The 55,261-nt window shown below is 72.5% G+C and carries 57 protein-coding genes (2 of these 57 cut by a window edge); 35 read left to right on the top strand and 22 right to left on the bottom strand.

Annotated features, from left to right (window positions below; translation table 11 throughout):
* From ACGFIE_RS09925 to ACGFIE_RS09905, 5 genes are all read left to right on the top strand, one after another.
* Nucleotides 1-1,277, top strand: the 3' portion of a protein-coding gene (locus tag ACGFIE_RS09925) for an ABC transporter ATP-binding protein (protein ID WP_393292963.1). The gene continues 502 nt to the left of window position 1, outside the view; 1,277 of the gene's 1,779 nt are visible here — the last part of the coding sequence; its start codon lies off the left edge, out of view; the stop codon is at nucleotides 1,275-1,277.
* Between the two features lie 88 nt (nucleotides 1,278-1,365).
* Entirely contained in the window at nucleotides 1,366-3,657 is a 2,292-nt protein-coding gene (gene secA2 / locus ACGFIE_RS09920) for an accessory Sec system translocase SecA2 (protein ID WP_393292960.1), read from the top strand.
* A gap of 179 nt (nucleotides 3,658-3,836) precedes the next feature.
* Nucleotides 3,837-4,577, top strand: a complete 741-nt coding sequence (locus ACGFIE_RS09915; protein WP_393293213.1) for a GAF and ANTAR domain-containing protein — start codon at nucleotides 3,837-3,839, stop codon at nucleotides 4,575-4,577.
* A gap of 220 nt (nucleotides 4,578-4,797) precedes the next feature.
* Nucleotides 4,798-5,289 (top strand): DUF2231 domain-containing protein, encoded by a 492-nt coding sequence (locus ACGFIE_RS09910; RefSeq protein ID WP_393292957.1) that lies wholly within the window; start codon nucleotides 4,798-4,800, stop codon nucleotides 5,287-5,289.
* Between the two features lie 220 nt (nucleotides 5,290-5,509).
* Nucleotides 5,510-6,274 (top strand): class I SAM-dependent methyltransferase, encoded by a 765-nt coding sequence (locus ACGFIE_RS09905; protein ID WP_393292954.1) that lies wholly within the window; start codon nucleotides 5,510-5,512, stop codon nucleotides 6,272-6,274.
* Here ACGFIE_RS09905 and ACGFIE_RS09900 read toward each other — a convergent pair.
* The gene (locus ACGFIE_RS09900; RefSeq protein WP_393292952.1) at nucleotides 6,241-7,248 is read right to left on the bottom strand and encodes a DUF3500 domain-containing protein; all 1,008 of its coding nucleotides are present in this window, start codon (nucleotides 7,246-7,248) and stop codon (nucleotides 6,241-6,243) included. The two genes, ACGFIE_RS09905 and ACGFIE_RS09900, sit on opposite strands and share 34 nt — an antisense overlap.
* A gap of 32 nt (nucleotides 7,249-7,280) precedes the next feature.
* A complete protein-coding gene (locus ACGFIE_RS09895) occupies nucleotides 7,281-7,628 on the bottom strand; it encodes an ankyrin repeat domain-containing protein (RefSeq protein ID WP_393293212.1) in 348 nt (115 codons plus the stop codon).
* 108 nt (nucleotides 7,629-7,736) lie between these two features.
* Here ACGFIE_RS09895 and ACGFIE_RS09890 point away from each other — a divergent pair, with 108 nt between their 5' ends.
* The 10 genes from ACGFIE_RS09890 to ACGFIE_RS09845 all read left to right on the top strand — a co-directional run bounded on the left by ACGFIE_RS09890 (nucleotide 7,737) and on the right by ACGFIE_RS09845 (nucleotide 13,634).
* A complete protein-coding gene (locus ACGFIE_RS09890) occupies nucleotides 7,737-8,114 on the top strand; it encodes a signal peptidase I (protein WP_393292949.1) in 378 nt (125 codons plus the stop codon).
* 116 nt (nucleotides 8,115-8,230) lie between these two features.
* The gene (locus tag ACGFIE_RS09885; protein WP_393292947.1) at nucleotides 8,231-8,686 is read left to right on the top strand and encodes a cysteine dioxygenase; all 456 of its coding nucleotides are present in this window, start codon (nucleotides 8,231-8,233) and stop codon (nucleotides 8,684-8,686) included.
* Nucleotides 8,687-8,730: 44 nt separating this feature from the next.
* A complete protein-coding gene (locus ACGFIE_RS09880) occupies nucleotides 8,731-9,219 on the top strand; it encodes a rhodanese-like domain-containing protein (RefSeq protein WP_363685692.1) in 489 nt (162 codons plus the stop codon).
* Nucleotides 9,220-9,271: 52 nt separating this feature from the next.
* The gene (locus ACGFIE_RS09875; RefSeq protein WP_393292944.1) at nucleotides 9,272-9,841 is read left to right on the top strand and encodes a winged helix-turn-helix domain-containing protein; all 570 of its coding nucleotides are present in this window, start codon (nucleotides 9,272-9,274) and stop codon (nucleotides 9,839-9,841) included.
* Nucleotides 9,842-10,101: 260 nt separating this feature from the next.
* A complete protein-coding gene (locus ACGFIE_RS09870; RefSeq protein ID WP_393292942.1) occupies nucleotides 10,102-10,707 on the top strand; it encodes a winged helix-turn-helix domain-containing protein in 606 nt (201 codons plus the stop codon).
* Between the two features lie 89 nt (nucleotides 10,708-10,796).
* Complete coding sequence (locus ACGFIE_RS09865; protein WP_393292939.1) at nucleotides 10,797-11,441, top strand: uridine kinase; 645 nt, start codon at nucleotides 10,797-10,799, stop codon at nucleotides 11,439-11,441.
* A 155-nt stretch (nucleotides 11,442-11,596) separates the two neighbouring features.
* A complete protein-coding gene (locus ACGFIE_RS09860) occupies nucleotides 11,597-11,995 on the top strand; it encodes a TraR/DksA C4-type zinc finger protein (protein ID WP_363685700.1) in 399 nt (132 codons plus the stop codon).
* 48 nt (nucleotides 11,996-12,043) lie between these two features.
* Complete coding sequence (locus ACGFIE_RS09855; RefSeq protein ID WP_393292937.1) at nucleotides 12,044-12,916, top strand: DUF72 domain-containing protein; 873 nt, start codon at nucleotides 12,044-12,046, stop codon at nucleotides 12,914-12,916.
* A gap of 111 nt (nucleotides 12,917-13,027) precedes the next feature.
* Entirely contained in the window at nucleotides 13,028-13,213 is a 186-nt protein-coding gene (locus tag ACGFIE_RS09850; protein ID WP_393292935.1) for a hypothetical protein, read from the top strand.
* Nucleotides 13,206-13,634: a DUF2267 domain-containing protein gene (locus ACGFIE_RS09845; protein ID WP_363685704.1), complete on the top strand. Its 429-nt coding sequence runs from the start codon at nucleotides 13,206-13,208 to the stop codon at nucleotides 13,632-13,634. Before ACGFIE_RS09850 ends, ACGFIE_RS09845 begins: the two co-directional genes overlap by 8 nt.
* 44 nt (nucleotides 13,635-13,678) lie before the next feature.
* Here ACGFIE_RS09845 and ACGFIE_RS09840 read toward each other — a convergent pair whose 3' ends face one another.
* Nucleotides 13,679-14,458: a DUF72 domain-containing protein gene (locus tag ACGFIE_RS09840; protein WP_393292933.1), complete on the bottom strand. Its 780-nt coding sequence runs from the start codon at nucleotides 14,456-14,458 to the stop codon at nucleotides 13,679-13,681.
* 157 nt (nucleotides 14,459-14,615) lie between these two features.
* On the opposite strand from ACGFIE_RS09840, the gene ACGFIE_RS09835 reads away from it, so the two are divergent.
* Nucleotides 14,616-14,921: a hypothetical protein gene (locus ACGFIE_RS09835; protein ID WP_007459745.1), complete on the top strand. Its 306-nt coding sequence runs from the start codon at nucleotides 14,616-14,618 to the stop codon at nucleotides 14,919-14,921.
* Between the two features lie 9 nt (nucleotides 14,922-14,930).
* On the top strand, nucleotides 14,931-16,205 hold the full coding sequence (locus ACGFIE_RS09830; RefSeq protein ID WP_393292931.1) for a cupin domain-containing protein: 1,275 nt from the start codon (nucleotides 14,931-14,933) through the stop codon (nucleotides 16,203-16,205).
* A gap of 110 nt (nucleotides 16,206-16,315) precedes the next feature.
* On the opposite strand, the gene ACGFIE_RS09825 is transcribed toward ACGFIE_RS09830, so the two are convergent.
* The 5 genes from ACGFIE_RS09825 to ACGFIE_RS09805 form a co-directional block, all read right to left on the bottom strand.
* Nucleotides 16,316-16,978 (bottom strand): hypothetical protein, encoded by a 663-nt coding sequence (locus tag ACGFIE_RS09825; RefSeq protein ID WP_393292929.1) that lies wholly within the window; start codon nucleotides 16,976-16,978, stop codon nucleotides 16,316-16,318.
* On the bottom strand, nucleotides 16,975-19,650 hold the full coding sequence (locus ACGFIE_RS09820) for an FtsK/SpoIIIE domain-containing protein (RefSeq protein ID WP_393292927.1): 2,676 nt from the start codon (nucleotides 19,648-19,650) through the stop codon (nucleotides 16,975-16,977). The genes ACGFIE_RS09825 and ACGFIE_RS09820 overlap by 4 nt, the downstream gene beginning before the upstream one ends.
* Entirely contained in the window at nucleotides 19,643-20,797 is a 1,155-nt protein-coding gene (locus tag ACGFIE_RS09815) for a hypothetical protein (RefSeq protein ID WP_393292925.1), read from the bottom strand. The genes ACGFIE_RS09820 and ACGFIE_RS09815 overlap by 8 nt, the downstream gene beginning before the upstream one ends.
* Before the next feature lie 6 nt (nucleotides 20,798-20,803).
* The gene (locus ACGFIE_RS09810) at nucleotides 20,804-21,064 is read right to left on the bottom strand and encodes a hypothetical protein (protein WP_007076395.1); all 261 of its coding nucleotides are present in this window, start codon (nucleotides 21,062-21,064) and stop codon (nucleotides 20,804-20,806) included.
* A gap of 153 nt (nucleotides 21,065-21,217) precedes the next feature.
* Entirely contained in the window at nucleotides 21,218-21,598 is a 381-nt protein-coding gene (locus ACGFIE_RS09805) for a hypothetical protein (RefSeq protein WP_234582026.1), read from the bottom strand.
* A gap of 141 nt (nucleotides 21,599-21,739) precedes the next feature.
* Here ACGFIE_RS09805 and ACGFIE_RS09800 point away from each other — a divergent pair, with 141 nt between their 5' ends.
* Genes ACGFIE_RS09800 through ACGFIE_RS09790 form a run of 3 tightly spaced genes read left to right on the top strand, consistent with a single transcriptional unit; the run spans nucleotide 21,740 to nucleotide 24,860 of the window.
* Nucleotides 21,740-24,295: an ATP-dependent Clp protease ATP-binding subunit gene (locus tag ACGFIE_RS09800; RefSeq protein WP_393292922.1), complete on the top strand. Its 2,556-nt coding sequence runs from the start codon at nucleotides 21,740-21,742 to the stop codon at nucleotides 24,293-24,295.
* Nucleotides 24,292-24,510, top strand: a complete 219-nt coding sequence (locus ACGFIE_RS09795; RefSeq protein ID WP_363685718.1) for a hypothetical protein — start codon at nucleotides 24,292-24,294, stop codon at nucleotides 24,508-24,510. The genes ACGFIE_RS09800 and ACGFIE_RS09795 overlap by 4 nt, the downstream gene beginning before the upstream one ends.
* Nucleotides 24,510-24,860, top strand: a complete 351-nt coding sequence (locus tag ACGFIE_RS09790; protein ID WP_363685720.1) for a DUF3140 domain-containing protein — start codon at nucleotides 24,510-24,512, stop codon at nucleotides 24,858-24,860. The genes ACGFIE_RS09795 and ACGFIE_RS09790 overlap by 1 nt, the downstream gene beginning before the upstream one ends.
* Nucleotides 24,861-24,915: 55 nt before the next feature.
* On the opposite strand, the gene ACGFIE_RS09785 is transcribed toward ACGFIE_RS09790, so the two are convergent.
* On the bottom strand, nucleotides 24,916-25,161 hold the full coding sequence (locus ACGFIE_RS09785; RefSeq protein ID WP_266241928.1) for a hypothetical protein: 246 nt from the start codon (nucleotides 25,159-25,161) through the stop codon (nucleotides 24,916-24,918).
* A 598-nt stretch (nucleotides 25,162-25,759) separates the two neighbouring features.
* Between ACGFIE_RS09785 and sbnA the strand changes: the two genes are divergently transcribed.
* From sbnA to ACGFIE_RS09760, 5 genes are read left to right on the top strand one after another with little or no spacing between them, the layout of a single operon-like run.
* The gene (gene sbnA, locus ACGFIE_RS09780) at nucleotides 25,760-26,689 is read left to right on the top strand and encodes a 2,3-diaminopropionate biosynthesis protein SbnA (RefSeq protein ID WP_393292920.1); all 930 of its coding nucleotides are present in this window, start codon (nucleotides 25,760-25,762) and stop codon (nucleotides 26,687-26,689) included.
* A complete protein-coding gene (sbnB, locus tag ACGFIE_RS09775) occupies nucleotides 26,676-27,677 on the top strand; it encodes a 2,3-diaminopropionate biosynthesis protein SbnB (protein WP_393292918.1) in 1,002 nt (333 codons plus the stop codon). The genes sbnA and sbnB overlap by 14 nt, the downstream gene beginning before the upstream one ends.
* On the top strand, nucleotides 27,674-29,305 hold the full coding sequence (locus ACGFIE_RS09770; protein ID WP_393292916.1) for an FAD/NAD(P)-binding protein: 1,632 nt from the start codon (nucleotides 27,674-27,676) through the stop codon (nucleotides 29,303-29,305). Before sbnB ends, ACGFIE_RS09770 begins: the two co-directional genes overlap by 4 nt.
* 11 nt (nucleotides 29,306-29,316) lie before the next feature.
* A complete protein-coding gene (locus tag ACGFIE_RS09765) occupies nucleotides 29,317-30,471 on the top strand; it encodes a trans-sulfuration enzyme family protein (RefSeq protein WP_393292914.1) in 1,155 nt (384 codons plus the stop codon).
* A gap of 8 nt (nucleotides 30,472-30,479) precedes the next feature.
* The gene (locus ACGFIE_RS09760) at nucleotides 30,480-31,703 is read left to right on the top strand and encodes a benzoate/H(+) symporter BenE family transporter (RefSeq protein ID WP_393292912.1); all 1,224 of its coding nucleotides are present in this window, start codon (nucleotides 30,480-30,482) and stop codon (nucleotides 31,701-31,703) included.
* Between the two features lie 52 nt (nucleotides 31,704-31,755).
* Here ACGFIE_RS09760 and ACGFIE_RS09755 read toward each other — a convergent pair whose 3' ends face one another.
* A complete protein-coding gene (locus ACGFIE_RS09755) occupies nucleotides 31,756-32,727 on the bottom strand; it encodes a LysR family transcriptional regulator (protein WP_363685731.1) in 972 nt (323 codons plus the stop codon).
* An 88-nt stretch (nucleotides 32,728-32,815) separates the two neighbouring features.
* Entirely contained in the window at nucleotides 32,816-33,424 is a 609-nt protein-coding gene (locus ACGFIE_RS09750; RefSeq protein WP_363685733.1) for a hemerythrin domain-containing protein, read from the bottom strand.
* A gap of 174 nt (nucleotides 33,425-33,598) precedes the next feature.
* Between ACGFIE_RS09750 and ACGFIE_RS09745 the strand changes: the two genes are divergently transcribed.
* Both ACGFIE_RS09745 and ACGFIE_RS09740 read left to right on the top strand, forming a co-directional pair.
* Entirely contained in the window at nucleotides 33,599-34,927 is a 1,329-nt protein-coding gene (locus ACGFIE_RS09745) for a M20/M25/M40 family metallo-hydrolase (protein ID WP_393292910.1), read from the top strand.
* A 30-nt stretch (nucleotides 34,928-34,957) separates the two neighbouring features.
* Entirely contained in the window at nucleotides 34,958-35,617 is a 660-nt protein-coding gene (locus ACGFIE_RS09740; protein WP_266241932.1) for a hypothetical protein, read from the top strand.
* Between the two features lie 93 nt (nucleotides 35,618-35,710).
* On the opposite strand, the gene ACGFIE_RS09735 is transcribed toward ACGFIE_RS09740, so the two are convergent.
* Together ACGFIE_RS09735 and ACGFIE_RS09730 are read right to left on the bottom strand one after the other, a co-directional pair.
* On the bottom strand, nucleotides 35,711-35,902 hold the full coding sequence (locus ACGFIE_RS09735; RefSeq protein WP_039906151.1) for a DUF5703 family protein: 192 nt from the start codon (nucleotides 35,900-35,902) through the stop codon (nucleotides 35,711-35,713).
* A 163-nt stretch (nucleotides 35,903-36,065) separates the two neighbouring features.
* Nucleotides 36,066-37,037, bottom strand: coding sequence for an aldo/keto reductase (locus tag ACGFIE_RS09730; protein WP_393292908.1), 972 nt, complete (start codon nucleotides 37,035-37,037; stop codon nucleotides 36,066-36,068).
* 187 nt (nucleotides 37,038-37,224) lie between these two features.
* On the opposite strand from ACGFIE_RS09730, the gene ACGFIE_RS09725 reads away from it, so the two are divergent.
* Nucleotides 37,225-38,277 carry an LLM class F420-dependent oxidoreductase gene (locus tag ACGFIE_RS09725; RefSeq protein ID WP_393292906.1) on the top strand — a complete coding sequence of 351 codons (1,053 nt, stop codon included), beginning with the start codon at nucleotides 37,225-37,227 and terminating at the stop codon, nucleotides 38,275-38,277.
* Nucleotides 38,274-39,110, top strand: coding sequence for an undecaprenyl-diphosphate phosphatase (locus ACGFIE_RS09720; RefSeq protein WP_007459784.1), 837 nt, complete (start codon nucleotides 38,274-38,276; stop codon nucleotides 39,108-39,110). The genes ACGFIE_RS09725 and ACGFIE_RS09720 overlap by 4 nt, the downstream gene beginning before the upstream one ends.
* Before the next feature lie 551 nt (nucleotides 39,111-39,661).
* Here ACGFIE_RS09720 and ACGFIE_RS09715 read toward each other — a convergent pair.
* Nucleotides 39,662-40,225, bottom strand: a complete 564-nt coding sequence (locus ACGFIE_RS09715) for a hypothetical protein (RefSeq protein ID WP_393292904.1) — start codon at nucleotides 40,223-40,225, stop codon at nucleotides 39,662-39,664.
* 585 nt (nucleotides 40,226-40,810) lie between these two features.
* On the opposite strand from ACGFIE_RS09715, the gene ACGFIE_RS09710 reads away from it, so the two are divergent.
* The 4 genes from ACGFIE_RS09710 (at nucleotide 40,811) to mshC (ending at nucleotide 44,388) form a co-directional block, all read left to right on the top strand.
* Nucleotides 40,811-41,524: an MSMEG_4193 family putative phosphomutase gene (locus ACGFIE_RS09710; protein ID WP_393292901.1), complete on the top strand. Its 714-nt coding sequence runs from the start codon at nucleotides 40,811-40,813 to the stop codon at nucleotides 41,522-41,524.
* A gap of 160 nt (nucleotides 41,525-41,684) precedes the next feature.
* Nucleotides 41,685-42,269, top strand: a complete 585-nt coding sequence (locus ACGFIE_RS09705; protein WP_363689530.1) for a DUF3090 domain-containing protein — start codon at nucleotides 41,685-41,687, stop codon at nucleotides 42,267-42,269.
* Nucleotides 42,266-43,084: an SCO1664 family protein gene (locus ACGFIE_RS09700; RefSeq protein ID WP_393292898.1), complete on the top strand. Its 819-nt coding sequence runs from the start codon at nucleotides 42,266-42,268 to the stop codon at nucleotides 43,082-43,084. Before ACGFIE_RS09705 ends, ACGFIE_RS09700 begins: the two co-directional genes overlap by 4 nt.
* A gap of 65 nt (nucleotides 43,085-43,149) precedes the next feature.
* Nucleotides 43,150-44,388 (top strand): cysteine--1-D-myo-inosityl 2-amino-2-deoxy-alpha-D-glucopyranoside ligase, encoded by a 1,239-nt coding sequence (mshC, locus tag ACGFIE_RS09695; RefSeq protein WP_393292896.1) that lies wholly within the window; start codon nucleotides 43,150-43,152, stop codon nucleotides 44,386-44,388.
* Between the two features lie 93 nt (nucleotides 44,389-44,481).
* On the opposite strand, the gene ACGFIE_RS09690 is transcribed toward mshC, so the two are convergent.
* The 5 genes from ACGFIE_RS09690 to ACGFIE_RS09670 form a co-directional block, all read right to left on the bottom strand.
* Nucleotides 44,482-45,660, bottom strand: coding sequence for an alpha/beta hydrolase family protein (locus ACGFIE_RS09690; protein WP_393292894.1), 1,179 nt, complete (start codon nucleotides 45,658-45,660; stop codon nucleotides 44,482-44,484).
* A 251-nt stretch (nucleotides 45,661-45,911) separates the two neighbouring features.
* Nucleotides 45,912-46,244, bottom strand: a complete 333-nt coding sequence (locus tag ACGFIE_RS09685; protein ID WP_393292892.1) for a winged helix-turn-helix domain-containing protein — start codon at nucleotides 46,242-46,244, stop codon at nucleotides 45,912-45,914.
* Nucleotides 46,241-46,975, bottom strand: coding sequence for a hypothetical protein (locus tag ACGFIE_RS09680; protein WP_393292890.1), 735 nt, complete (start codon nucleotides 46,973-46,975; stop codon nucleotides 46,241-46,243). Before ACGFIE_RS09680 ends, ACGFIE_RS09685 begins: the two co-directional genes overlap by 4 nt.
* A 504-nt stretch (nucleotides 46,976-47,479) precedes the next feature.
* Nucleotides 47,480-48,271, bottom strand: coding sequence for a GntR family transcriptional regulator (locus tag ACGFIE_RS09675; RefSeq protein WP_393292888.1), 792 nt, complete (start codon nucleotides 48,269-48,271; stop codon nucleotides 47,480-47,482).
* Nucleotides 48,272-48,394: 123 nt separating this feature from the next.
* Nucleotides 48,395-49,264, bottom strand: a complete 870-nt coding sequence (locus tag ACGFIE_RS09670) for a PAC2 family protein (RefSeq protein ID WP_007459801.1) — start codon at nucleotides 49,262-49,264, stop codon at nucleotides 48,395-48,397.
* A gap of 262 nt (nucleotides 49,265-49,526) precedes the next feature.
* On the opposite strand from ACGFIE_RS09670, the gene metH reads away from it, so the two are divergent.
* Nucleotides 49,527-53,042: a methionine synthase gene (gene metH / locus ACGFIE_RS09665; RefSeq protein ID WP_393292886.1), complete on the top strand. Its 3,516-nt coding sequence runs from the start codon at nucleotides 49,527-49,529 to the stop codon at nucleotides 53,040-53,042.
* Between the two features lie 85 nt (nucleotides 53,043-53,127).
* On the opposite strand, the gene ACGFIE_RS09660 is transcribed toward metH, so the two are convergent.
* The gene (locus tag ACGFIE_RS09660; protein WP_393292884.1) at nucleotides 53,128-53,457 is read right to left on the bottom strand and encodes a hypothetical protein; all 330 of its coding nucleotides are present in this window, start codon (nucleotides 53,455-53,457) and stop codon (nucleotides 53,128-53,130) included.
* A gap of 101 nt (nucleotides 53,458-53,558) precedes the next feature.
* Between ACGFIE_RS09660 and ACGFIE_RS09655 the strand changes: the two genes are divergently transcribed.
* Nucleotides 53,559-54,038 (top strand): hypothetical protein, encoded by a 480-nt coding sequence (locus ACGFIE_RS09655; protein ID WP_393292882.1) that lies wholly within the window; start codon nucleotides 53,559-53,561, stop codon nucleotides 54,036-54,038.
* Between the two features lie 91 nt (nucleotides 54,039-54,129).
* Here the strand turns inward: ACGFIE_RS09655 and ACGFIE_RS09650 are convergent, their stop codons facing one another.
* Together ACGFIE_RS09650 and ACGFIE_RS09645 are read right to left on the bottom strand one after the other, a co-directional pair.
* A complete protein-coding gene (locus tag ACGFIE_RS09650) occupies nucleotides 54,130-54,636 on the bottom strand; it encodes a hypothetical protein (protein ID WP_393292881.1) in 507 nt (168 codons plus the stop codon).
* On the bottom strand, nucleotides 54,633-55,261 hold the 3' portion of the coding sequence (locus ACGFIE_RS09645; RefSeq protein WP_393292879.1) for an MSMEG_1061 family FMN-dependent PPOX-type flavoprotein. The gene runs 31 nt beyond the window's last position; the window shows 629 of its 660 coding nt (coding positions 32-660); the start codon falls outside the window, past its right edge; the stop codon is at nucleotides 54,633-54,635. The genes ACGFIE_RS09650 and ACGFIE_RS09645 overlap by 4 nt, the downstream gene beginning before the upstream one ends.

Here is a 55,261-nt window from a genome sequence, read left to right as displayed (position 1 = left end):
ACCCGCTGCTGTTCGGCGTCACCCTGCTCGGGGTGGGGCTGGGGCTCGGCTTCGCCGCGACCTTCGCCCGCCGGGTCCGTGCGCTGGCCCGCCTCGCGCAGGAGCGGATCGGTGAGATGACCTCGGCGGTGGAGCGGGCCATCTCGGCGGCCCGGACCATCCGGGCCAGCCGCGCCGAGAGCCGGGAGGCGGAGACAGTCACCGGCAGCGCCCGACAGGCGTACGCGGCGGGGCTGCGGGTGGCCCGGGTGCAGGCGCTGATCGGCCCGATCGGCTCGGTCACCGTGCAGGGAGCGTTCCTGCTGGTGCTGGGGATCGGCGGGGCGCGGGTCGCCGCCGGGGCGATCTCCGTCGGCGACCTGGTCGCCTTCGTCATGTACCTGTTCCTCCTGGCGCTGCCGCTGGGCCAGGTGCTGCGCGCGTACACCCAGTTGCAGTCCGGTCTGGGCGCGTTGCAGCGGATCGAGGAGATCCTGGCCGTGCCGGCGGAGGGCGCGGCGGACCGGCCGACGACCCCGACCGCCACGACGACCCCACGCCGGCCCGCCCCGATGATCGAGTTCGACCGGGTCGGGTTCGGCTACCCGGGCGGCACTCCGGTGCTGCACGACGTCAGCTTCGCGGTGCCGGCCGGCACCCGTACCGCACTGGTAGGTCCCTCGGGCGCCGGCAAGTCGACGCTGCTGGCCCTGGTCGAGCGCTTCTACGAGGTGAGCGCCGGCGTGGTCCGCGTCGACGGGACCGACGTACGGGAGCTGCCCCGCGACGCGCTGCGCGCCCGGCTCGGGTACGTCGAGCAGGAGGCGCCCGTGCTCGCCGGCACCCTGCGCGAGAACCTGCTGATCACCGCTCCGGACGCCACCGACGACCGGCTGCGCGAGGTCCTCGACGAGGTGAACCTGCGCCACCTGGAGCAGCGCACCGCTCAGGGCCTGGACGTGCAGGTGGGGGAGGGCGGGGTGCTGCTCTCCGGGGGCGAGCGGCAGCGGCTGGCCATCGGGCGGGCGCTGCTGGCCGGCCCGCCGGTCCTGCTGCTCGACGAGCCGACAAGCAACCTCGACGCGCGCAACGAGGCCGCGCTGCGCCGGGCCATCGACGCGGTGGCCGTCCGCCGGACACTGCTGATCGTGGCGCATCGGCTCGCCACAGTCGTGGACGCCGACCAGATCGTCGTGCTCGACGGCGGCCGGGTGGTGGCGGTGGGCACCCACGCCGAGCTGACCGCCACCGACCCCCTCTACCGGGAGCTGGCCACCCACCAACTGCTGGTCGCCTGACCCCACGGCGACGCGGAATCGACATGCCGGCGGATACCCGACCGGCCGGGCCGCGCAAGGCGGCCGGAATCGCGTACCGTTGCCGCTCATGGGTGTGTCGCAACGGTTCAAGAGCAAGTTCCGGCGGTTCCTCCAGCGCCCGGGATCAACCGTGGATCTTGCTCCGCTGGAGAAGCTGCTGCCGGCGATCGAGGCGCGCGAGGATGACCTCGCCGCGCTGGACGACGCCGAGCTGACCGAGGCCGCCGGGTCCGCCTCCGGCTACGAGGAGATCTGCGCCGTCGGCCGCGAGGCCGCCCGCCGGGGCCTCGACCAGCGGCCGTACGACGTGCAGCTGCTCGGCGCGATGGCGCTGCTCTCCGGCAAGGTCGCCGAGATGGCCACCGGTGAGGGCAAGACGCTTACCGCCGCCATCGCCGCGTACGGGCACGTCCGGCTCGGCAACGGGCCGGTGCACGTGCTCACCGTCAACGACTACCTGGCCCGCCGCGACGCCCAGTGGATGGAGCCCATCTACACGCTGCTCGGCCTGACCGTCGGCTGGGTCAACGAGGCGTCCACGCCGCAGGAGCGGCGCGACGCCTACGGCTGCGACGTCACCTACGTCTCGGTGAGCGAGGCGGGTTTCGACTACCTGCGCGACCAGCTGGTCACCGACGTGGCCGACCGGGTGCAGCCCGTACTGACCACCGCGATCATCGACGAGGCCGACTCGATCATGATCGACGAGGCCCGGGTGCCGATGGTCCTGGCCGGCGCGGTGCCGGGCGAGCAGGATCCGGTGCACGCCGCCGCCGCGCTGGTGCGGGGCCTGCGCAAGGGCAAGCACTACACGGTCGCCGAGGACGGGCGCAGCGTCGCCTTCACCTCCGCCGGCCTGGCCGCCGTCGAGGCCAAGCTCGGCATCGACCTGTACGACGAGGAGCACGTCGAGCAGCTCTCCGCGGTCCACGTGGCGCTGCACGCCCAGGCCCTGCTGCACCGCGACGTGGACTACATCGTGCGGGACGGCTCGGTCGAGCTGATCGACGAGATGCGCGGCCGGGTGGCCCAGCGTCGCCGCTGGCCCGACGGGCTCCAGGCGGCGGTCGAGGCGAAGGAGGGCCTGGACGCCACCGCCGAGGGTGAGGTGCTGGGCACCATCGCCGTGCAGGCGTTCATCGCGCTCTACCCGAAGGTGTGCGGCATGACCGCCACGGCGGTGCTGGTCGGCGACCAGTTGCGCGAATTCTTCGCCCTCGAGGTCGCGGTGATCCCGCCGAACACCCCGTGTGTCCGCGAGGACGAGCCCGACCGGATCTACGCGACCCGCGCCGAGAAGGACGAGGCGCTTATCGACGAGATCCAGCGCTGGCACGCCAAGGGGCGGCCGGTGCTGGTCGGCACCCTGGACGTGAAGGAGTCCGAGGGGTTGGCCGCCGGGCTCAACGCGGCAGGCGTGTCCTGCGTGGTGCTGAACGCCAAGAACGACGACGAGGAAGCGGCGATCATCGCCGAGGCCGGCGCGTACGGCGCGGTGACCGTCTCCACCCAGATGGCCGGCCGGGGCGTCGACATCCGGCTCGGCGGCAGTGACCAGACCGACCAGGAGCGGGTGACCGAGCTGGGTGGCCTCTACGTGATCGGCAGCGGCCGGCACGACAGCCGCCGCGTCGACGACCAGCTGCGCGGCCGCGCCGGCCGCCAGGGCGACCCGGGTGGCTCGGTCTTCTTCGTCAGCCTGGAGGACGACCTGGTCGTCCGGCACGCCGCCGACGCGATTCCCCCGTCGCCGCGGATGAACGCCGACGGCCTCGTCACCGACGAGCAGGTCGACTACGCGGTCGAGCACGCCCAGCGGGTCGCCGAGGGCGTCAACCACGAGATCCACCGCAACACCTGGCGCTACAGCGTGGTGATCGAGCAGCAGCGCATCGCCCTCGCCGCCCGTCGGGAGCGGCTGCTGACAAGCGACGTGGCCGCGCTGATGCTGCTGGACAAGATGCCCGAGAAGGCCGGCGAGATGGACGAGGACCTGCTCGCCCGGGTGGCCCGCTCGATCGCGCTCTTCCACCTGGACCGGCTCTGGGCCGAGCACCTGGCCGAGCTGTCCGAGGTCCGCGAGGGCGTGCACCTGCGCGCGCTGGGCCGGCTCGACCCACTGGACGAGTTCCACCGGGCAGCGGTGCCGGCGTTCAACAACCTCGTTCCGGAGATCGAGGCCCGCACCATCGCCACGTTCACCGAGACCGAGTTCGACGAGGACTGGACGCCCGAGGACGGCACCCTGATCCGGCCGACCGCCACCTGGACGTACCTGGTGCACGACAACCCGTTCGGCTCCGAGCTCGACCGGCTGATCGCCTCGATCGGGCGGCGGCTCAGCGGCGCTTCGCGCTGACCTGGCATTCGGGGCCTCTGCCACACCTCCGCGGTGTGGCAGAGGCCCCGCCTTACGCCGTTTCGATCCCGGTTTGCGAGGGTAGTAGGGCGGGTCGGTCACGGCGGAAGAGAGCAGACCATGGCACAGGTGACGATGTCGGCGGGATGCACGCGAGGGCGTACGAGGGCAGTGGAACGGTGAACGTGGACACGCGGGAACCGGTGGTCGAGCACCTCGGCGTGCTGGAGACCGCCGCGCTGTTGCGGGAGCTGACCGCCGGCCTCATCGCGTTGACCGATTTCGACGAGGCGTTGCTGGCGCTGGTCCGGGTCACCCGCGACGCGGTGGCCGGGGTGCGCTGGTGCGGCTTCACCGCCCTGCGGGCCGGCGAACCGGCCGGCGTGGCCGCCTCCGACGAGCGGTTGGCCGGCCTCGACGACCTGCGCCACGGGCCCGACTCGCCGGCGATGAGCGCCATCAGCCGCCGCGAGATGATCCTCGCGGTGGACCTGACCGGCGAACCACGCTGGCCGGCCTGGACGCCACGCGCCCGCGACCTCGGCGTCCGCGGGGTCATCTCCGCTCCGGTGGACATCGACGACCAGGTCATCGGGGCGATCAACCTGTACGCCGCCGTGCCCGACGTCCTCACCCCTCAGCACCAGTTGACCGCGATGCTGCTCGCCGAGCACGCCGGTCTGCTGCTGGCCGCCGTCCGCGACCGGAGCCGCCGGCAGGCGCTCGTCGGCGAGCGGGACGCCGCGCTCCTGCACGACGGTGTGGTCGGGCAGGCCGTCGGTGTGATCATGACGCAGCGCGGCTGCCCGCCGGCCGAGGCCCTCGACGTGCTGCGCGCCGCCGCCTCGTCCCTGGACATCCCGCTGCGCGAGGTGGCCGAGCGCCTCATCCGGACGGTCTCCCGCCCCCGCGAGACCTGACCGGCCCTGTCGCCGTGGCGGCGCGCGGTGATCAACTCGGTTTCCAGGAAATCGGGGTGTCCGAGCCGTGCGAACAGCGCGATTTCCTGGAACCCGAGTGGATCACGCTGCGCGGTGCCCGTTCTCCCGGTCGGCGGCGAGTCGGGCGGCGTCGTTTCGTGCGGCGGGGGGTCGGGTAGCACCCTGGAGTCGTGAGCTGCGCCGACCCTGGGGAGGACCGATGCAGAGCCGGCTGCGCGTGCAGGGGCATCCCATCCAACCGATGCTTGTGACGTTCCCGCTCGGCCTCTTCGTCAGCGCCACGGTCTTCGACCTCACCGACGTCGCCGGCGGGCCGACGTTCCTCGGCGAGGTCGGCTACTGGACCGGCGTCGCCGCCCTGTTCGCCGCCGCGATGACGGCGGTCGCCGGCATGGTCGACCTGTGGGACGTGCCGGTCGACGGCACCCGCCGCACCGCAATCGCCTTCAACCTGGTGAACGCGGCCATGGCCGGCCTGTTCCTGGTCACCTGCCTGGTGCGCGCCCACTCACCGCAGCGCGGCGCGACGATCGCGATCCTGGCCACCGAGCTGGTCGCGCTCGCCGCCGGTGGCGTGGGTGTGCGCCTGGGCGCGCGGCTCATGCGCCAGTTCGACGCCGGCCGGGCCGAGACCGGCAGTCTGGACGCTCTCGCCGGCGGCACCGCCGAGGTCGCCCGCCCCCACCCCTGACGGACACGCGCCCGTCCGCGCCGCGCGCGGGCGACGTGGTCCGGTCCGCGAGATGCCGTCCGTTCGCGTGCCCGGCGGCGATGCGGCCCCGTCCGTGAGATGCCGTCCGTTCGCGTGCCCGGCGGCGATGCGGCCCCGTCCCTGACCCGCCGGCCTGGCCGGGACGGTGGCGGTCGCAAATGGGTTGCCACCGACCGGCCGGGCGGTGAGGCTGGCTCCCATGAGCGCCGAACGTGATGCCGAGACGTTGATCGCCGAGGCGGCCGCCGCGCCGGTCGCCGGCTGGGGCTTCGACTGGCTGGCCGGCCGGGCCACCGAGGAACGCCCACCCTGGGGGTACGCCCGGCTGGTCGCCGACCGGATGGCACGCGCCGACGCCGCGTTGGACGTGGACACCGGCGGCGGCGAGGTGCTCGCCGAGATTCCGTACCCGCCGAAGGTGTTGACGGCCACCGAGGCGTGGCCGCCGAACGTCGAGGTTGCCCGGCGGACCCTGCGCCCGCTCGGCGCGACCGTGGTGGCGGTCGCCCCCGACTCGGCGCTGCCGTTCCGCGACAACGCCTTCGACCTGGTGGTCAGCCGCCACCCGGTACGCACCGACTGGGCCGAGACGGCCCGGGTGCTGCGCCCTGGTGGGACGTACCTGTCCCAGCAGATCGGGCCGGGCACGATGCGGGAGCTGAGTGAGGCGATCCTCGGCCCGCTGCCCCCGCCTCAGGGGCGGCACCCTGAGCACGCGGTGGCCGCCGCCGAGGCCGCCGGGTTGCGGGTGGTGGACCTGCGCCGGGCCACGCTGCGCGCGGTCTTCCACGACATCGGCGCGGTGGTGTGGTTCCTGCGCAAGGTGGTGTGGACGGTGCCGGGCTTCACGGTGGACCGCTACCGTCCCGAACTGCTGGCGCTGCACCGCCGCATCACCAACGAGGGCCCCTTCATCGCCCACGCCCAGCGCTACCTCATCGAAGCCACCCGCCCCACCTCGTGAGATTTCCGACCGTCGCCGGGGGTGTCAGGCGGATGGGTCTGGTGGTGGGTGGCCAGGATGTCGGCGCCGAAGTCGCTGGCGGGGCGGCGGAGCACCGTGTGCGCGTGGTTGCCGTCGGCGCTGGTGTTGTCGTACTCGATCAGCAGGTCGTCGCCCTGCACCCGGTAGTAGTGCCGCTGGCCGGGCGTCGTCGGGCCGGCCCAGGCGAAGTGCAGCGGGCCGCTCCCGACGCGGGCGGCCTCGACGACGGCCAGCTCGGGAGGCAGCCGGTCCAGGTAGAGCGCGACGACCTGGTCGAGCAGCGCGCGGCCGGTCGGGCCGAGGCGGTCGGCCGGCACGCCGAGCGGTTCGAGGGGGCCGTCGACCCGTCCGCGGGTGGCGCTGATGATGTCCGTGGGCGCCTCGTCGGCGATGATCGCGGCGGCCCGGCCGGCCGGCCCGAGGGCGTCGAGCAGGGCGCGGGCCAGGTCCTCCTCGACGCCGAGCGGTCGGGAGACGGCGTGCCCGGCGTAGCGCACCGCCGCCGGGTTGGCTCCGAAGAAGATCGGCGCGGGGGAGACCTGGTCGTCGACAACGGTCATGGTCACCGACAGGTGGTGCCCTTCGAGCCGCCACGCCCAGCGGTCGTCGCGGGCCGGGTCACCGAACACGGCGATCCAGTAGTCGCCGCTGTGCCGCCCGCGGTGCCAGCCCTCGGCCCGGTCGAGGACCTCCTCCAGCGCGATGATCGCCATGGCCTGGGCGTACGCCGTTGGGCTGAGCGCGGTGGCCAGCAGCCGGTGCGCGGCCTTGCGGCCGGCGACGTCCAGCTCGGCGAGGCAGACGCCGGGGCGGGGGCGGGGCCGGTACTCCAGCCAGCGTCGGGCCGACTCGTCGTCGAACGGGTACACGGCGCCGATGCGGGTCGCGGGATCGAGCGCGGCCAGCAGCGCGGTGCCTGCGGCACGCATCTGTTCGGGCAGGGGATCTTCCACCGACCCTGTATACCGGCCCGACCCTGGCCGCGTCAGCCGGCCCGCAGCAGAGCGGCCATCTCCGGCAGGTCGAAGAACTGCGCGGTCTCGATCGCCGACGGGGTGCCGTGCTTCGGGTCGGCGCCGGCGGCGAGCAGCGCGCGGACGGCGTCCGCGCTGCTGCGGAAGACCGCGGCGGCGAGTGCGGTCTGTCCGCGGTCGTTGGCTCGCGTGTGGTCCGCGCCGCGGGCCAGCAGGGCGGCCACCGTGTCCGGGTGGGAGTGGTAGGCGGCAAGGATCAGCAGCGTGTCGCCCTTGTCGTTGGTCAGGTTGACCGGCAGGCCGGCGTCGACCTGGGCGGCCAGCTCCTCGGTGGAGCCCGCGCGGGCGAGGTCGAACATCCGGTGCGCGAACGCCAGCGTCTCGGCGTCAAGGTCCTCGGTCACCGGTCCAGGGTAGCCGCGGAGGTCCTGATAGGTTGCTCGGCCGACGCGGTGGGGGAGGGTTCGATGGGCGAGACGGTCTACGTGGGCAACGCGGGCGTGGACGGCGCCGGCAACGGGGGCTGGCTGCTCGGGCACTTCGCGCCGCCGGACGAGATCCGGCACAGCACCGACGTCGAGGTGAAGTGGGGCGTGCATCCGCCCGGAGAGGCCCGTTCACGGTGGGCGACAGGTGAGCGCCGTACCACCCTGCTGGTGCTCGTCGACGGGTGCTTCCGTGTCGAACTGCCGGACCGGACGGTACGGCTGGCCACCCCCGGCGACTACGTGGTGTGGGCGCGGGGAGTGGATCACTCTTGGTACGCGGAGCGGGCCTCGGTGGTGCTGACCGTGCGGTGGCCGTCGCTGCCCGGCTACCGGGTGGACCCCCCGATCCTGCGCTGAACCCCGAGCGGGCGCGGGGATCGCCTCCCGGCATGTGGAATTACCTACTAAACCTATAGGCTTTGCCGGCTAGAGTACGGGGGCACCCCGCCGAACGACCCGCTGAGGAACCACCGATGACCCACGATCGCCCGGCTCTTGACCTGCTCGCCGTCGCCGCCCGGTGGGCCGACCCGGCCGGCTGGCCGGTCGAGCTGCGCTTCGACCCCGTCGAGCGCTGGTACGCCCGGCTCGCCACCGCCGACGACCACGAGGTGTGGGCCCTGAGCTGGCTGCCCGGCCAGGGCACCGACCTGCACGACCACGGCGGCTCCGCCGGCGCCTTCCGGGTGGTCGCCGGCGCCCTCACCGAGGAGACGGTCGCCCGGGGAGACCTGCGCCCTCGTCTGCTGCCCGCCGGCGTCGGCCGCCGCTTCGGCGCTCGCCACGTCCACCAGGTCACCAACTGCGGCCCGGAGCCGGCGGTAAGCGTGCACGTCTACCGGCCGGCGCTGCGCCGGATGACCCGCTACCACCTCCTCGACGGCCGCCTGCGGGTCGCCGAGGTCGCCGAGGCCGGCCGGTCCTGGTGAGCCTCTCGTTCGCACCGCCCCCTCGTCACCGGAAGGAACCGATAATGCAGCTCACCGCCGAGCACTGTCCGGCGCCCGTGCCACCGCCGGGCTCCCGGGGCATCGACGAGCTCCTGGCCGCCGCGCGAGCCCGCCTCGACCGTCTCGACCCGGAGCGAGCGCACCTGGCGTACCGGGCCGGCGCGTTGCTCGTCGACATCCGGCCGGCAGCGCAGCGCGCCGCGCACGGCGTCGTGCCCGGCTCGCTCACGATCGAGCGCAACGTGCTGGAGTGGCGCTTCGACCCGCGCTGCCCGGCGCGTCTGCCCGAGGCGGTCGACTACGACGTGCCGGTGGTGATCCTCTGCCAGGAGGGCTACACCTCGTCGCTGGCCGCCGCCGCGTTGCAGGACATCGGCCTGCACCGCGCCACCGACGTCGACGGCGGTTTCGCCGCCTGGCGCATCGCCGGCCTGCCGGCGCTCGGCCCCACCCCACTGCACCGCGCATCCCCCCTCGCGTCCCCGGTCACCGCCGGCTGGGCGCGCCGCTGACCCGCCACGCCGCACCCGGCGTGGCGGGCGTACCGCCATCTCAGGAGGCACGATGTCCGTCGTCGCGATCCCCACCCGTCCCTACTCGCCGGGTCACCCGGGTCGGGCCGTCGTCCGCCCGCGTACCGGCCCCACTCTGACCATCACCCTCGACCTGGCCCCCGGGCCGATGAGCCCTCGGCTGGCCCGGCTGGTGCAGCTGCTCGGCGAGCTGGCCGAGGCCGGGGAGGGGCGGCTGGGCCTCGCCGACGACGTAGCGCCGCTGCCGCGTCCGCTGTCGCGCCCCGCCGCCGTCGAGGTGCCCGCCGCCGACACCGACGGGGCCGACGTGCACATCCTGGCCGGCTCGCGGGTGGTCCGCTGCGGCGACCGGGTGATCGCGCTGACCCGCATCGAGTACGACCTGCTGCTCTTCCTCGCCGAGCGCCCGCACCGGGTCTTCACCCGCCTCCAGCTGCTGTCCAACGTCTGGGGCTACGAGCACGCCGTGGCCCGCACCGTGGACGTGCACGTGCGGCGCCTGCGCGCCAAGCTGGCCGGAGCCGAGGTGGTCACCACCGTCTACGGGGTGGGTTACCGGCTGGGCGACGAGGCCCGGATCAGCGTCGACCACAACCGCTGAGTGGCGGTCCGGCGGCGGTCCGGGGGCGATGCGCGACGGCATGGTGAACAGGACGGGGACCCCCGTAACGGGGCATCCCGGCGGCTCTGCTGTAATCATCTGGCTTCGTACGCAGAGCGAGCGTCTGGCTCCGATGTGTTCGTCAATTGTCACATTCATGCAACGCAGCCGCCTCTTGACCCTCGCCCGGGTGCCCGGAAGCATCGATGAAGCGGCGTCCCGGGCCGTGGGGAGATACCCGGACCAGCCCAAGGAGGACCATGTCGGTCAGCCCCGCCTCGTCGCGCGCCGGATGGCATACGTCCCAACCCGCGGTGCCCGGTCGACCTCCCGGCGGTCAACGTCGCCCGACGAACACCGCCGCGCCCATGCTCACCGTGACGCTGTCCATCCCGCTGGCCTGTGAGGAGTCGCTGACCCCGCCGGCCCGGCGGCTGCTCGAAGCCGCCCGCGAGATGCTGGAACGGGGCGAGGCCGTGATCACCAGCTCCGTTCCGGCCGAGCGGCGCGCCGACGGAGTGCCGGCCAACCGGGCGCCCGCCCGAGCCCTCACCCCGACGATCCCCGCCCTGCACATCCTCGCGTCGTCCCGGTCGGTGCTGCGCGACGACGAACCGCTGCCGCTGACCCGGCTGGAGTTCGACCTCCTGCTGCATCTGGTCGCCCACCCCCGCCGGGTGTTCACCCGGTTGCAACTGCTCAACGCCGTCTGGGGCTACGAGCACGCGGGTGTCCGCACCGTGGACGTGCACGTGCGGCGGCTGCGCGGCAAGGTCGGCGTGGACGTTCCCCTGGTCACCACCGTCTACGGCGTCGGCTACCGACTGGCCGACGACGCCCGCGTCACAGTCGACCGCACCGGCTGACCGCCTCCACCCAACCGGCCGGCAGCTCGGCCAGGGCGGCCAGGCTGGCATCCGCGAGGCCACCCGGGCCGACGAGGCAGGATGGTGCGGTGCCCATCCGTCCCATCTCGCCGGACCTGCTCGTCGCCGAACTGACCGCCCGACTCGCCGACGCCTCCCGCGCCGTCGAGCCCGCCCGGCTGCGCGTGGCGGTCGACGGCGCCCCCGCCGCCGGCCCGGACGCGCTGGCCGCCGCGCTCGTCGACCCGCTGCGCGCCCGGGGCCGCCCGGTCCTGCACGTGCGCGCCGACGACTTCCTCCGGCCCGCGTCGCTGCGCTTCGAGCTCGGCCGCACCAACCCGGACGCCTACTACGAGGGTTGGAACGACGAGGCCGGCCTGCGCCGCGAGGTGCTCGACCCGGCCGGCCCCGGCGGCGACGGGCGGGTGCTGCCGTCGCTGTGGGACGCCGCCGCCGACCGGGCCAGCCGCGCCCGCTACGTCGACCTGCCACCCGGCGGCGTGGTCCTGGTCAGCGGCGCGCTCCTGCTCGGCGGCGCACTGCCCTTCGACGTGACAGTCCACCTTCAGTTGTCCCCGGCGGCCTTGCGCCGCCGCACCGAAGCGGCCGACGAGTGGACGCTGCCGGCCTTCGACAGGTACGCCGAGGAGGTGGTCCCCGCGAGCTTCGCCGACGTGGTCGTACGGGCCGACGACAGCCGCCACCCCGCCCTCGTGGAGACCGGGGACGGCTGAGAAATCGCCGGTTTGCGTGCCGTTTCCGGCGGGTACTCGCCCGGCTCACAGAGCGCGGGTAACCGCCCGCGTACCGGATGCGACCGTTGACCGGGGCCCACGCCGCCGGCACCCGGTTCACCTTGAGCCACCAGGCCCAGGAAAGGCAGGCAGCGATGCTCGTCCACGACACGGTCGGTACGGGCCGGTCCCAGACGGAGATCGACCAGATCCGGCACTCCCTGCAGGCGCGCTACGACGACCTGACCGCCGAGTACGAGCAGGCCGTGCTGCAGAGCCAGGTGCTGCGTCTGGTGGAGGTCGGTGACACCGCCGGCGACGACCAGGCCGACAGCGGCACCAAGACGGCCGAGCGGGACACCGCGCAGTCCCTGCTGCGCACCATCCTCGACCGGCGCACCCAGTACGAGCACGCCCTGGGCCGCCTCGCCGAGGGCACGTACGGCTGGTGCGAGGGCTGCTCGGCGGCGATCCCGGTGGAACGGCTGGAGATCTTCCCGGCCGCCACCACGTGCGTGACCTGCAAGCAGACCCGCGAGCGACGGGCGGCCTGAGCGACGGCAGCGGTTGCCGGTCGGTCCACGACACGATGGACTTTCCCCATGGGTGACATTCTGGTGGGCACCGCGTCCTGGACCGACCGCACACTGCTCGACTCGGGCTGGTACCCGCAGACCGCCGACAACCCGGAGAAGCGTCTGGCGTACTACGCCCGCCAGTTCCCGCTGGTCGAGGTGGACGCCACCTACTACTCACCGCCCGCCGAGGCGACCGCGCGGCTGTGGGCCGAGCGCACCCCGGCCGGCTTCACGTTCAACATCAAGGCGTTCAGCCTCCTCACCGGCCATCCCACCCGGGTCAGCGCGCTGTACAAGGACCTGCGGCCCGAGACGGACAAGAAGAACGTCTACCCCGACGACCTGCCCGCGCAGGCGTACGAGGAGGTGTGGACGCGCTTCCTGTCCGCGTTGGACCCGCTTGTCGAGGCGGGCAAGCTGGGCGCGCTGCTGTTCCAGTTCCCCCCGTGGTTCACGATCAAGCGGGCCAACAAGCAGTACCTGCTGGAGGTGGCGAAGCGCTGCGCGCCACTGCGCCCGGTGTTCGAGTTCCGCCACGCGTCCTGGTTCGACGGCGACAACGCCGACGAGACCCTCGCCTTCCTGCGCGAGCACCACCTTCCGTACGTCTGCGTGGACATGCCGCAGGGCCACCGCTCGTCGGTCCCCCCGGTGCTGGCCGCCACCGGGGATCTCGCGGTCATGCGGTTCCACGGCCACAGCGACAAGTGGACAAGCAAGGACATCCACGAGAAGTTCGGCTACCACTACTCGAAGCGCGAGCTGGCCGACTGGGCGCCGAAGCTGCGCGAGCTGGCCGACTCGGCCGGGCAGACCCACGTTTTGATGAACAACTGCTACCGCGACTACGCCCAGACGAACGCGAAGACCCTCGTCGGGCTCCTCGACGCCGGCTGACCTCACCCGATCCGGGTGGGGTCGGCTCACCCGACCGAGCGGCACGGTGGACACGGTGGGTACGGCCGCGCGGCAGCGGCCGACGCCCGAGACGACACGGAGGTGACGGGGATGACGGCTCGAGTGGTGACAGATCGACGGCGTGGCGCCGTCCTGCACGTGGTGGGCGCGGCCGACAACGCCCGGCGCGCCCCGCAGGGCAGCCCGGTACGGGCCCGTCGTGGCCCGGTGGGACCACCGCGACGCACCGACGACCGACGGTGGGACACCACGGAACGGGGGTCGACCGATGGCTGACGCGATGATCTCCGCTTTCGAGAGCTCACTGGACAAGACGAACCTGATCCTCAAGGACATCGAGTCCGCCTACGGGTGGCCGAAGGAGCGGCGCAACCAGTCGTACGCGGCGCTGCGCACTGTGCTGCACCTGCTGCGCGACAGGTTGGCGGTAAACGAGAGCGTCGAGTTCGCCCAGCAGTTGCCGGTGCTGGTTCGGGGGATCTACTTCGACGGCTGGAACCCGTCGGACGTGCCGATCAAGCTCAACCGCGACGACTTCCTCTACGAGGTCCGCCAGGGCTTCCCGTACGACGCCGAGGGTGGCGCCGAGCGGGTGACGCAGGTAGTGCTGGACACCCTGCGTCGGCACGTCACCCAGGGCGAGTGGCAGGACGTGAAGGACACCATGCCGAAGGATCTCGCCACGTTCATGCCGTGACCCCGTGACACCGTGAGCCCGTCCGACGACGCCGTCGGGCGGGCTCAGCGCTGCGACGTGTCGGCCTCGGCAGCGGAGGGCACCCGCGTCACCTGGTGACCGGCCCCGCGGGCCAGCGCCGCGAAGGCGACGGCGTCGGTAACGGCCGCGCCGCCGGGGTCGTTGTTGAAATAGACGTACGCCGGCTCGTCCGCGCCGAACGCGTCGGTGAGCCGGCGGACCCACGAGGCGAGCGCGGTACGCCCGTAGTGCGGCCACGGTCGGGCCCGCCCCTCGTGCAGGCGCAGGTAACCGAAGTCGGTGGTACGCCACCGGGGGGCCACCGGACGACCGAGGCGATCCGCCCAGACCAGCGCCGCCCGTCGCCGTTCCAGGACGGCACGTGTGGCGTCGGTCCACCACGACGGGTGCCGCGGCTCCACAGCGACCCGCACCTCGGCCGGGAACAGCCGCAGCGTCGCGTCGAGCGCATCGACGTCCGCCCGCAGGTTCGGCGGCAGTTGCAGCAGCACCGGCCCGAGCCGGTCGCCGAGGGCCGTGGCCCGGCCGAGGAACCGCGCCACCGGCTCGGCCGGATCCCGCAGACGTTTGATGTGGGTGAGGTAGCGGCTCATCTTCACCGCAACGCAGAAGTCCGCGGGTGTCCGCTCCCGCCACGCCGCGAAGGTCTCCCGCTCCGGCAGCCGGTAGAAGGCGTTGTTGACCTCGACGGTGGCGAAATGCTCCGCGAAGTGCTCCAACCAGAGTCGCTGCGGCAGCCGCTGCGGGTAGAAGCGGCCCCGCCAGTCCCGGTACTGCCAACCGGAGGTGCCCACCAGGATCACCCACCCATCCTGACACCAACCGCGACCGGCCGCGAACCGCCCGTGTCGCCCCGGTTCGGCGTCTACGGTGTGGGTTAGAGAAGATCGCGCGTGGGGTACCACCCGCAGCACGACGGACCCCGGCGTACGGCGGGGCGGCACACCCGAGGGAGTACCGATGGCACTCAACGACGATGACATGCAGACCACTGGCGGCGGCGGCCTGGAGGGTCCGGCCGACGGTGGCGCGACCCCGGGTCACCAGGACGGCGGCGCGGACGGTGGCGCGGAGGGTCCGGCCGACGGTGGCGCGACCCCGGGTCACCAGGACGGCGGCGCCGATGGTGGCGCGGAGGGTCCGGCAGACGGTGGCGCGACCCCGGGTCACCAGGACGGCGGCGCGGACGGTGGCGCGGAGGGTCCGGCCGACGGTGGGGCGACCCCCGGGCAGCAGGATGGCGGCGCCGACGGCAGCGCCCGGTAACGGACCGTCATGACGCACCTCGACCCGCCGGGCGGCCACGGCCGCCCGGCGGTTTCGTCCGCGGACGCCGCCGCCGCGCTGGCCCGCTGTGTCTCGGTCGAGCCGGCCAAGTTCGCCGCCGCACACTGGGGACACACCCCGCTGCTGTCCCGCGCCGCCGAGCTGCCCGACCCGGCCGGCTTCACCGACCTGTTCAGCCCCGCCGACGCCGACGAGCTGCTCAGCCGGCGCGGTCTGCGTACCCCGTTCCTGCGCATCGCCAAGGACGGCCAGCTCGTGCCGGCGGCGCGCTGGACCGGCGGCGGCGGCGCCGGCGCGGAGATCGGTGACCAGGTGCTCGACGAGCGGGTCCTGGAGCAGTACGCGGCCGGTGCCACCCTTGTGTTGCAGGGCCTGCACCGGATCTGGCCGCCGCTCGTCGACTTCGCCCGCGATCTGGGCCTCGCGCTGAACCAGCCGCTGCAGATCAACGCCTACCTCACGCCGGCCGGAAGTCAGGGCTTCGCCACCCACTACGACACCCACGACGTGTTCGTGCTCCAGGTCGACGGCCGCAAGCACTGGCGGATCCACCCACCGGTGCTGCCCGACCCGCTGGAGAAGCAGACGTGGGGCGGTCGTGCCGACGAGGTCTCCGCGACCGCGCAGGGTCCCGCCGCGCTGGACGTGGTGCTCGCCCCCGGCGATGCCCTCTACCTGCCCCGCGGCTGGCTGCACAGCGCGCAGGCCCAGGACGCCAGCTCGCTGCACCTGACCGTGGGCATCCGCGCGTTGACCCGCTACGCCCTGGTCGAGGAGCTGCTCGCGCTGGCCGCCGAGGACCGGCGGCTGCGCGCCAGCCTGCCGTTCGGCACCGACGTGGCCGACCCGGACGCCATCGAGCCGGAGCTGACCGAGACGGTGGAGGCGCTGCGCGACTGGCTGTTGCGCGCCGACCCGGCCGCCGTCGCGGCGCGACTGCGTCAGCGCGCCTGGCCTGCCGCCCGACCGGCGCCGATCCGGCCACTCGCCCAGGCCGGCGCCGTGGCCGCGGTGGACGCCGACTCCCGGCTCACCCTGCGGCCGGGGCTGCGCTGGCAGCTCGTGCCGCACGGGAACGACCAGGTGGCGCTGCGCCTGTTCGACCGCACCATCACCCTGCCGGCGGACTGTGAGCCGGCGGCCCGCGCCCTGCTCAGCGGCACGGTCACCCGCGTCGGTGACCTGCCGGGTCTGCCCGACGACGCCGACCGGGTCACCCTGGCCCGCCGCCTGCTCCGCGAGGCGGTGCTCGTCCCGGCCTGAGCGTGCCCGCTGGCGGTGATCGACTCGGTTTCCGTGAAGTCGCGGTGTCTGGAGGGCTCGGACAGCGCGGTTTCCAGGAAACCGAGTCGATCAATCCCCCTGGCGCGGGGTCAGCGGCCGAGCACCAGCAGCAGCGCGGTCGCGAGCACCCCCGCGCCGAGGACCACGGTGATCGGGCGTGGGCCGAGGACCGCGTGCCGGCGGTCGGCCAGCACCCGCGCCGGCACGAGGCCGATCAGCGGTCCGAGCAGGGTCACCACAAGCGCCAGCACCGGCAATCCGACCGCGAGGTCGCCGCCGTACCCGACGCCGAGCGCCCGCGCGCCCGCCCCCAGCGCGTACGCCACGACCGCGCCGGCCACCCCGCAGAGCGCCAGCAGCGGGTTGACCGAGCCCGGCAGCTCGCCCGGCTGCCCCGCCCGGTCGAGCAGGTCCCGGGCACGGCCGAGCAGCGCCACCGGCTCGCCTACCGCACTGCCGTTTGTCGGCGCGGGCGGGGCGCCGAGACGGCGGACGCCCAGCCGGGCGCGGACCTGCTGCCACAGGTGCGCCACCTCGGCGTCGACGCGTTCCTGTTCCTCGCGGGCCGCGACCAGTTCCTCCTCGGCACGGCGCACCTGGTCGGCGGCGTCGGCGACGGCCCGCTCGGCCGCCGCGCACTGCCGCTCGTACCACGTGTGCGCCTCGGCGCGCTGCTCGCGGACCCGGGCGGTCAGCTCGGCCAGTCGCCGCAGCTGCGCCGTGTACGTCTCACTGCTCACCGGCTGGTTCATCGCGACGGTCCATAGGGGATGAGCACCTGGCCGGTGCGGTGCACCGCCCGGTCGAAGAACAGACCGCGCCACGGTCGGGGATACCAGTCCGGGCCGCCGGTGCCCGGGTAGAGGGAAGCGCCCAGCTCGCCGCCGTGCGCGTCGAGCGCCACCCAGGCGCCGATCTGGTCGGTGCGGGCGCCCGCCCCGCCCAGGTCGGCGCGCATCCGGGCCACACCCCGCCACCAGGCCAGCACGTGGGTACGCCGCTCCGGCCCGTCGTGCAGGATCCGCCGCAGCTGCTCCAGGCCGGTGCGCCGACCCGTGCGCGCCGCGAGGGCGCCGGCCGCCGCGTCGACCGCGAACAGCAGCAGATAGTGCGGGGTACCGGGACCGGACAGCCCGTCGGCCGTCTCGGTCATCAACTCGCCGACGGTCTCCTCGTCGTACCAGGCGGCGTCGTCGGCCAGGTCGTCGTAGAGCGCGCGGGCGATCGGATCGGCGTCCGGGTCGAGGCAGGCGATGGAGAATCGGGCGGTGCCCGCGGGGTGCTGGCGGGCCAGCGACCGGGCGGCCGAGTCGAGCACCGCGCAGGCCTCGTCCACCCGGGTGCCCAGCACCGCCAGATTGCGTCCGGGGGCGCGCGGAAGCCGCAGTGCCGCCGAGCGGGACTGCACGTCGATGATTTCGCCGAGCAGGGCCACCGGGTTGCGCGGCGCGCGGCCGTCCGCCGGTGCGGCGAGCGCCCGGAAGTCCGGGGCCTCGTCGAGTCGGGGGATCGCGTCGCCGTCGAAGAGCCGCGCCGGTGCGGCGTCCGGCGGGCGCATCCGCCAGAGCCGGTGCTGCAGGCCGCTCCACGTCTCCCAGTCGCTGGCCGACGGGATCCGGGCGACCTCGTTGCCCTCCACCATCCCCGACTCGGCGTTGACCACCGCGTGCCAGCGGGGCAGCGACTGCGCCGCGTCGTTGCGTTCGGCCAGGATCCGCAATGCCTTGGGCAGCGCGATCCGCAACGTGAACTGGGCGACCAACGCCGGACGGCCCCACAGCGCCTCGATGCCCCGCACGTCCTGCGAGGCGAGCACCAGGTGGATGCCCTGCGACCGGCCGCGGCGGGCCAGGTCCTCCAGCAGGTCGGCGGCCTCCCGGGCGACCACGTCCCGGCCGGCCAGCAGCATCTGGAACTCGTCGACAACGGCGACGATCCGGGGCCAGTGCCCGGTCGGGTCGACCGCGCGCAGCTCGGCCAGCTTGGTCACCTCGTGCTTCTTGGCGGCGTCGGCGCGGCGACGCAGCTCCTCGGTGAGGAACCGCAGCAGCGCCAGCCCGAACTCCCGGTCGGTGTTCACGTTGATGCCGACCAGGCGCATGTGCGGCAGCCAGCTCGGGTCGCGCCGGCCCTGCGCGAACCGGGCGAACGACACGCCCTCCTTGAAGTCCAGCAGATAGAACTCCAGCTCGGCGGGGGAGTAGCGGGCGGCCAGGGCGCCGATCCACGCGAAGATCAGGTTGGTCTTGCCGGTGCCGGACGGGCCGCCGATCAGCGCGTGCGGTGGATAGTCGCCAAGGGTCAGGCGCACCGGTCGGCCCTGCGGTCCCTCACCGATCGGGGCGGTCAGGCCGCTTGCCGAATCCTCCCGCCACATCTGCTCCGGTGGGGGCAGCAGGTCGGCGAACGGCGTCGGCGGCGGGCCGGCGTTGACCTGGGCCGCGATCTCCCGGCAGGTCTCGGTGACGAGCGTCGCCGGTGGCGGCGAATCCAACCGGACCGACAGACCGGACGGGCCGCCGATCCACGCGCCTGACGACTCGGTCACCACCCGCGTCACCGTCGGGTCTTCCGGCAGGGGGATGCCCCGGACCACCAGGTGCACCCCGCAGGCGACGCCGGCGCGGACCACCCGTTCGAGCTGACCGCGCTCGTGCCGGTTCAGCTCGTCGCCGCCGAGCAGCACCGCCACCCGCCAGGGCTCGGGCCGACGGCCGGTCGCCGAGGCCAACTCCCGCAGCGAGCCGTGTTCGCCGGCCAGCACCGTCTCGTTGATGCGGCGGATCTGCTCGACCAGGTCGTCCAGCAGCGGGCCCAACCCACCCGGGCCGACGAAGGTGAGCAGCCCCGCGGTGCCCAGGGGCGCGAACCCGGCCAGGCCGCCGCCGAGGTGCTCCGGGTCGTACCCGACCAGTCGTACCCCGCCCGGGTCGGCGCGGCCCACGGCCCGCAACAGCAGCGCGGACACCACCGCGTCGCAGCCGGCGCGGTCGTCCCCGGACAGGTGCACGTGCCCGGCGTCGAGCAGCGGCACCAGCGCGGGCACCGGGTCGACGTCGTCGATCCGGACCGTGCCGACCCGCAGCGCGCCGGGCGGCTCGGCCCGTCGGGTGGGCGTCGGCGTCCAACCCGGCCAGTCGGCGCCGGCGCAGCCGGGCGCCTCCCGGCGGGCGGCGTCGGCGGCGTGGCGGGCCAGCTCGGCGATGCGGGTGGCGTGCCGGGCGTCGATCTCGGCGAGACGACGGTCTCGTTGAGCGCCGACCCGCTGCGGTACGGCGGCGGCCGCCCGCCGGACCCGGGTCAACCGTTCGCGGCCCGCGGTCAGCTCGGCCTGGGCCGCCGACAACCGGGTACGCGTGGCGCCCAGCGCCTCCCCGAGGGTGTCCCGGATCCGGGTGGCCAACTGGCCGCGCCGATCAGCCATCGAAACCCCGACGGGCCGGCGCGTCCCGCCACGGGCTGCCCGTCCGCGACGGCAGCCCGGTGCCCCGCTGCGGCACCGCACCGCCGGACGCCTGCCCGGTACGACCGCCCACCCCGCCCGGACGCGCATTCACGCCGCCGGACGATGTCTCGGCGGCCGCTTTCCCGGAGCGCTGTTCGGCGGGGCGTGGGCTCGCGCCGCCGGAGCGCTGCTCGGCGGGCCGTGGACTCGCGCCGCCGGAGCGCTGCTCGGCGGGCCGTGGACTCGTGCCGCCGGCGTCCTGGCCCCCGGTGGCCGGCGGCGTGCCGGTGGCGACGGGCAGGTCCCGGCCGAGGCGGGCGAGCAGCAGCCCGGTCGCCACGCCGGCGGTCACCGCGGAGTCGGCGGCGTGTGGCGGCTCCCCCGACGCGCGTGGTGGCGGCATCCGGCACACCCGGGTCAGCAGCGTCTCCAGCACCGGCGGGGGCAACCCGGGCAGCAGGTCGCGCACCCGCCCGTTCAGCTCGCCGCGCAGCCGGCCGAGGTCGGCGGCGCGGGGCGGATGCCCCAGCAGCTCACCTGCCAGCTCCCGCAGCAGCGGCGGCGCGAGCGCGGCCATCCCGAGGCCCACGTCGGCCGACGCCCGGCGCAGCTCGGTGCGCAGCCGGTCCCGGTCGCCGGCGCGTACCCCGCCGACGACCCGGCGCAGCAGCTCCTGCGAGTCGCGCAGCCGCTCGTCGGGCTCGTCGGCGCCGCCGTCGCTCCCGCCTGTCAACTCCGCCACCCGCACCGACCACCAGCGGCGCATCCGCACCTGCTCGGCCTGCTCCGGCGCCACAGTGGTCGGTCCGGCCGGTGGGGCCTCGTCGTGGCGCGTGTCGCGCTGCTGCGGGCGGGGCGCCGGGGCGCCGTCCGCGGCGAGCCCGATCGCGGCCAGGTACGCCGACAACTGCTCCTGTGCCACCCGCAGCGCGTAGTTGGCGCTCTCGGCGTGCTCGGTCGCGGCGGACAGCTCGGGCACCCCCATCGGGTTGGCCGACTCCTGTCGTACCCAGCGCAGCCGCTCGGCGGCCAGGCCGAACTTCTCCAGGGCCTGGCCGAGCAGGCCCACCGGGAACTCCTCGCTGGCCGCGCGGACCTGGCCGCCGATGTCCTCGATGATGGACACGACGGCCTACAGGGTGGAGACGTAGAGCTGCGCCTGCTCGACCGCGACAAGTGTCGCGGCGAGACACTCCTCCAGCTCCTGGCTGGCCTGGGTCAGCGACGCCTGGGCCGCCTCGACCGTCTCGTGGCCGCTGCCCTCCAGCGCGCCGGCCAGGGTCTGCTGCGCCTCGGCCAACTTCTCACCGGCCGCCTGGACGGCTGTCTGCCCGTCGCCGATCTGTTGGAGGGCGACATCGATGGCAGCCTTCAGCTCGGCGACGCTCGCCACGGCGGAACCTCCTGGGGGCGGGGAGATCTCCATTAGAGCCTACTGGCGTCCGTGGGAGAACATCCGCCCTGTCAGTGTTCCTGTCCGGCTGACCGTTAACCCCCCGGAAGTGCCGGGAGTCCGTTCTGTGGGAACTCCCAGCATGAGAATCTCTCAATTGTCGCGGAGCCAACGCGGGCCGTACACCTCGGCGCCCAGGGCGGTGACCCGCTCGCGCAGCTCCCGGTCGGCGGTGACCACCAGTCGACGGCGCTGCGGCGCCGCCTGCACCAGCTCGACAACTGTGTCGTCGCCCGAGCCGGGTGCGGAGACCACGCGGACGTCGTCGGTGCCGGGCACGTCCCGTGCGGCGCCCTCGACCACGAGGACCACCTCGACCGGAGCGGTCAGACGCGCGGGCAGACCGGTGGCGGCCACCGGGGCGAGGGAGTCCCTCAGCCGGGCGGCGGCCCCGGCCCGGTCCCGCCACCACCCGTTCGGGCGGGAGCCCACCACGTTGGCGCCGTCCACGATCAGCAGCGGGTTCTCAGTCATGTCGCCAGCCTGCCACCCGGGGCCGGCGTCGGCCGGACGCCACTCCACACCGCGAGGTGCGCCGTCGCGTGCGGCGTTTGTCGGGCCGAGCGCCGGGTAGCCCCTGGCGACCGTGCCGCTGCCCGACTGCGGAGGACAGACATGATGGGACCCGGTGACATCGGCTCCGACCCGTGGGACGAATTCCTGGCCCGGTACTTCGGCCGGGGCGAGGGAGGACGCCGACCGCCGCACCGGGTCGACATCACCCGCCTGATGACCGCCGACGCGCGGGAGATGCTTGCCGACGCGGCCCGCCGTGCCGCGCAGCGCCAGAGCAACGACCTCGACACCGACCACCTGCTCTGGGCCGCCCTGCAACGCGAACCCCTGCGCGACCTGGTACGCCGGGCCGGCGCCGACCCGGACACACTTCTCAACGCGCTGGGCGGCAAGGGCGACGGCGCACCGCGTGGGGAGGTCCCGCCCAACCTGTCGCTGACCCCGGCCGCCAAGCGGGCGCTGCTCGACGCCCACCAGTTGTCCCGGGCGATGGGTGCCAACTACATCGGCCCCGAGCACATCCTGATGGCCCTGCCGCTCAACCCCGAGTCGCCGGCCGGGCGGATGCTGGCCGCCGGCCGGATCCAGCCCGAGTCGTTGCAGGCCGCCAACGCCGAACGTGGCCCGATGACCGGGCCAAAGCCGGACCGCGGCACTCCCACCCTGGACCAGTACGGGCAGGACCTCACCGACCTGGCCCGCGCCGACCAGATCGACCCGGTGATCGGGCGGGCCGACGAGATCGAACAGGCAGTGGAGATCCTTTCCCGGCGGACGAAGAACAACCCGGTGCTCATCGGCGAGGCAGGTGTCGGCAAGACCGCCATCGTCGAGGGCCTGGCCGAGCGGATCTGCGACGGCGACGTGCCGCAGACCCTGCTCGGCAAGCGCGTGGTGCAGCTCGACCTGGCGGGCCTGGTGGCGGGCACCCGCTACCGGGGCGACTTCGAGGAGCGCCTCAAGAAGGTGATCGACGAGATCCGGGCGCACCGCGACGAGTTGATCATCTTCCTGGACGAGATCCACACCCTGGTCGGCGCGGGCGGCGCCGGCAGCGAGGGCGGAATGGACGCGTCAAACATGCTCAAGCCCGCCCTCGCGCGGGGCGAGCTGCGGGTGATCGGCGCGACCACGCTCGACGAGTACCGCAAGAGCATCGAGAAGGACGCCGCGCTGGCCCGGCGGTTCCAGCCGGTGCTGGTGCCCGAGCCCAGCGTCGACGACACGATCGCCATCCTGCGCGGCCTGCGCGACAGGTACGAGGCCCACCACCAGGTGCGCTTCGCCGACGAGGCGCTTGTCGCCGCCGCCGAGCTGTCCGACCGGTACGTCACCGACCGGTTCCTGCCGGACAAGGCCATCGACCTGATCGACCAGGCCGGCGCCCGGGTCCGGCTGCGTACCCGCACCCCGGCCTCCGACGTGCGGGAGCTGGAACAGGAGCTCGACGACGTACGCCGGGACAAGGAGCAGGCCGTCACCGACGAGCAGTACGAGCGCGCGTCGGCGCTGCGGGACCGGATCTCCGAGCTGGAGGAGGAGATGCGCCGGGCGAACGGCGCCGACGGCTCGTCCTCGCAGGTGCCCGAGGTGCGCCCGCAGGAGATCGCCGAGGTGGTCTCCCGGGCCACCGGCATCCCGGTCAGCCAGCTCACCGAGGAGGAACGCGACCGGCTGCTGCGCCTGGAGGGCCACCTGCACGAGAAGGTGGTCGGCCAGGACGACGCGGTCACCGCGGTGGCCGAGGCGGTGCGCCGCTCCCGCGCCGGGCTGGCCGACCCGGAACGGCCGATGGGCAGCTTCCTGTTCCTCGGGCCCACAGGCGTCGGCAAGACCGAGCTGGCCCGGGCCCTGGCCGAGGCGTTGTTCGGCGAGGCGGACCGGATGGTCCGGGTGGACATGAGCGAGTTCCAGGAGCGGCACACGGTCAGCCGGCTGGTCGGCGCCCCACCCGGGTACGTCGGCTACGAGGAGGCCGGCCAGCTCACCGAGGCCGTACGCCGCCGCCCGTACGCGGTGGTGCTGCTCGACGAGATCGAGAAGGCGCACCCGGACGTGTTCAACATCCTGCTCCAGGTGCTCGACGACGGGCGGCTCACCGACAGTCAGGGCCGCACGGTGAACTTCAAGAACACCGTGCTGATCATGACGAGCAACCTCGGCTCCGAGCTGATCACCGGCGCGCAGCGCGCGGTCGGCTTCGGCAGCGGGGACGTGGGCAGCGAGCAGGAGAACGACGAGCTGCGCGAACGCCTGATGCGCCGGCTCCAGGAGAACTTCCGCCCCGAGTTCCTCAACCGCATCGACGAGGTCATCATCTTCCGGCGGCTGGAGGCCGAGCAGTTGCGCGACATCACCGCGCTGCTGCTGGAGGAGACCCGCCGTCGGCTGCACGCCCAGGACATCCAGGTGGAGTTCACCACCGCCGGCATCGACTGGCTCGCCGAGCACGGCTACCAGCCGGAGTTCGGCGCCCGCCCGCTGCGCCGGGTCATCCAGCGGGAGGTGGACAACCACCTGTCGCGGATGCTGCTGGAGTCGGCGATCTCGCCCGGCCAGAAGGTGACAGTGGACGCCCGCGACGGGCAGCTCACCTTCGACGTGACCGCGGGCGAGCGGGGGTACACCGCCGCCACGACAACGCACCCGCGATGACTCCGCCCGCGCGACGAGACGACCACGAGGACCCGCACGAGCACGCGGAGTCCGGGAAACACCGGGACGAGGACGACGACGACCATCCCGACCCGATCCTGGCGCCCCCGACCGCGAACCCGCGCCGCACGCGGGTGCCCGCCGAGGGCCTGCATCCGAAGACCGACCAGGACGACCCGGAGACGTCGGGTCACCACCGTCGAGAGGAGACCTGATGGTACGCGACACGCGGCTCGACCCCGAGGTGGAAGTGCTCTGGGAGGACTTCCACGCCGAGGTCAACGTCCCGTCGGAGCAGCTGCGCACCTGGCTGCTGACCCGGGGCTCGGGCGAGGAGTCGTTCAGCCCGAACCCGGACCTCGACCTGCCTCAGCCGGGTCGCGAGATCCTCAAGGTGCTCAACAAGCGCAAGGTCGACCTGACCCCGGAGGACATCGAGGTGATGCGGGAGGCGGTCGAGCGCATCCGGGAGCTGATGGACGCCAAGCCTCGGCGCGGCAACGCCGACGACACGTGGCGGCACTCGCTGCTCGACCTCGGTCACGACCCTCTCGTCGAACGCTGAGTGACGCCGTACGCGACGGTGCCGTCCCGGTTCGGGGCGGCACCGTCGCCTGGCGTTACTGGCCCTGGTCGGGCTCCAGGCTGCCGATGGTCAGCCCCGCCGCGTCGGCGGCGGCGTCGCGCTCGCCCCGGGTCTGGTCCTCCCGGGTGAGCAGGTTGGCGTACTCGGTGACGTCGGCCGGGTCGGGCACCTCGGGCAGCCGGCGCAGGAACGCCTCGACCTGGCGGGTGGCGGCGGTGTGCGCGGCGGCGGCCTGGCGGAGCAGTTCCCGGTCGTCGGCGGGCGGGTAGAGATCGGTCATGTCCGCCAGATACCCGGGCAGTGGCGCTTCGCACCGCCGCCGGCCGAGCATTACCGGCGCGTGTTCTCGGCCGCCAGGCCGGTTGGCTGCCGGCCGGCCCGTCGGGAAGCGCCGCCGGACGGCACCGCACGGGCCGCCCGAATGGAAGAAGTGAATTGCTCTCATTGGTGCGAAATTGTTCTGGGTCCGCCGGGGACCTCACCCGGCGGCCATATATTTGTTCCCGTTGACAACTAAGAGCGAATGTTTCGGGTCGATTTCCGGATCGTGTCCATAGTCTGGGATAGACCGCAATCTGGGCCGGGTCCACCGGCCCTCCGGCACCTCTCCTTTCCTGCTCGCTGAGCAGGAACAACGGCCTTCCGCGGGCCGAGAGCACGGCATCGCCAGAAAGGCATCCGGCTTTATCGCTACAAACCGGATATCCCTCGGCGTGATGTTGCTTACAAGCCTCCCGCCTTGTCCCGGCCGCCGAACCCCTCGCATCCTTGCGGATAAGGAGGCGGACGACGCTTCCGAAAAGCGCTCGGGGGACGCGTTGATAGCCGAAACAGTTTTCGACCTACTGCCCGGACCACAATTCCTACATCTGCCCGGTATGGGCGCGCTACGCCACCTGTATCTGAAAATCGAAGGGCTCAATCCGGCCGGCAGCATCAAATTCACGGCAGCCCGCGGCATGATCGAAGCCGCCGAGCGAGACGGCCTGCTGCACGCGGATCCGGCCCGTCCGCCAAGCCGCCTGATCGAGTCCACGTCGGGGAACCTCGGAGTCGCGCTGGCAGGCCTCTGCGCCGCCCGGGGCTACGCGCTGACCTGCGTCGTCGATCCCAACACCAACCGGGCCGCGATCGCCACGATGCGATCGCTCGGCGCCGAGGTCGAGATGGTCACCGAGCGGGACGCCAACGGCGGCTTCCTCGGATCGCGGATCGCCCACCTGCGCGCCCGACTCGCGGCCGACCCCGGTCTGGTCTGGCTCAACCAGTACGCGAACCCGGCCAACCCGGCCGCCCACGCCGACCGGACCGCGCCGGAGATCCTCGGGGCCTTCCACCGGGTCGACTACCTCTTCATCGGCACCGGCACCGGCGGCACCCTGATGGGCTGCGTCCAGGCGTTCCACCGACACAGCCCGCACACCCGGATCGTCGCCGTGGACGCGCTGGGCTCGGTCACCTTCGGTGCCGCACCCGCCACCCGGCACGTTCCCGGCCTGGGCACCAGCCGCCGCCCCGAGATCGTGGACGTGTGCGCGCCGGACGACGTCATCCACGTCGCCGAGGCCGACACCGTCACCGAGTGCCGCCGCCTGGCCCGCTCCACCGGACTGCTGGCGGGCGGATCGACAGGCACCGTGCTGGCCGCCGTGCGACGTCTCTCCACAGTCATTCCCGCTCGCGCCACAGTCGTCGCCATCTCACCCGACCTCGGGGAGCGGTATCTCGAGTCGATCTACGACGACGAGTGGATCGCCAACCGGGGCCTCGCCGGCCCTACGGAGGAAAACACCGATGTTCTCGTTTGACGTGGTGCCCGGAAAGATCGTCAAAGGCATCCTGGAGTCGTCCGCGCCCGCCATCGTCGAGCTGGTCGAGGACGCCTACCTGCGCCACGACGACGGCCGCACGGTCAACCCGGACAGCTACTTCCTGCGCTTCCCCGACCGTCCGGACTCACGGATCATCGCGCTGCCCGCAGCCGCCGAGCTGGCGGACACCGAGATCGCGGGGATCAAGTGGATCGCCAGCTTCCCGGGCAACGTCTCCGCCGGGCTGCCCCGTGCCTCCGCCGTGCTGGTCCTCAACGACCTGGACACCGGATACCCGATCGCCCTGCTCGAGGCCGCCGGAATCAGCGCGGCGCGGACCGCGGCCTCGGCGGCCGTCGCCGCCCGCGCGATCGCCCGGCACCTGCCGCCGTCCGGCACCATCGGCATCGTCGGGGCCGGCGTCATCGCCCGTACGATCCTGCGCTTCCTGCACCTGACCGGTTACCCGAGCACCGACGTGGTGGTGCACGACCTGGACGACGAGTCGGCCGGCCGGCTGGCCGACTTCGCCGTCGTCGACCTGGGTGTCCGCGCCCGCCGTGGTGACCTCGACGCGGTGCTGGACTGCCAGACCGTGGTGACCGCGACGACCGCGCTGCGGCCCTACATCGACCGACCGTTGCGCGACGGCCAGCTGGTTCTCAACGTCTCGCTGCGGGACTTCACGCCCGAGGTCGTCCTGGGCGCGACGAACGTTCTCGACGACGTCGAGCACTGCATGAAGGCGAACACCTCTCCCCACCTGGCCGAGCAGCTGACCGGCAACCGGGACTTCGTGCACGGCACGATCGCGCAGTTCGTCCGGGGCGAACGGGTCCCCGAGGCGGGCCGCGGCGTGCTGGTGTCGCCGTTCGGGCTGGGCGTGCTCGACCTCGCGGTCGGGGCGTACGTGCTGGACTCGGCGCGACGCGACGGCACCGCGATCGCCATCCCCGAGTTCTTCGGCGAGACGAGCCGCTGGTGACCGCGCTGCGCATCGCGGTGGTCGGGTGTGGACCACGCGGGCTCTCGGCCGTCGAGCGCGTGTCCGCGTACGCCCACTCCGCTTCCGACCGGCCGGTCGAGCTGACAGTGGTCGAGCCGGGCGTGCCCGGCGTCGGGATCCACCACACCGACCAACCGGACTATCTGCTGCTCAACACCGTCGCCGGCCAGCTGACCATCTTCTCCGACGAGGCGATGGTGCCGGACGCTCCGGTCACCGCCGGGCCGGACCTGTTCCGCTGGTGCCGCGAGCGGGGCGTCACGGTGCCGACCCCCGCCGGGCCGCGCGGGATCCGGTTCGACGACTTTCTGCCCCGGCGGCTGCTCGGCGAATACCTCACCTGGGCGGCCGGCGAGCTTCTCGCCACCCTGCCGGCAAACGTCCGGTTGGATCTGCGCAGGCGGGTCGCCACGGCCGTCGAGCCGGCCGGCGCCGGTGCCCGGGTCACGCTCGACGACCGTACCGAACTCGTGGTTGATCTGGTCATCGTCACCACCGGCCACGGTGTCGCGGCGGAGCCCGGCGCGACGACGGATCCGGCGTGGATCGGCGATCCCTATCCGCTTCCGTCCTCGCTCGACGGCGTGGGGCCGGCGATGACAGTCGGCGTGCTCGGCGCGGGGCTGACCGGAATGGACGTCGTCGCGGCGCTCACCGTGGGCCGGGGCGGGCGGCACGAGAGGGGCCGCTACCTGCCCTCCGGTCGGGAGCCGCGGATCGTGCTTGTCAACCGCACCGGCTGGCTGCCCGCCGCGCGGCCCCGGCTGCCCCGCTCGCGCGTCCCGTCGGTCGCCCGGCACCTGACCCGGGACGCGGTGGCGGAGCTGCGCGCCCGGGCCGAGCACGGTCGGATCGACCTGTGGCGCGACATCGAGCCGCTGGTGCTGGCCGATGTGGAGCACGGCCTGGACGCGGCCGGCCGGCGCACCGTGCGACGACTGCTCGGGCCCTCCGGCACCTGGGACGACCACGCCGAGTGGCGTGGTCAGGTTCTCGAACAGGCCCGCTACGACCTGGGCGAGGCCGAGCGCGGCCTGGGCGAGAGCCCGCTCAAGGACCGCCTCGAGCTGCTGCGCGATCACCGCGAGACGCTGCGCCGGGTGGTCGACGAGCCCGGTCTGACCGACAGTGGTCACCGCGACTTCTTCCGGGTGTTCACCGCGATGGTCAACCGGGCGGTGATCGGCCCGCAGCGCGAGCGGATCGCCGAGGTGCTCGCGCTCGCCGAGGCGGGTGTGCTCGACCTCGGTCCGGGACCGGCGCCCGGGCAGGTCCGCACCGCGACCGGTTGGGAGCTGCGCTCGACCGCGCTCAAGCAGCCGATGGTGACCGAGGTGGACGTGCTCGTCTCGGCGAATCTCGGACAGCCGGCGGCCGGACCGCTGCTCGGCTGGGCACGGCCGGGACGCGGCGCGGGTGAGCTGGACCTGACCCGGGACGGCTACCTGCGTACCCCCGCCGGGTCGGTGACCGCCGTCGCGGTGTTCGGGCCGCCGGCGGAGGGAGCCAGCTACTACAACCACTACGTACCGTCGCCCGGGGTCTGGTCCCGGGCGCTGACCGATCTGGATCGCGTCCTGGCGAACCGGATGGCACCCATTCGATGAGGAGCAACAACATGTCGCTGTCCCCTGACACCCTGGTGGCTCGGGCGCTCGGTGGGCGCGCGTCCGACACCGGCGCCTTTCCGGCGCCCGTCTCGTTGGGCGTCACGTACGTTCGGGACGCCGACTACCGGCTGCCCGCCGCGATGGCCTACCAGCGCGACCAGGGCAGCCCCGGTTTCGCCCAGGTCGAGCAGCTTCTCGCCGAACTCGAACACGGGACCGACGCGCTGCTGATGTCGTCCGGGATGGCCGCCTGCACCGCGGTGTTCCAGGCGCTGCCGGCCGGCTCGCGGGTGGTCGTCCCGCAGGTCATGTACTTCGGACTGACGAAGTGGCTGCGGACCTTCGGCGTCGACCAGGGCCTCGACGTCGTCGAGGTGCCGACCGGTGACCTCGACGCGATAGGCGCGGCGCTGCGGGCGGCGCCGACCGCGCTGCTGTGGATCGAGACGCCGGCCAACCCGACCTGGGCGGTGACCGACGTGGCCGCCGCGGCCGACCTGGCCGCCACGGCGGGCGCCGTGCTCGCCGTCGACAACACGGTGCCCACCCCGGTGCACACCAACCCGTTGCGACTCGGGGCCGGCATCGTCATGCACTCCTGCACGAAATACCTGAACGGGCACGACGACGTGGTGGCCGGCGCGCTGGTCACCGACGGGTCGGTGCCCGAACTGTGGTCGCGGATCCAGTTGCAGCGCCAACTCGCCGGGCAGGTGCCGGGCAGCCTCGAGGCGTACCTGCTGCAACGCGGGATGCGGACGCTCACCGTACGGATGCGCGCGATCTCGCAGTCGGCACTGGCCTTCGCGGAACACTTCAGCGAGCACCCCGCGGTCGAGCGGGTCGCCTATCCGGGCCTGATCTCGGATCCGGGCCACAAGGTCGCGCAGAGCCAGATGACCGGCGGCTACAGTGGCATGCTCTCGGTGTTCCTGCGCGGGGGGCGCGAGGTCGCTCTGGAGACCGCCAAGGCCACCGAGCTGTTCCTGCCGGCCACGTCGCTCGGCGGCACCGCCAGCCTGATCGAGCACCGGTTCACCTTCGAGGGGCCGGGCAGCCGATCCCCGGAGAACATGGTGCGGATCTCGATCGGCCTGGAGGACACGGCCGAGCTGATCGCCGATCTCGATCAGGCGATAAGCCGGGCACGGACGGTAGCGTGACCAGCACTATGCAGAAACTTCCACTCTCTGCGGTCGTGGCCGGTCTGATCGCGGTCCTCGTCTCGTACTCCGGACCCTTCGTGGTCGTGCTGGCCGCCGCCCGGGCGGCCGGCCTGTCCGAGGCGCAGACCACCTCCTGGGTCTGGGCGATCTCCATCGGCAGCGGCCTGACCTGTCTCGTGCTCAGCGTGATCACCAAGCAGCCGGTGATCACCGCCTGGTCGACGCCGGGCGCGGCGCTGCTGGTCGGCTCTCTCGGGGCTTACCACTACTCGGATGCGATCGGCGCGTTCCTCTTCGCCGCGCTCGGCATGACGATCATCGGCCTGTCCGGCCTGTTCGGGCGGATGCTGGCGAAGGTGCCGACAGGCATCATCTCGGCGATGTTGGCCGGCATCCTGCTGCCGTTCGCGCTCGGCGCCTTCCAGGCCCTGCCCAAGGCGCCCGCGATCGTGCTCGCCGTGCTGGTGGCCTATTTCATCGGCCGCCGCCTGCTCGCCCGGTACGCCGTCCTGCTGGCCCTGCTGGCCGGCACCGTGGTCGCGGCGCTCAGCCACGACCTGCACCTGGGCGGTGCGAGCTTCGCCGTCGCGGTGCCGCACCTCACCGTGCCGACCTGGGACCTGTCCGCCCTGGTCGGCATCGGCCTGCCCCTGCTGGTCGTCACGATGGCCTCGCAGAACGCGCCGGGCCTGGCCGTGCTGCGTGCCTCCGGCTACACCCCGAACGACCGGTTGCTCCTGACCGGCACCGGTCTGGCGTCGGTGCTGCTCGCCCCGTTCGGTAGCCACGGCATCAACCTGGCCGCCATCACCGCTGCCATCTGCACCGGCGAGGAGTCGCACCCCAACCCGCGCAAACGATGGGTGGCCGGCGCCGCCTGCGGGGTGTTCTACCTGATCTGCGGGCTGCTGGGCACCGGGTTGGTGCAGTTCTTCACGGCACTGCCCAAGCCGCTGGTCGCCGTGGTCGCCGGGGTCGCCCTCTTCGGGGCGCTGCTCGGGGGCCTGGCCGGGGCGCTGGAAGACGTACCGGCCCGTGAGGGCGCATTGGTCACGCTGGCCGCCACGGCGTCGGGCATGACTGTCGCGGGCATCGGGTCGGCGTTCTGGGGCCTGATCGGCGGCGTCGGAGTCCACCTGGTGCTGACCCTGTGGCGACGGAGGCCTCCGGCCACGCCGTCGCCCGCGGTCGAGCCCGCGCCCGCACAGGAGCCGGTGGGGTCGAGGTGAGCCGAGCGCCCGGGCCGGCCGGGGCCCGGGCGCCGACGGTGGCCTGACCGACTCAGACCCCGCTGGGCTGCCGGACGCCGAAGCCCGGATTGCGCACCAGCCAGTCCAGGTAGGTGGGGTGCGGGGCCAGCGAATCGGTGTACGCCGCCTTCGCCGTCGCCAGCAGCAGCTCCGCGTCAGCGGCGGCGGGCGAGTCCGGGTGCCAGCCCAGCAGCAGCCGCCAGCGCAGCGGAACACCTGCCAGTCGCCGGGTGACCAGACCGGCGACCGGACGGAACGTCGCCTGGCAGAGGGCCACCGCCACGCCCGCCTCCACCAGGTCGACGCAGCCGCGGATGTCGGTCTCGTACACCTTGCGGGGGGTGAAGCCGGCACGGGCGCACGCGGCGGCGAAACAGTCGCCGAAGCAGCCGTCGCCCGGCGCGGCCACCCACTGCTCGTGACCCAGGTCCGCCAGGCGCACCTCGGCCCGCTCCGCGAGCGGGTGGGTCTCCGGCAGCAGCACCAGCACCGGGTCGATGGCCACCTCGCGCCAGCTCAGCCCGAACGCGGCCGACGGGGTGGCGTCGCCGCACACGCCGGTGAGGGCGAAGTCCAACCGCCCGCCGGCCACCAACTGCGCCAGCTCGTCCACCGACCACGAGGCGTACGTGGTGATCTGCGCCGGTGGCTGCTCGGCTGCCAGCCGATGCACCAACCGGCCCAGGATCGGGCTGTTCACGCCGCCGAGGCGGTAGCAGCGGGGCGCCGCCCCCGCGCCGGCGAGCCGTGCCGCCTCGTCCTGCAGGCCCTTCATCGCCGGCAGCAGCACCCGGGCACGGGCGAGCACCAGCTCACCGAGCGCCGTGGGCCGGGCGCCGCGCCGGTCCCTGTCGAACAGCGGCCCGCCCAGCGTCCGCTCGATCCGCTGGAGCTGCGCGGTGAGCGCCGGCTGGGCGAGCCCCAGCGCCGACGCCGCCTTGGTCACACTCCCTGTCTCCGCGATCGCGCAGACCACCCGCAGGTGTCGCAGCTCCAGATTCATACGGTGACGGTAGGACTACGCCGCAGCCTGCGGAAGAGGCCGAGCGGATCGGTGAGATTGAATGCAGTGTGCGGTGCGGCAGGCGCAATCAGTCGCGCGGCGGCTCCGGCAGGTCCGCCAGGTACGTCGGTCGCCGCGTCACCGCGTCACGGACCTTGTCCACGACACCCACCGCCGGCTCCACGATCCGGTTCCACGGCGGCGTCGCCGGGGTGCCCGGGTGCGGCCGGGTCGGCGCGGCCTCCTCGGCGATCTCCAACCGGTTGCCCAGCCGGATCAGCTCCTCCGAGGTGGCCACCGCGCTCAACTCGGCGACCAGCGCGCCCACCCCGTCGACGTGGCGGCGGACCCGCTCCGCGACGTCGGTAAGGGTCTCGTCGGAGAGCCCCTTCAGGGCGGCCAGCAGCGCGACGTCGGCGTCGATCTCCGCGTCCACCCGGCCGGACTCGGCAGGCAGCGCCGCCCGCACCGCCGGCAGCAGGTACTGCTCCTCGGCGGAGAGGTGCCGCGACAGCGCGGCGGTGAGCACCGCGAGCCCCTCCTGCGGCGTGGCGTCCGGACCGGTCAGCTGGTCCACGAGAGCCAGCAGCTGCCGGTGTTCGCGGTCCACGATGTCGGCGACGCTGCGGCCACCGGGCCGGTAACCCGCCTCGGGCGCGGGCGCGGGCGGCAACGGGGGCAGGGGGACGGCGGACATGGTGCCCTCCTCGACTGGCGGGCGGAAGCGCCGGCAGGGGATGTGCGGTCGCGAGCGGCGGTACCCGAACCCGGACGCCGCGAAACCGGCAGGCGGATCCGCGGACCTGGATGCCCGGCCCCGTCACGCCGGTGCGCCGGCCCGCCGGTCACCGGGGGCTGGTATGAAGGGGCGATGACGAGCGACGCCGCCTCCGCCCGACCGGACCCCACCGCGGAGGTCGTGGACCTCTGCCGCGACCTGCTGCGCATCGACACCACCAACACGGGGGACAACGACACAAGCGTCGGTGAGCGCCGCGCGGCCGAGTACGTGGCCGAGAAACTCGCCGAGGTGGGCGTCGACTCGGTCCTGCACGAGTCCGCCCCCGGCCGGGCCAACGTGGTCGCCCGCATCCCCGGCGCCGACCCCAGTCGTGGCGCGCTGCTGCTGCACGGCCACCTGGACGTGGTGCCCGCCGACGCCGACGAGTGGTCCGTGCACCCGTTCTCCGGCGAAGAGCGCGACGGCTACCTGTGGGGCCGCGGCGCCATCGACATGAAGGACTTCGACGCGATGGTGCTCGCCGTGGTGCGGCACTGGCAGCGCACCGGCGTACGGCCCCCGCGCGACATCGTGCTCGCGTACACCGCCGACGAGGAGGCGGGCAGCGACTACGGCGCGCGTTTCCTGGTGGAGAACCACCGCGACCTCTTCGACGGCTGCACCGAGGCGATCGGCGAGGTCGGCGGCTTCTCCTACTCGGTCAACGACAGCCAGCGGCTCTACCTCATCGAGACCGCCGAGAAGGGCATCGACTGGCTGCGCCTGCACGCCAAGGGTCGCCCCGGGCACGGGTCGATGGTGCACGACGACAACGCGGTCACCGCCCTCGCCGAGGCCGTGGCCCGCATCGGCCGGCACCGCTTCCCGGTGGTGGTGACCGACACCGTCCGGGCGTTCCTCGATGAGGTCTCCGACCTGCTCGGCATCGAGCTGGACCCGAACGACCCCGAGACGGCCATCGCCAAGCTCGGCCCGATCGCCAACATCATCGGGGCGACCATCCGCAACACGGCCAACCCGACCCGGCTGGGCGCCGGCTACAAGGACAACGTCATCCCCGGCCGCGCCACCGCCACCATCGACTGCCGCAGCCTGCCCGGCCAGTCCGAGCTGCTGGAGCGGCAGCTACGCGAGCTGGTCGGCCCGGACATCGCCATCGAGTACATCCAGCGGCAGCCCGCGCTGGAGACCACCTTCGACGGCGACCTCGTCGAGGCCATGTCGGCGGCACTGCGCGCCGAGGACCCGGGCGCCCGGCCGGTGCCGTACATGCTCTCCGGCGGCACCGACGCCAAGGCGTTCTCCCAGCTCGGCATCCGCTGCTTCGGGTTCGCGCCGCTGCGGCTGCCCGCCGACCTGAACTTCTCCGCGTTGTTCCACGGCATCGACGAGCGCGTTCCGGTCGACGGACTACAGTTCGGCGTGCGGGTTCTCGACCGGTTCCTCCGCAGCTGCTAGCCGTTTTCCATCGTGAAGGGACTGCCCCACATGACCGACCAGCACGGTGAGCTGGACGCCGCTCTCGAGCGGGTGATCGAAGCGGCCCGCCACCACCTGGCCGCCGTACGCGCCGCGCAGGGCCGCGTCGACGACGACGACGTCTGGCAGGCGTACGTGGCGTTGAACAACGCGTCCTTCGCCTACGACGAGCAACTGCTCGACGCCTTCGGTGAGGTGACGCCGTGGGACGTCGACTCGATCGACCCGGACGAGGCCGACGAGCGCTTCGGCGGCGAGGGCGCCGAGGCCAGCGACCCCCACCCGCGGGTGATCTCGGTGCGTCAACGCCGCGACTACCGGGTGCCGAGCATCTCGGCGCTGCTGCGGGCGGCCGAGGCGGCCCGGCGCGAGGGCACCCCGGAGGACGACGAGCCGGCGCCGGTGGAGGGTGTCGGCGAGGCGGTGCTGGAGCTGCTGCAGAGCGGCGATGGCTCGCTCGGCGCGCTGGACGTTCCCGAGCTGGAGCCCCTCGACGGGGTGGTCATGGTCAGCGAGGTGGGCACACCTGTGGACCTGGAGTCGTTCGACGACGACGACGCCGTCGGCCCGTTCCAGCCGGCGAGCGACGACCGGCTCGTCGGTCGACTCGACGAGCATCCGTTCCTGGAGCTCGACGACGACCACGACCACGCCGGGCACCAGCACTAGAGCCGACGCCCTGGCATCAGGAGACGCGAGCCCGGGGCCCGAACCGTTCGCGGTTCGGGCCCCGGGCGTGTCACCGCCCGTCCGGGCCTCTCGTCAGTACGACAGGCCCGGCTGCGGCTGGTTGACCCGCCGACGGCGCAGCATGACCTGCCGCGTGCCGTCGCGGAACAGCCGCACCCGTGCCAACTCCCATCCGGAGAACTCCGCCTGGATCGCCAACTGCGCCGCGGCGGTCAACCGGTCGACGTTCGGCGGCAGCCGCAGTGGCGCGTACTCGTAGTCCATGCCCCCCATGCTGCCCAGCCCAGCAGCCGTTCGCCACCCCCTCCGGGGTGACCAACGCCGCTGCCGCGCGTGGTTCCTGCCGCATCGGGCGTCCACGGGTGGTCTCCGCCGCGCGCAGCCGCCCGCGAATCCGGGAAGCGCCGCTCCGGTGAGCGTGCGCAGGTCAGCCGTCGCGCTCCGGATAGCCGATGGGCACCGACGAGACGTCGTCAAGCGCGGTGGTGATCTCGTCGGGCAGTGTGATCCGCTCCACCTGCAATGCGCCGAGCAACTGCCCGACCGTCCGGGCGCCGAGGATCGGCGCGGTCACCCCCGGCCGGTCCCGGATCCACGCCAGCGCCACCTCGAGCGGCGACACCCCGAGGCCGCCGGCCGCGGTCGCCACCGCCTCCACGATGCTGGAGCAGCGCGGCTCCAGGTACGTGGAGACGAACCGCTCGAAGTGCGGCGAGGCGGCCCGCGAGTCCGCCGGCCGGCCGTGCCGGTACTTGCCGGTGAGCACGCCCCGACCCAGCGGCGACCACGGCAGCACCCCGAGGCCCAGCGCGTCGCACGCCGGCAGCACCTCCCGCTCCACGCCCCGCTCCAGCAGCGAGTACTCCACCTGGGCGGCGACCACAGGCGCCCGGCCCGGCCAGGCGGTCTGCCAGGCGGCGGCCCGCGCGGTCTGCCAGCCGGAGAAGTTCGACACCCCCACGTAGCGGACCTTCCCGCTGGCCACCGCGTGGTCCAACGCCGCGAGGGTCTCCTCCAGGGGGGTGTCCGGGTCGTACCCGTGCACCTGGAACAGGTCGACGTGGTCCGTGCCGAGCCGGCGCAGCGACGCCTCGAGGGTGCGCAGCAGGTGGCCCCGGGAGCCGTCGCGACGCCTGCCGCTGCCCGGCCGCAACCCGGCCTTGGTGGCGATCAACAGCTCGTCGCGCGGTACGAGGGTGCCCAGCAGCGACCCGATCACCGACTCGGCGTCGCCGTCGCCGTACACGTCGGCGGTGTCGATCAGGTTGCCGCCCGCGTCCAGGTAACTCTTCAGCTGGGCGGCCGCATCGTCGGCGTCGGTGTCCCGGCCCCAGGTCATGGTGCCGAGCGCGAGCCGCGAAACCGCCAGCCCGCTTCGGCCGAGCGGTCGCTGTTGCATGGGTGAACCTTATTTCGAACCCGCCGCCACGGATATCCTCGCTCCCGTCATCTCTGCCGGTTCTGCCGGTTCTGCCTCCGGCGGGCACCGCGACGGACAGGGGATCATTGGCGGTGAGCCGGTGATCGGGTCCGTTTTCGGCATTGCGTAACCTGGTGCGACCTGTGCCACGGATGGGGGAGGACCAGTGCGACTCGGGCTCAACCTTGGATACCAGACGGCGTGGAGCACACCCGCCGACCACCTGGCGCTGGCCCAGGAGGCGGATCGTCTCGGCTACTCGGTGGTGTGGGCGGCAGAGGCGTACGGCTCCGACTCGCCCAGCATGCTCGCCTGGATGGCCGGCCAGACCGAATGGATCGACGTCGGCGCCGCGGTGATGCAGATCCCCGCCCGTACGCCGGCGGCCACCGCGATGACCGCCGCCACCATCGACGCGCTCTCCGGTGGTCGGTTCCGCCTCGGCCTCGGCGTCTCCGGCCCGCAGGTCTCCGAGGGCTGGCACGGTGTGCGGTTCGCCAAGCCCCTCGCCCGGACCCGCGAGTTCGTCGACATCGTCAAGCTGGCCATCGCCCGCAAGGAGGTGGCGTACGACGGCGAGCACTACACGCTGCCGCTGCCGGACGGCCCCGGCAAGGCCCTGCGGCTGGGCTTCCACCCGCCCCGCGAGCACATACCGATCTACCTGGCCGCGGTCGGCCCGAAGAACCTGGAGCTGGCCGGCGAGATCGCCGACGGCTGGCTGGCCGTGTTCTACGCCCCCGAGTTCGCCGACGAGCACCTCGCCGCCGTGACCGCCGGGCGGGCCAAGGCCGGCAAGGAACTGGCCGGCTTCGACGTGGTGCCCTCCGTGCCTGTCGTCATCGGCGACGACGTGGCGTCCTGCGCCGAGCTGGTGCGCTGGTACGCCGCGCTCTATGTCGGCGGCATGGGCAGCCGGACGCAGAACTTCTACAACCAGCTCGCCACCCGGATGGGTTACGGCGACGCCGCCCGCGAGGTGCAGGACCTGTACCTGGCCAAGCGGCAACGCGACGCCGCCGCCGCGGTGCCGATGGAGTTCATCGACCGCACCTCACTGCTCGGCCCGAAGGAGCGCATCGCCGAACGCATGCGGGAGTACGCCGCCTCCGGCGTCACCACGCTGTCGGTGACCCTGTTCGTGGCCGACCGGGACAGCGGCGTGCAGACCCTGCGTACCGTCGCCGAGGCGCTCGACCTCTCCGGAGTCGGCGAGTGACCTGGATCGAGGCCATCGTCCTGGGCATCGTCCAGGGGCTGACCGAGTTCCTGCCGGTCAGCTCGTCGGGGCATCTGCGGATCACCTCGGCGATCTTCTTCGAGCGCGACGCGGGCGCGTCGTTCACCGCCGTCACCCAGCTCGGCACCGAGGCGGCCGTGCTGATCTACTTCGCGAAGGACATCTGGCGGATCACCCGCACCTGGCTGGTGGGGCTGCGTGACCGCTCGGTGCGCTCCAGCCTCGACTACCGGATGGGCTGGTACGTGATCGTCGGCTCGATCCCGATCGGGCTGTTCGGGTTCCTCTTCAAGGACCAGATCAAGACCGCCGGGCGCAACCTGTGGGTGGTGGCGACCACCCTGATCGTGTTCGCGTTCGTGCTGGCGTTCGCCGAGTACTGGGGCCGGCAGACGCGCACGCTGGAGAACTTCCGGATGAAGGACGGCATCGTGATGGGCTTCGCCCAGGCCATGGCGCTGGTCCCCGGGGTGTCCCGCTCCGGCGGTACGCTCACCGCCGGCCTGCTGCTCAACCTGACCCGGGAGGCGGCGGCGCGCTACTCGTTCCTGCTGGCCATCCCGGCGGTGGTGATGTCCGGGGTGTTCAGCCTCGGCGACGTCTTCGAACCGTCCGCCCCGGGCACGTCCGTGCCCACCGTGGCCCAGACGATCGTGGCCACCGCCATCGCCTTCGGCATCGGGTACGCGGCCATCGCCTGGCTGCTGCGCTACGTCGCCCACCACACCCTGTACGTCTTCGTGCTGTACCGGGTCGCGCTGGGCACCCTGGTCCTCGCCCTCCTGCTGACCGGCACGATCACCGCCACCTGACCCGCCCGCCCGGCCCGTCCGATCACCCGCCGGCGATCGCCCGGTCGCCCGCTGGGCCCGCTCGGTCCGGTCGGTCCGCTCGGTCGCTGGGCCCGCTCGGTCCGCTGGGTCCGCTCGGTCCGCTGGGCCCGGTCGGTCGCTGGGCCTGGTCGGTCCGCTGGGTCCGGTCGGTCGCTGGGTCCGGTCGGTCCGTTGGGTCGGGTCGGCCGCTGGGCCCGGTCGGCCGCTCAGCCCGGTCGGCCCGGTCGCCCCGGGCCGGGTCCCGTCTGCCGAGATCTTGGACAGTTTCCGTTCGGGCCGAACGGAAACTGTCCAAGATCTGAAGCCAGACAGCGTGCGAGCCGGACCCGGGCGAGCCGCAACCGGCGTGAAGCCGAACCCTGCGCGCACGGCACGACGCCGCACCCTGGGCACGGCACGACGCCGCACCCTCCGGTAAGCCGGGCTTGGGCGCAGCCGGGCTTGGGCGAGCGGGGGTGGGTGGGGTCGGACATGCCGCTGGCCGGCACCCGGGTTCGGGTGCCGGCCAGTCGGTCGGGTCGTGCGGTGGGTCAGCTGTTCCAGTGCTGGGTGACGAGGTCGGTGGCCTGCTGCTCCCACTGGGCGTACGCGTCCGGGTACGCGGAGACCTGCACGGTCTGCGCGGCCTCGGTCAGCGGCATGTCCTGCCAGCCGTCAACCTGACGCAGGCCCTTGAGGAACGCGGTCGTGGAGTACTCCGGGTTGGTGATCTGCTCCGGCGTACCCCAACCACTGGACGGGCGCTGCTGGAACAGGCCCAGCGAGTCATGGTCGTTGGCGTCGCCGAGGTGACCCAGGTTGTCCAACTTCGACTCCTGCAGGCTCGTCGCGATGGAGATGACCGCGGCGCGCTCGGGCAGGCCGGCCTTCTTCGTGGCGGCGATGATCGCCTTGGCGTTGCCGGTCTGCTCGTCGTTCAGGTCGATGTGCGACTGGTCGCCCTGCGGCTTCGGCGCCGTGGTCTGCACGACGGCGACGGGCTTGGCATCCATCGTCGGCGTGGCGGCGTGGGCGGCGATCGGGCCGGCGAAGACACCACCGGCGAACGCGAGACCAGCAACGGACAGCATGCTCTTACGGAAGATCGTGTTCATGGGGGTAGCTCCTTCGGGGGTAGGAACACCCGCATCACCAGGGGGGCGGTGACGGGGGTGTGAGCACCTCGTCCGGCGCTGCACAGTTCACGGGGAAAGTCTTCGAGATCGGCGGCCTGCGAGCGGGGGACTCGTGGCGCCGGGACCGTGTGTAACGACCGCCGGACGGGAGTCATTCCCGGGTTCCTCAGCGGGACCTGTCGGCGGGTACACGGTCGTTCGGGGGTCTGCAACGACCCGGCCGGGCCGGCCATTCCCACCCTCACGACGGGGGCGGGTGGCCGTGGTCCTGCGATCGTCAGGGTGTGTAACGACCCCCGGCCCGCCACGATTCCGGGCCACGGGTGCACCCGGTCACAGCCCAGACGCCCCAGAACCGGACAAAGGCCCTGGTGGTGCCCGCTCGGCGGCCGCCGTCGGGCGCTCATCGGGTGATCCACTCGGCTTCGGCGAAACCGGGCTGTCCGGGACGTATGGACACCCCGGTTTCGGTGAACGCGAGTCGATCATCCCGACCCCGGCCCGACGCCGCAGGATGGGCGGGCCGGAGCCCACAGCGGTCGGGGGTGCGGCGCAGGCCCTAGGGTGATCGGTGTGGCGACCCTTCTGCTTCTGCGACACGGCCGTACCACGGCGAACGCCGACGGCGGCCTGGCCGGTCGGCAGCCGGTCGAGCTGGACGACACCGGGCGTGCCCAGGCCGTCGCGGTGGGCGAACGGCTGCGGGCGGTGCCGCTGGCCGCGGTCGTCACCAGCCCGCTGATCCGCTGCCGGCAGACCCTGGAGCTGGCGTTGCCGCAGGCCGCGCCGGTCGTCGAGGACGGGCTGATCGAGTGCGACTACGGCAGCTGGGAGGGGCAGCCGCTGAAGAAGCTCGCCAAGGAGCCCCTCTGGCCGGTGGTCCAGCAGCACCCGAGCGCGGCGGTCTTCCCGCAGGGGGAGGCGATGGCGGCGATGGCGGCCCGCGCGGTGGCGGCGGTTCGCGCGTGGGACGCCCGGGTGAGCGCGGAGCACGGGTCCGAGGCGGTCTGGTTGGCGTGCAGCCACGGTGATGTGATCAAGGCCATCGTGGCGGACGCGCTCGGCGTACACCTGGATGCTTTTCAGCGGATCGTGGCCGACCCGGCGTCGGTGACGGCGATCCGGTTCACGCCGCTGCGACCGTTCCTGGTCCGGCTCAACGACACCGGCGGTGACCTCGCCGCGCTGGTCCCGGCGCCGCGCAAGCGGCGGCGGCGGACGGCCCGGGCGGCCGACTCGGACGCCGCCGTCGGCGGCGGGGCGGGTGCGACCCGGTGAGGCGCGCGACGGCAGCGTCCCCGGTCCGGGAGGCGTCGGCGAACGTCGGAAAGGCCGCCACGCCCGGGTGTGGCGCCCACTACACCGGGCGCGCCGCCCCTGCGGCGAATCGGGTCGGTGGGGTGCGCGACGCCCTGGCGGGCCGGATAGGGTCGTGGGTATGACCCACCAGGTGCACGCCTTCGAACCGCCGGAGCGGTTCGTCGCCGGGACTGTCGGGCCGCCGGGGGAGCGCACGTTCTTCCTGCAGGCCCGCGGCGGCGGCAGGCTGGTCAGCGTCGCGCTGGAGAAGGTCCAGGTCTCTCTGCTCGCCGAGAAGCTGGAGGAGCTGCTCACCGAGGCGCAGCGTCGCTTCGGGGTCGACCTGCCCGAGCTGGCGCCGGTCATCGGCGACAACGAGCCGCTGGACACTCCTGTCGACGAGGAGTTCCGGGTCGGGACCCTCGGGCTGGCCTTCGACGTGGACACCGCGACCGTGGTGATCGAGGCGATCGCCGCCGGCGAGGTGGAGCCCGAGGTCGAGCTGGGCGACGAGGACGACGACGAGGCCGACGAGGACGAGGACGAGGAGCCCGACGAGGACCTGGACCGCCTGCGGGTCCGGCTCACCCCGCAGGCCACCCGCCAGTTCATCGAGCGGGCCCGGCGCGTCGTCAACGCGGGTCGGCCGCCGTGCCCCCTGTGCGGCCAGCCGCTGGATCCCGCCGGGCACCTGTGCCCGCGGCACAACGGTTACCACAGGTGACCTTGTCCGGCCTGGAGCCTGTGCGCGACGGTGACGCCGCGCTGCGGCTGCTGCGCGACGGCACGCTCGACCTGGAGGGTCGGCTGGTCGACGCGTCGAACACCACCCTGCGGGGCATCCTGACCCTCGACGGCGTCACGGCCCGCTGTGTCTACAAGCCGGTGCGCGGGGAGCGCCCGCTGTGGGACTTCCCGGACGGCACCCTCGCCGGGCGGGAGGTGTCGGCGTTCCTGGTCTCCGCTGCCACCGGCTGGGGTCTGGTGCCGCCCACAGTGCTGCGCGACGGGCCGTTCGGTCCCGGCTCCTGCCAGCTCTGGATCGACGAGCCGGACGACGCCGAGCCGCTCGTCGGGTTCGTGCCGGCCGACGAACTGCCGCCACGCTGGTTCCCCATCGCCGCGGCGCGGGACGACGACGGCGTCGCGTACGCCCTCGCGCACGCCGACGACCCCCGGCTGGCCCGCCTCGCGGTGCTCGACGCGGTGATCAACAACGCGGACCGCAAGGGCGGCCACGTGCTTGTCGGCGCGGACGACCGGATCTACGGCGTGGACCACGGGGTGAGCTTCCACGTCGAGGGCAAGCTGCGGACGGTGCTGTGGGGTTGGGCCGGCAAGCAGTTGCCGCCGGACGCCGTGGAGATGCTCGACGGGCTCGCCGGGGAGGTCGCCGGGGCGCTCGGGGACGAGCTGGCGGATCACCTGACGATCAGTGAGGTCGCCGAGTTGGCTGCCCGCATCGACGTCCTGCGGGAGACCTGTCGCTTCCCGCAGCCGCCGGAGGACTGGCCGGCGGTGCCCTGGCCGCCCATGTGAGCGCTGTCATCTTGATCACCCGTGGGGCGGCCCGGTGCCGCCTGAGGGCTGGTTAGGCTGAGGTCATGGAGTCTTGGGCGGGACACGAGGTGCCACGGCTGCCGGGCAGGGGCGAGCCGTTGGCGTTGTACGACTCGGCGCGGCAGGGTGTCCACCCGAGCGAGCCGGACGACGCGGGAAGCATGTACGTCTGCGGCATCACCCCGTACGACGCGACCCACCTCGGCCACGCCGCCACCATGATCACGTTCGACCTGGTGCAGCGGATGTGGCGGGACGCCGGCCGTCCGGTGCGCTACGTGCAGAACGTCACCGACATCGACGACCCGCTGCTGGAGCGGGCCGCCCGCGACGGCGAGGACTGGGTGGTCCTGGCGATGCGGGAGACGGCGCTGTTCCGCGAGGACATGGAGGCGCTGCGGATCATCCCGCCGGAGCACTACGTGGGCGCCGTCGAGTCGATCCCGGACATCGCCGACAAGGTCGAGGTGCTGCTCAAGGACGGCGCCGCGTACCGGCTCGACGACGGCACCGGCGACGTCTACTTCGACATTTCCGCCACCGGCCGGTTCGGCTACGAGTCCAACCTGACCCGCGAGCAGATGCTGGAGATCTTCCCGGAGCGCGGCGGCGATCCGGACCGCGCCGGCAAGCGCGACCCGCTCGATCCGCTGCTGTGGCGGGGGGCCCGCGAGGGTGAGCCGTCCTGGCCGGGCGGGGAGCTGGGGCCGGGCCGACCGGGCTGGCACATCGAGTGCGCGGTCATCGCGTTGAACCTGCTCGGCGACCGGATCGACGTGCAGGGCGGCGGCAACGACCTGCTGTTTCCGCACCACGAGGCGTCCGCCGCGCACGCCGAGCGGTTGACCGGTCAGGCGCCGTTCGCCGAGCACTACGTGCACGCCGGGATGATCGGCCTGGACGGCGAGAAGATGTCCAAGTCCCGCGGCAACCTGGTCTTCGTGTCCCGGCTGCGCGCCGACAAGGTCGACCCGATGGCGATCCGGCTGGCGTTGATCTCCGGGCACTACCGCGGTGACCGCACCTGGACCGGCGAGCTGCTCACGGCCGCGCAGGAGCGCCTGGACCGCTGGCGGCGGGCCGCCGCCGCGCCCGCCGGGCCGTCCGGGGCCGAGCTGCTGGCCGGGGTACGCGAACGCCTGGCCGACGACCTGGACACTCCGGGCGCCCTCGCCGTGGCGGACCGGTGGGCCGACGCGGCACTGTCAGGCGCTGCCGATGACGCGGGCGCCCCGGCGCTCTTCGCCCAGACGGTGGACGCCCTCCTGGGCGTCCGTCTCTAGCCGCCGTGCGGTGATCGACTCGGTTTCCGGGAAGTCGCGGTGTCCGACCGCGCGCGACGCACCGATTTCCCGGAAGCCGAGTCGATCAACGCGTCACGGAATGAACGCCACCTCGGGGAAGGCCCGGCTCGCGCCGCTCAGGAGGTGGCCGCCCCGGTGCCGCAGGTGCAGGTCGAAGAACGCCAGCGGGTACGCCTGCCCGATGCGGACCGCGCGGGCGGGGTCGAGATTGCCGATCAGGCCGACGAGTTCCTCGTCGCTCATCCCGATGACCCGTGCCAGTTGCGGAATCAGCCACTGGTTGTCGCCGTAAGACGCGTGGATCGCTTCGGCGGCCTGGATGTTGAGTCGCCATCCGCGGAGGTGCCTGAAGAACTCGGCGACGGCGGGCTCCGCGGCCCGGGTGGACTCCGCCGTCATCAGCATGAACGGCCGGTACAGGTCGGCGGTGGGCATCGGCTGTGACACCATCGGGCCGTCCAGGCTCAGCCCCGCCCGGACGCGTCGGTCGGTGCCCATGGTCAGGGCCGTCGCGGTGCCGCCCTTCGACCAGCCGAACATGCCGATCCGGCTCAGATCGAGGGCTGCGCCCAGCCCGGCCGGTAACGGCGCGCCGTCGACGTCGGGGTTGGCCCCGGCGGCCAGGTCGGCGATCTGGTCGAGGACGAATCGAACATCGCGGGTGTAGGTCCACGGCGTGGAGTCGAAGTCCTCCTCCTGGACGGTGACTCGGCCGTCGGGGAATTCGCTGAACCCGTCGTACGTGTGGTCCACCGTGACCACCACGTACCCGTGGCTGGCGAGTTCCTGCACCACGATTGTGGTGTCCGACCGGTGGCTGCCGGCGCCGTGCGAGTACAGCACCACCGGCAGCCGTCGGCCCGGGCGCCGCCGCAACACCGGCGCGCCCTCGTGCCCGGCGGTCAGTGGTGCCAGCACGGCGTCGGGGTCGAAGCCGGCGGAGCCCAGCAGCATGCGCATCGAGGCGGGGGTCATCCACGGGGCGCGTGGGTAGCGCCGCTCGTTGCGGGCGGGATACCAGACGCTGACCATCAACTCCCGGAACCGCCCCGGCCCGGCCAGCGGTTCCGGCTGTGACCGGTCGACCAGGTGCAGCGGCACCGTGCCCACGGGGTACGGCCCGGTCGGCCGGGGCAGAGTGAGCCGGACCGGACCCGAATCGGCGGTGGCCGCCGTGGCGCGGCCGGCGATGCCGAGCGGTACGCCGACTCCCACCGCCAGCGCCGCTCCGACAAGGCCACGGCGCGTCATTCCCTGTGCACCAACGGGTTTCACGGTTGGCATTGATCCTCCCCTGGGTTGCTCGACGCCGGAACGGAACGCTCCGGCCATCGATATACTCGCAGTATATATACTGAGTGTATATACGCAACTGTGCGGCGCTCTTCGATGATGAAGACATCAGTGCTCCGATGGTGGAGACACCGGGCCCGCCCGTGGCTGGGCGGGACGGACCCCCGTGCGGCACCGGATGCGGTCCGCGCACGTCGGCTGGCCGTCGGTCACCTGTCGGCGGTCGGTGCCGTCTCCGCTTGTTCGACCTGCTGGATGAGTTGCTTGAGGTGGGCGATCTCGTCGCGCAGGGCTGCCTGACCGGCAGCGGTGAGAGTCACCCAGGTTCGTGGGCGCCTGCCCTCGTAGCCCTTCTCGATCTGAATCAGCTCGGCCTTCTCCAGGACGGTCAGGTGCTGCCCGAGGTTGCCCGCGGTCAGCTGCAGGGTGGTGCGCAGGAAGCCGAATTCGACCTGGCGGGCCTGGTGAGCGATGGCCAGGATGCCCAGCCGGACGCGCTGGTGGACCACGTCGTCGAGGCCGTTGGTGGGGTGGTCGGTCATCGCCCCGGAGCCTCAGTGGTCGGCCGGAGCAGGGCGAAGGCGGCACTGCCGAGCAGCAGCAGCGCCGCCGGGACGAGCAGGTGCGGCAGGAAGAACCACCGCGAGGTCGAGTGGATGATCTGGCCGCCCTGCACCATCACGATCGCCAGGTAGACGAGGCTGTACGCCAGCAGCGCCCAGTTGCGTTCGACCCGCGCGAGCACCAGCAGCGCCAGCGCGATGACCGCGATGGGACTGACCAGCCCGTTGATGAGCCACGCAGCCGGCCCGACCTCGATCTCGACCGGGTCGGTGGAGAAGGGGTCGGCGGGGACGGGGATGAGTGGGTGGAACGTCAGCCAGATCGACACGCCCGCCATCAGAACGGCCAGCGCGACGCCGACGACGACGTACGGGCGGATCGCGGTGCCCACGCCACGCCGTCGGGACTGCCGTACGTAGAAGCCTGCGATCGCCGCGTAGGCGAGCACCAGCGCGACCGTCCAGTATCCGAGCTGCGCCGGATTGGGCGCCATACAGACCGTGTGCTGGGGGCGGGATCGGCAGGTGTCGAACAGGTCGAGGTAGGGGGCGTACCGGTAGACGGGTATCGCGACCAGGGTGATCACCGCGAAGACCAGCAGCGGAAACCAGGTGCCGCGCTGGGCGACACGGACCTGGCGTGTCAGGTCGCGCACGGCCGCCAACAGCTCGTGAGGCCCGTCCGCCTGGGGGACGGATTCGTGTGTCATGAAGTTAGCTTTGCATTACAGACCTATCCGTGCAAGAGAGTGGGCGGCATTTCGCGGGCCGTGCCAACTGTGACCGCGCCGCCTACCGCGAACGCAAACCAGGCGGGACGCGGGTTCGACAGGCGGGTTGACCACCGACCACCGAGCTGCCCTCGTCCGGGTCGAGGCGCTGGACTGGCTACGCGTCACGGCCGACGGCCGCGAACGCCTGCCCGATGACCTGGAACCCCCGGCGCCCGGCGGCCGACCGGTGGGTCGACGCGACCCTGGCGGGCGCTGCCGACGAAGCTGGCGCCCCGGCGCTCTTCGCCCAGACCGTTGACGCACTCCTGGGCGTCCGCCTTTAGGCACCTGTCCCGGCGGACGGCACGCGCCGTAGCGCCCCACGTGCCTCGCCGTGATCGACTCAACTTTCAGGAAGTCGGGGTGTCCAGGCCGGTGCAACCCACCGACTTCCAAGAACCCGAGTCGATCACCGGGTGGGCCGGGGTGGGTGGGCGGGGGTCAGCCCAGGACGAGACCGGGGTCGGGTTCCGGGTCCGGGGTCGGGCCGGGGATCCGGTACTCCTCGGTGAGGGTGGTCATCGGGCCGGGCCAGGTCGCCTGGGCCACCTCGATGGGTTTGCGGTTCGCGTCGTACGCCACGTGCAGCAGGTGCAGCACCGGGGTGTCCGGCCGGATCTGGAGGGTCTCGGCCTCCTCCCGGCTGGGCTGGCGAGCGCTGATCGTGTCGGTCGCCGAGACGTACCGCCTGCCGGTGGCCTCCTCGGCCTCCTGGTAGAGCGGCCGGCCGAACGCCTCGGCGCGCTCCAGCGAGGTGCCGGCGGTGTCGGTGGGCAGGAACCAGGAGGCGCCGACCTCGACGGGGGAGTCGTCGGTGCGGACGAGGTGGCGGCGGCAGAGCAGGTCGGTGCCGTCGGACACGCCGAACGCGTCGGCGACCTCGGCGGGGGCGGGGGAGCGGCCGACCGAGACGAGCTGCTGGCGGTACCGGGCAGCCAGGTCGGTGTGGTAGCCGCGGAAACCGCCGTACCGGCCCCGGGAGAGGCGGTTGAGTCGGCGCCGGGTGCCCCGGACGTACGTACCGGAGCCGGGCTTGGTGATCAGGATGCCCTCGACCCGCAGTTGGTCGACGGCGCGCTGCACGGTCTGCTTGGCGACGCCGAACATCTCGGCGATGGCCGGGATCGACGGCAGTCGTTCGCCCGGACCCCAGTCGCCGCGACGGACCTGGGCCTTGAGCTGCGCGGCGATCTGCCGGTGGGGGAACTCGGCCGCGCCGGGGTTGATCTGCACACCCGCCTCCTTGATCACATCTAGGTTCCTAGGATGCCCTAGAGGGTGTGACGCCGCCACCCCGGACACGCGAAAACGGGCCCCCGGACCACAGAAGGTCCGAGGGCCCGCGGCGAAACAGTGCTACCAGGAGCCGGCGGTGGGACCGGCCGAGCCGCCCCGACGGCGGAGGTACTTCTCGAACTCCTGGGCGATCTCGTCACCGGTCAACGGGGTGATTCCCTCGTCGCCGACGCGTTCCTCCAGCTCACGGACGTACTCACCCAGCTCGGCGTCCTGCTCGGCGGCGCTGCGCACCCGCTGCTCCCACTCGGCGGACTCCTCGGCCAGGTCGGCCATCGGCACCGGCAGGTCGACGACCTCCTCGACCCGGTGCAGCAGCGCGAGAGTCGCCTTGGGGCAGGGCGGATTGTTGGCGTAGTGCGGCACGTGCACCCAGAACGACACGGCGTCGACCTCGGCGCGGGCGCAGGCGTCGTGCAGCACACCGACGATGCCTGTCGGCCCGTCGTAGCGGGTCGGGGTGAGCTGGTAGCGCTCCGCGGCCTGCGCATCGGAGGCGCTGCCGCTGATCGGCAACGGCCGGGTGTACGGCACGTCGGCCAGCAACGCGCCGAGCAGCACCACCCGTTCCACCTCCAGGCTGTGGCAGATCTCCAGAACCTGCTCGCAGAACGTCCGCCACCGCATGCTCGGCTCGATGCCCCGGATCAGCACCACGTCGCGCTCGGTGCCCTCGGGGCTCGCCACCATGAACCGGGTCGTCGGCCACTCCACCCGGCGGGTCTCCCCGTCGGCCATGGTGATGGTGGGCCGGCTGACCTGGAAGTCGTAGAAGTCCTCCGGGTCCAGCTCGGCGATCTGCCGCGCGTTCCAGACCTGTTCCAGGTGCTCGACGGCCGCTGTGGACGCGTCGGCGGCGTCGTTCCAGCCCTCGAATGCGGCAATGGCCACGGGGGACCGCAGTACCGGCAGTCCGTCGAACTCGGTCACGCCGTCACCTCACCCTGCTCGTCGCGGCCGACACCGGGACCGCGCCCGGTCGTCGGGCCGTGGTGCACGGTGGCGTCCCTGTTGTCCTTCACGTCCGCCAGCCTACGTGCCGGGCAGGGATGCGGCCCGTCGGCCGCGCCGGTCCGCTCGGTCCACCACCGGGCATACGGCGGCGAACCGGACAGCGTGATCCGCCCGACACAATATGGGATCGGGCCCGGACGGCGCTCGGGTTCCGGCAGTACCGCACTAACCTGAACGGGTGCGGACTTCGTTGCTGGATGTGTTGACCGATCGGATCCTCATCGCCGACGGGGCGATGGGCACGATGTTGCAGGCCGCTGACCTCACGCTCGACGACTTCGACGGCCTCGAAGGGTGCAACGAGATCCTCAACGTCACCCGTCCGGACGTGGTGCGGGGGGTGCACGACGCCTACCTGACCGCCGGCGCGGACTGCGTGGAGACCAACACCTTCGGCGCCAACCTCGCCAACCTCGCCGAGTACGACATCCCGCAGCGAATCCGGGAGTTGTCCGAGGCCGGCGCCCGGATCGCCAGGGAGGCCGCCGACGCGGCCAGCACCCCGCAGCGGCCCCGCTTCGTGCTCGGCTCGATCGGCCCGGGCACCAAGCTGCCCACCCTCGGGCACGCCCCCTACGCGACCCTGCGCGACGCGTACCAGGAGAACGCCGCCGGTCTGATCGTCGGTGGCGCGGACGCGTTGATCATCGAGACCTGCCAGGACCTGCTCCAGGTCAAGGCGGCGGTGGTCGGGTCGAAGCGGGCGATGACCGAGCTGGGCCAGTCCGTGCCCATCATCTGCCACGTGGCGGTGGAGACCACCGGCACGATGCTTGTCGGCAGCGAGATCGGAGCGGCCCTCGCCGCCATCGAGCCGCTCGGCGTGGACCTGATCGGGCTCAACTGCTCCACCGGCCCGGCGGAGATGAGCGAGCACCTGCGCTACCTGTCGCAGCACTCCCGCATCCCCCTGTCGGTGATGCCGAACGCCGGCCTGCCGGTGCTGACCGCCGACGGCGCGTACTTCCCGCTGACTCCCGTGGAGCTGGCCGAGGCCCTGGAACGCTTCATCACCGAGTACGGCGTGGGGCTCGTCGGCGGCTGCTGCGGCACCACCCCGGAGCACATCCGGGTGCTGTCCGAGCGGCTGCACGGCGTCACCGCGCCGGGGCGCGAGCCGCGGCACGAGGCGGGTGTCTCGTCGGTCTACCACCCGGTGCCGTTCGCCCAGGACGCGTCGGTGCTGATGGTGGGGGAGCGGACCAACGCCAACGGTTCCAAGGCGTTCCGGGAGGCGATGCTCGCCGGTGACTTCCGCGCCTGCGTGGAGATCGCCCGCAGCCAGGCTCGCGACGGTTCGCACCTGCTCGACCTGTGCGTGGACTACGTCGGCCGCGACGGCACGCAGGACATGCGCGAGCTGGCCGGCCGGTTCGCCACCGCGTCGACGCTGCCGATCATGCTGGACTCCACCGAGCCGAACGTGGTGGAGGCCGGGCTGGAGATGCTCGGCGGCCGGTGCGTGGTCAACTCGGTGAACTTCGAGGACGGCGACGGCCCCGACTCCCGGTACGCGCGGGTGATGCCTGTCGTGCGCGAGCACGGCGCGGCCGTGGTGGCGCTGCTCATCGACGAGGAGGGGCAGGCCCGTACCCAGGAGTGGAAGGTTCGGGTCGCGGCGCGGCTGATCGACGACCTGACCGGCCGGTGGGGCATGGACCGCTCCGACATCCTGATCGACGCGCTGACCTTCCCGATCGCCACCGGTCAGGAGGAGACCCGCCGCGACGGCATCGAGACGATCGAGGCGATCCGCGAGATCGCCCGCCGCTACCCGGGCGTCAACTTCACCCTGGGCATCTCGAACATCTCCTTCGGGCTCAACCCGGCGGCCCGGCAGGTGCTCAACTCGGTGTTCCTGCACGAGTGCGTCCAGGCCGGCCTGACCTCGGCCATCGTGCACGCCAGCAAGATCCTGCCGATGTCGAAGATCCCCGACGAGCAGCGCGAGGTCGCGCTCGACCTGGTCTACGACAGGCGCCGCGAGGGCTACGACCCCGTGCAGCGTTTCCTGGAGCTCTTCGAGGGCGTCGACGTGACGAGCGCGCGGGCCACCCGCGCGCAGGAGTTGGCGGCGCTGCCGCTGGACGAGCGGCTCAAGCGGCGGATCATCGACGGTGAGCGCAACGGCCTGGAGGCCGACCTGGACGAGGCGATGGCCGGCGGCCGGTCCCCGCTGTCGATCATCAACGACATCCTGCTGGACGGCATGAAGGTCGTCGGCGAGCTGTTCGGCTCCGGGCAGATGCAGCTGCCGTTCGTGCTCCAGTCCGCCGAGGTGATGAAGACCGCAGTGGCGTACCTGGAGCCGCACATGGAGACCACCGAGGACGGCGGCAAGGGTCGCATCGTGCTGGCCACCGTGCGCGGCGACGTGCACGACATCGGCAAGAACCTGGTCGACATCATCCTGTCCAACAACGGCTACGAGGTCGTCAACATCGGCATCAAGCAGCCGATCAGCGCCATCCTGGACGCCGCCGAGCAGCACCGCGCCGACGCGATCGGCATGTCCGGGCTGCTGGTCAAGAGCACTGTCATCATGAAGGAGAACCTGGCCGAGATGGCCACGCGCGGCGTCGCGGAGCGCTGGCCCGTGCTGCTGGGTGGGGCGGCGCTCACCCGGGCGTACGTCGAGGACGACCTGCGGTCGATGTTCCCCGGCCAGGTGCACTACGCGCGGGACGCGTTCGAGGGGCTGTCCCTCATGGACAAGGTGATGACCGCCAAGCGTGGCGGGGCGCCGGTCATCGACCCGGAGCGGGAGGCGGCCCTCGCCGCGCGACGGGCCCGCCGGGAACGCCAACGGTCGATGGTGACCGAGTCCCTGCCGGAGCTGCACGACTCGTCGGTCCGCTCCGATGTGGCCGCCGACGTGGCCGTGCCCACCCCGCCGTTCTTCGGCACCCGCGTGGTCAAGGGCGTGCCGATGGCCGACTACGCGGCGCTGCTCGACGAGCGGGCCACCTTCCGAGGGCAGTGGGGGTTGAACGGCGCCCGGGGAGGCAACGGCCCGTCCTACGACGAGTTGGTCGAGACCGAGGGCCGGCCGCGCCTGCGGTACTGGCTGGACCGGCTGATCGCCGACCAGGTCCTTGAGGCAGCCGTGGTGTACGGCTACTTCCCCGCGTACTCCGAAGGCAACGACCTTGTGGTGCTCGACGAGAACGGGCACGCGGAGCGCGCCCGGTTCTCGTTCCCCCGCCAGCGCCAGGAGCGACGGCTGTGCCTGGCCGACTTCTTCAAGCCCAAGGGCGACCAGCTCGATGTGGTCGCGCTGCAACTGGTCACCGTCGGCCAACCCGTCAGCGAGTACGCGGCGAAGCTGTTCGCCCGCAACGAGTACCGCGACTACCTGGAGGTGCACGGGCTGTCCGTGCAGCTCACCGAGGCCCTCGCGGAGTACTGGCACCGGCGCATCCGAGCCGAGCTGACCCTGCCCGACGGGCGTCCGCTGGGTCACGACGACCCGACGGACCTGGCGGGCATCCTGCGCAACGACTACCGGGGCTGCCGGTACGCGTTTGGCTACCCGGCCTGCCCCGACCTGGAGGACCGGGCGAAGATCGTGGAGCTGCTGGGGTCCGAGCGGATCGGCGTGGAGCTGTCCGAGGAGTTCCAGTTGATGCCGGAGCAGGCCACCGACGCCATCGTGGTCCACCACCCGGAGGCGAGCTACTTCAACGCCAAGTGACGGGCGTAGGGTCGCTGAGCCGCAATTACGGTCGTCCCGCGGCCACGGGTAACACGATCAGTCGTCAACGGGTTCCGGGCCGTCATTAGTGACCTGGCCCTCGCTGAACGCCGTGTAGATGCTGTTCGAGGTCACCGAGGGTGTCGTAGAACTCGGCCTTTGGCCAAGGCGGTGTTTCGGCTGCACCTCTCCAGGTGAGGTGGATGAGTGCGCAGCGCCCGGCTGGGAGTTCGACGACGATGTCGTCCGAGACCTCGGACTTGGCGATGACCTTGGTGGGTTGGTCGTGGAGAGGATGGCCCGCAGCCAGCTCGGTGAGGAGTTCGGCTTGCAGGGTCTGCTGTAGTTGGCGTTCGGCGGGGCCGCCTTGGCGTAGGTCCCACCATGGGTCGCTGAAGACGGGTTGCTCATCCACGGCCTCATCCTCGCTCAGTTCGTGGGGATAAGGGTTTGACGGTCGACAGTGACGCAGGGCCGCCCCGTCGGGCAGGATTCCGGCGGGTGTAGAACGGAAGCGTGGAGATCGCGCAGCTCAGCCAGGCGTTGGATGACATCTTCGACGGCGCTGTCGTGCATCACGGGTACACCGACTACATCCGCGATTACGAAGTCATCGTCTACGTCACCGCAGACCCGCGTTCCGGCATCCCACCGGTCCATCTTCGTTACCTCTTCAAGTACTGCGTCTCCGCCGAGGTGCGGACGGTAGTGGGTCCCGACATCTGGCGTCGTTCGCTCGACGACCGGCTGACGGACCGCGAGGTCGGTCCGGACCTGGACGGCTTCGTTTGGGCGGTGCGCTGGCAGTCGCTTTACCCAGGTGCCGAGGTGGTGGCCGACTCCGAGCGTGGGCGGTCCTGGGCTGACAGGATCGGCATCCCCTTTCATGAGGTTCGCTTCGAGATGAACGCCCACGTCCTCACTCTCGTCTTCAGCGACCTTGAGGTGACGGAGGTGGGGGAGGGCTACACGCCCTTCATCGTCACCGAGGACTGACACCAAGGTCCCCTCAACTCGGGATGCGACGAGGCGTTCTGGCGCGCGAAGTCGTCAAGGTGGGCTTGACGCGGTAGGTGTGGCGGTTCGCTCACCGGGGCGGGTCGGTGTGAACGAACTCGGCGTCCAGCAGATCGGCGGCTTCCTCGACGGTGGCCACGAACTTGTCCGGTGGAATTCTGGCCACGAAGACCTTGCCCAGGTCATCCGGGAAGGGATGGGTTCGCCGCCAGAACGCGAAGACGATCATCAGGTCGTCGTCCAGGTAGGCGTACTTGGAGACGTTGTCGACGATCTCACCCCACTGCATGAACCAGAACTGCTCCCGGAACTCCGTGTCGTCCGCGTGGAGCAGCCGGAAGATCTCCTCCGGTGTGCGGTCCGGGAAGGGACAGGGCCTGACGTCGCGTCGGCGCACCTGCGCCGCGCTCGACCGCATGGCGTTGATGAAGAACGGGAGGAAGGCGTAGTTGTCGTCGGTGGTCAGCCTCTTGCCAGCCGCCCACAGGTCGACGACCCGCAGTTGGTACGGCTCGATCTCGCCGATCTCCACGGCGAACGTAGCGAGGCCACCGAAGCGTCGTGTCGGCCCCGTCACTCGTACCGGTACTTCAGCGAGTCCGCCTCGGCCTGCTCGATGTCGGCGATCGTCAGGTTCGGCATCCGTAGCTGGGCCAGCGTCACCTCGGCCGAGGTGGGCTGGGCGTCCGCCGGCAGCCACCGCTGCGGGTCCCAGACACCGGTGCGCAGGAGCGACTTGGGGCAGTGCGGGTAGACCTCATCAATGCCCACCACCAGCGCACTGGCCGGTGGCTTGCCCACGGCGGTCAGCTGCGACAGCAGGTCGGGGCGGGTGGAGACGCAGGCCCGGCCGTTCACCCTGAGTGTCGTGGTGCGCCCCGGAATGAGGAACAGCAGCCCGGCACGCCCGGTGGCGATGACGTTCTGCAGGGTGTCCAGGCGCTTGTTGCCTGTCGCGTCCGGTATCGCCACCGTCCGCGCGTCCAGGACGGCGACGAATCCGGCGGGGCCGCCGCGCGGGGAGACGTCGCAGTTGCCCTCGGCGTCCACGCTGGCGACCAGGACCAGCGACGAGCAGCCGATCAACCGTCGGGTCTGCTCGGTGAGTTCGGTCATCTGCTTCCGCACGGCCGCCTCGCTGGGGAGCTCGTAGGCCCGGCGTAGCGTTTCCTGGTCGGGCACGGCGTCGAGGCGCAGCGAGT

It is taken from the genome of Micromonospora sp. NPDC049275 (assembly GCF_043197115.1).
Lineage (GTDB): Bacteria > Actinomycetota > Actinomycetes > Mycobacteriales > Micromonosporaceae > Micromonospora.
This window is presented reverse-complemented; position numbering and strand designations above follow the sequence as displayed.

Coding starts and splice junctions, on each gene's coding strand:
- ACGFIE_RS09875 (WP_393292944.1), top strand. CDS start 9,272: ATGTCCGTCGTCGCGATCCCCACCCGTCCCTACTCGCCGGGTCACCCG.
- ACGFIE_RS09855 (WP_393292937.1), top strand. CDS start 12,044: ATGGGTGACATTCTGGTGGGCACCGCGTCCTGGACCGACCGCACACTG.
- ACGFIE_RS09790 (WP_363685720.1), top strand. CDS start 24,510: ATGGTACGCGACACGCGGCTCGACCCCGAGGTGGAAGTGCTCTGGGAG.
- sbnA (WP_393292920.1), top strand. CDS start 25,760: ATGGGCGCGCTACGCCACCTGTATCTGAAAATCGAAGGGCTCAATCCG.
- ACGFIE_RS09835 (WP_007459745.1), top strand. CDS start 14,616: ATGGCACTCAACGACGATGACATGCAGACCACTGGCGGCGGCGGCCTG.
- secA2 (WP_393292960.1), top strand. CDS start 1,366: ATGGGTGTGTCGCAACGGTTCAAGAGCAAGTTCCGGCGGTTCCTCCAG.
- ACGFIE_RS09785 (WP_266241928.1), bottom strand. CDS start 25,161: ATGACCGATCTCTACCCGCCCGCCGACGACCGGGAACTGCTCCGCCAG.
- ACGFIE_RS09830 (WP_393292931.1), top strand. CDS start 14,931: ATGACGCACCTCGACCCGCCGGGCGGCCACGGCCGCCCGGCGGTTTCG.
- ACGFIE_RS09850 (WP_393292935.1), top strand. CDS start 13,028: ATGACGGCTCGAGTGGTGACAGATCGACGGCGTGGCGCCGTCCTGCAC.
- ACGFIE_RS09735 (WP_039906151.1), bottom strand. CDS start 35,902: ATGGACTACGAGTACGCGCCACTGCGGCTGCCGCCGAACGTCGACCGG.
- ACGFIE_RS09685 (WP_393292892.1), bottom strand. CDS start 46,244: ATGACCGACCACCCCACCAACGGCCTCGACGACGTGGTCCACCAGCGC.
- ACGFIE_RS09765 (WP_393292914.1), top strand. CDS start 29,317: ATGTCGCTGTCCCCTGACACCCTGGTGGCTCGGGCGCTCGGTGGGCGC.
- ACGFIE_RS09750 (WP_363685733.1), bottom strand. CDS start 33,424: ATGTCCGCCGTCCCCCTGCCCCCGTTGCCGCCCGCGCCCGCGCCCGAG.
- sbnB (WP_393292918.1), top strand. CDS start 26,676: ATGTTCTCGTTTGACGTGGTGCCCGGAAAGATCGTCAAAGGCATCCTG.
- ACGFIE_RS09905 (WP_393292954.1), top strand. CDS start 5,510: ATGAGCGCCGAACGTGATGCCGAGACGTTGATCGCCGAGGCGGCCGCC.
- ACGFIE_RS09885 (WP_393292947.1), top strand. CDS start 8,231: ATGACCCACGATCGCCCGGCTCTTGACCTGCTCGCCGTCGCCGCCCGG.
- ACGFIE_RS09690 (WP_393292894.1), bottom strand. CDS start 45,660: ATGACGCGCCGTGGCCTTGTCGGAGCGGCGCTGGCGGTGGGAGTCGGC.
- ACGFIE_RS09805 (WP_234582026.1), bottom strand. CDS start 21,598: ATGACTGAGAACCCGCTGCTGATCGTGGACGGCGCCAACGTGGTGGGC.
- ACGFIE_RS09795 (WP_363685718.1), top strand. CDS start 24,292: ATGACTCCGCCCGCGCGACGAGACGACCACGAGGACCCGCACGAGCAC.
- ACGFIE_RS09820 (WP_393292927.1), bottom strand. CDS start 19,650: ATGGCTGATCGGCGCGGCCAGTTGGCCACCCGGATCCGGGACACCCTC.
- mshC (WP_393292896.1), top strand. CDS start 43,150: ATGGAGTCTTGGGCGGGACACGAGGTGCCACGGCTGCCGGGCAGGGGC.
- ACGFIE_RS09800 (WP_393292922.1), top strand. CDS start 21,740: ATGATGGGACCCGGTGACATCGGCTCCGACCCGTGGGACGAATTCCTG.
- ACGFIE_RS09845 (WP_363685704.1), top strand. CDS start 13,206: ATGGCTGACGCGATGATCTCCGCTTTCGAGAGCTCACTGGACAAGACG.
- ACGFIE_RS09745 (WP_393292910.1), top strand. CDS start 33,599: ATGACGAGCGACGCCGCCTCCGCCCGACCGGACCCCACCGCGGAGGTC.
- ACGFIE_RS09680 (WP_393292890.1), bottom strand. CDS start 46,975: ATGACACACGAATCCGTCCCCCAGGCGGACGGGCCTCACGAGCTGTTG.
- ACGFIE_RS09910 (WP_393292957.1), top strand. CDS start 4,798: ATGCAGAGCCGGCTGCGCGTGCAGGGGCATCCCATCCAACCGATGCTT.
- ACGFIE_RS09880 (WP_363685692.1), top strand. CDS start 8,731: ATGCAGCTCACCGCCGAGCACTGTCCGGCGCCCGTGCCACCGCCGGGC.
- ACGFIE_RS09825 (WP_393292929.1), bottom strand. CDS start 16,978: ATGAACCAGCCGGTGAGCAGTGAGACGTACACGGCGCAGCTGCGGCGA.
- ACGFIE_RS09760 (WP_393292912.1), top strand. CDS start 30,480: ATGCAGAAACTTCCACTCTCTGCGGTCGTGGCCGGTCTGATCGCGGTC.
- ACGFIE_RS09890 (WP_393292949.1), top strand. CDS start 7,737: ATGGGCGAGACGGTCTACGTGGGCAACGCGGGCGTGGACGGCGCCGGC.
- ACGFIE_RS09895 (WP_393293212.1), bottom strand. CDS start 7,628: ATGTTCGACCTCGCCCGCGCGGGCTCCACCGAGGAGCTGGCCGCCCAG.
- ACGFIE_RS09870 (WP_393292942.1), top strand. CDS start 10,102: ATGTCGGTCAGCCCCGCCTCGTCGCGCGCCGGATGGCATACGTCCCAA.
- ACGFIE_RS09705 (WP_363689530.1), top strand. CDS start 41,685: ATGACCCACCAGGTGCACGCCTTCGAACCGCCGGAGCGGTTCGTCGCC.
- ACGFIE_RS09730 (WP_393292908.1), bottom strand. CDS start 37,037: ATGCAACAGCGACCGCTCGGCCGAAGCGGGCTGGCGGTTTCGCGGCTC.
- ACGFIE_RS09860 (WP_363685700.1), top strand. CDS start 11,597: ATGCTCGTCCACGACACGGTCGGTACGGGCCGGTCCCAGACGGAGATC.
- ACGFIE_RS09740 (WP_266241932.1), top strand. CDS start 34,958: ATGACCGACCAGCACGGTGAGCTGGACGCCGCTCTCGAGCGGGTGATC.
- ACGFIE_RS09755 (WP_363685731.1), bottom strand. CDS start 32,727: ATGAATCTGGAGCTGCGACACCTGCGGGTGGTCTGCGCGATCGCGGAG.
- ACGFIE_RS09715 (WP_393292904.1), bottom strand. CDS start 40,225: ATGAACACGATCTTCCGTAAGAGCATGCTGTCCGTTGCTGGTCTCGCG.